This window comes from Hydrogenophaga sp., from assembly GCF_019635465.1.
Classification (GTDB): domain Bacteria; phylum Pseudomonadota; class Gammaproteobacteria; order Burkholderiales; family Burkholderiaceae_C; genus Hydrogenophaga.
Window position 1 is genome coordinate 53,875 of record NZ_JAHBZK010000016.1, and the last position, 55,645, is coordinate 109,519.

Consider the following 55,645-nt stretch of genomic DNA (forward strand, 5'->3'; position numbering starts at 1 on the left):
TTCGACGGCGAGAGCAAGCGTCGCTACTACCTGTCATCTCCGCTGGAGTTTTCGCGCGTGAGCAGCGGCTACGGCATGCGATTCCACCCGGTGCTTGGCCGCCAGCGCGCCCACCTGGGTGTGGACTTCGCCGCACCCACCGGCACGCCGGTGCGCACCGTGGGCGACGGGGTCATCGAGTTCGCCGGTGTGCAGCGCGGCTATGGCAACGTCATCATCGTGCGCCACCGCAACGAGCAAAAGACGGTCTATGCCCACCTGAGCCGCATCGGTGTGCGCACCGGGCAGCGCGTGGATCAAGGCGATTTCATCGGCAACGTGGGCACCACCGGCATGTCCACCGGCCCGCACCTGCACTTCGAGTTCCGCGACCATGGCCAGCACCAGAACCCGCTGACCATCGCCCGCCAGTCCGAAGCGCTCAAGCTGCCCGCCAACCTGCGCAGCGCCTTCGCTGAAGTGGCCCAGGCACAGCGCCTCAAGCTCGACGCTGCCGCCACAGTTGAGCAGGCCAGCGCCGACTGAGCGCCGCTGCGGCACAACGCCGGCCAGTAAAAAAGGGAGCCAAGGCTCCCTTTTTTGTTGTGCCCAGACAGTCGGGCGGCGATCAGACGCTGAAGCTCGACCCGCACCCGCAGGTGGTGGTGGCGTTCGGGTTCTTGATCACGAACTGGGCACCCTGGAGGTCTTCCTTGTAGTCGATCTCGGCGCCCACCAGGTACTGGTAGCTCATGGCGTCGATGAGCAGGGTGACACCGTTCTTGGACATGGAGGTGTCGTCTTCATTGACCACCTCGTCGAAGGTGAAGCCGTACTGGAACCCGGAGCAGCCACCGCCCTGCACGAACACGCGCAGCTTGAGATCGGGATTGCCTTCTTCGGCCACCAGCTCGGCCACCTTGGCGGCGGCACTGTCGGTGAACACCAGCGGCGCCGGGAATTCTTCGGTTTGAACGGTTTCGGCCACGGCAGACATGGGCAATCCTCTCGGTGCGCAGCGGCGCCATCGCCCCTGCAAAGGCCGCAATGGTACGGCAGAGGTGCGCGAGCGCCGAATCAGCGATCGTTTGCCGCCAATTTGAGTGGGGGCATTTCACCCGCCGCGTCGGCCGCCACCGGGCGCATCTGGCCGGAGATGCGCGCACCCTGGTGCATTTCGATCGAGCGGTAGGACACGTCGCCTTCGATCTGCGCCTTGGGCTGCAATTCGAGCAGCTCGCGCGCCAGCACTGGCCCCTTGACCCGACCGTCAATGATGACGTGGTCGGCTTCGATCGAACCCGTGACCGACGCAACCTCGCTGACGATCAGGATGCTGGCGTCACCAGCAACGGCGCGGATGTTGCCGGCCACCTCGCCATCGATGCGCAGGCCTTCGCTGAACATCAGATCGCCCTGAATCCGGGTCCCCTGCGCGATCAGGCTTTTGATCGGGGGTTGCTTGGTTTTGCCGAACATGGCGATCTCCTGTGGTGTCGAGTCGTCACAACTCGAGGGTCTGAACCGAGCGCACCGAAGCACCTTGAAGCACCTTGGCCGTCACGGACTTGACCTCGACCTGGGCAGGCAAATCGATGACGCCCTCCTGCCGCAGGTAACCCTTGACGACCACCGATTGCGGGTTGGGCGACTGCCTGGACGACCAGGGCTTGCCCGCCAAAGTACCGGTAAACGTGATTTCCAGCACGCCGCGGAATTCTGGCGCGCGACGGGCGGCCTGGATCATCAGAACCTGCCAACGCCACTGTGTGGCCGACAGACGTTCCGCCTGGAGCCCCCGAATGGCCAGGCTGTCGCCCCCGCTGGCCGGAATGAGTCGCTCGAAAAAGCCCAGGTCGTTGCGCAGCGACTGGTTGTCGGCTTCCAGCTGACGGATCTGCACGCGCAACTGTTCGGCCATGGCGCGCTCGGTGGTGAGCTGGCTTGCCGCCGTCACGTTGACGGCGCGGGCATCGGCCAACTCCGCCCGCAGCGCGGCGCTGTCATGGCGCAACTGTTGAAGCTCCTCGCGGGCATTGCGATCCAGGCCGGCGATGTCGCGCCCGAATTCAAAGGCCCAGAGTGCCAGCGCCCCCGAAAAACCCAGCATGAGGGCCAGCACCAGCCAGCGCAGTGGCCACGGCAGAGCGCTGCGCACCGCCATTCGCGGTGCCCCGCCTTTCCATCGCCTACGCACCAAGCGCCAACGCATGCAACCCTTTCATTCAAAGTGCAAGCAAAAGAAAGCGACCCCCAGAAAGCAGAAACCGCCCCAAGCAAGCTTGCAGGCGGTTTCCACAGGTCGCTGTAGGCAGGCGATCAGCGCTTGCTGAACTGCTTGCGACGGCGCGCAGAGCGCAGACCGACCTTCTTACGTTCAACCTCGCGGGCGTCGCGGGTCACGAACCCGGCTTGCGACAGCGCGGGCTTGAGGGTCGCATCGTAGTCGATCAGGGCGCGGGTGATGCCGTGGCGCACGGCGCCAGCCTGACCCGATTCACCGCCACCGTGCACGTTGACCTGGATGTCGAAGGTCTCGACGTTGTCGGTCAGCACGAGCGGCTGCTTGGCGATCATGATCGAGGTCTCGCGGCCAAAGAACTGCTGGATGTCCTTGCCGTTGACCGTGATCTTGCCGCTGCCCTTCTTGAGGAACACGCGGGCGACGCTGGATTTGCGACGGCCGGTGCCGTTGTTCCATTCACCAATCATTCAGGGCTCCTTCAGATGTCCAGCGTTTGCGGCTGCTGGGCGGTGTGGGGATGCTCGGCGCCGCCATAGACCTTGAGCTTCTTGATCATGGCGTAGCCCAGCGGGCCCTTGGGCAGCATGCCCTTGACGGCCTTCTCGAGCGCGCGGCCGGGGTGCTTGGCCTGCATGTCGCGGAAGTTGGTGGCGTAGATGCCGCCCGGGAAGCCCGAGTGACGGTAGTAGATCTTGTCGGTGGACTTGGTGCCCGTCACGCGCAGCTTGGCTGCGTTGATGATGACGATGTAGTCGCCCGTGTCGACGTGAGGCGTGTAAATGGCCTTGTGCTTGCCGCGCAGTCGGAGAGCCACTTCACTGGCAACTCGTCCGAGGACCTTGTCGGTCGCGTCAATCACAAACCACTCGCGCTTCACGTCAGCGGGTTTGGCGCTGAACGTTTTGGTCATGAGTTTCTCTTTACGAGGGGTTTGGCGGCCCTTTTCCACGGTCGGCGGTTCTCTGACGGAACCCTCTTAGGTGGTGTTTCAGCCAATGACTGAACTTCGCCGCGGGGCCAGCTGAAGCGCTGCGAAGCCCGCCATTATACGAATTCCCGGGCCTTGCGCCTATTCCGGCGTACCATCGCCGCCCCATGTTCTCTTACCGCCACGCTTTTCACGCCGGCAACCACGGTGACGTCCTCAAGCACATGGTGCTGATCGCCACCCTGCGCCACCTCATGCTCAAGCCGGGCACCCTGACGATGGTGGATACCCACGCCGGGGCCGGACTGTACCGCCTGGACAGCGATTTCACCGACAAGGGGGGCGAGGCCACCCATGGCGTGGTGCGTCTGTTCGAGGTGCTGCGGCCAGCCGCCGGGCAGGCGCCCGAGTCGACCCCGGTGCTCGACGATTACCTGGACCTGGTGGCGGGCTTCAACCCGGACGGCGCCCTGCGCGTGTACCCGGGCTCGCCCTTTGTCATGCAGCACCTGATGCGCCATGACGCGCGCGACCGGCTCAAGCTGTTCGAGCTGCACCCCACCGACGGCAAGTCGCTCAGCAGCAACGTCGCGCAGCTGGAAGCCGGACGCAGCGTGGTGGTGGTGCGCCAGGATGGGTTTGAAGGCCTCAAACCCTTGCTGCCGCCCCCTGCCGATGCGCAGGGCTCGCGGCGCGCCCTGGTTTTGATGGACCCCAGCTACGAACTGAAAAGCGATTACGGCAAAGTGAGCGCCTGCATACAGGACGCCGTCAAGCGCTTTGCCACGGGTACCTATGTGGTCTGGTATCCGGTGATTCCCCGTACCGAGGCTCACGACTTGCCACGCAAGTTGCGCGGTCTGGCGCAACGCGCCGGGCGCGGCTGGCTCAACGCCACGCTGGCCATCGGCCACCCTCCCCTGGCACCCAACGAGCGCCCCGGACTCACGGCCAGCGGCATGTTCGTGATCAACCCGCCCCACACCCTGGCCGAGGGCTTGAAGGCCAGCCTGCCCAGACTGGTGGACATCCTCGGGCGCGGCCGCGGGCAAGGCCACACCTTGGAGCACGGCAGCGCCTGAGGCGCCGGACCAGGTCAGGGGCGCGCCAGCACCAGGGTCCACAAATAGGGTTGGCCGTCGCCTTCGCGTTTCACGCAGGCCAGACCTACGTCGGTCACGTTGGCCTTCATGAGGTTCTGGCAATGGCCGGTGCTGGCCAGCCAGGCGGCCAGCGCCGCGTTCAGGCTGGACTGGCCGGAGGCCAGGTTTTCCGCCACCACAGTCCAAGCGTACCCACTGGCCGTGACCCGGGTCCCCACCGACGAGCCATCGCTACCGGTGTGGTCGAAGAACCTGTTGATTGCCATGTCGGTGCCGTGGCGTTCGGCGGCCTGCGCCAACCGCGCGTCCCATGCCACTGTTGGCACGGCGGGATACTGCACGCCGCCACAGCTTTGCGCTGATGTGCGAAGCAAGTTAACGGCGGGCGCGGTCGCCGCGCTGAGGTCGCCCACCCGGCAGGCGACGGTCTTGACCTGCGAGGCCGGGGCCGTGCCTGCAGCATCAGCGCCACCGCCCCCACCACCGCAGGCGGACAGCGCAGCAGAAAGCTGCGCTACGAAGATGGTCAGGAAGGCAAGGCGCCAGCGTGGAGAAGACGGCTTGAGTGAGGGCATGGGGCCTGTGTGCCGGAACGGCCCACCGGGTTCCCGATCAACGGAATCCAATTAGCCGACCGATCGGTCGGCTAATTTGCTAGACTGCGCGCCTCACCCCCGACGGCGAGGAGACGCGCATGTACACACAATCCTTCAACGTGCCCGACGGCGGGCAGGCCGCGCCCGGCCCACAGGCCGTGCCCAACGAGGCCGACGCCGCACTGCAGGCGCATTTCGACGCCGCCATCGACGCCGACGGCAAGATCGAGCCGCGCGACTGGATGCCCGAGGCGTATCGCAAGACGCTGGTGCGCCAGATCAGCCAGCACGCCCACAGCGAGATCGTCGGCATGCTGCCCGAGGGCAACTGGATCAGCCGCGCCCCGAGCCTCAAGCGCAAGGCCATCCTGCTGGCCAAGGTGCAGGACGAAGGCGGCCACGGCTTGTACCTCTACAGCGCGGCCGAAACGCTCGGCACCAGCCGCGACCAGATGGTCGAGGCGTTGCACAGCGGCAAGGCCAAGTACAGCTCGATCTTCAACTACCCCACCCTGAACTGGGCCGACGTCGGCGTGATCGGCTGGCTGGTCGATGGCGCGGCGATCATGAACCAGATTCCGCTGTGCCGCTGCAGCTACGGGCCGTATGCGCGCGCCATGATCCGCGTCTGCAAGGAAGAGAGCTTTCACCAGCGCCAAGGCTACGAAGCGCTGCTGACCATGATGCAGGGCACCGACGAACAAAAGGCCATGGTGCAGGACGCGGTGAACCGCTGGTGGTGGAAGTGCCTGGCCATGTTCGGCCCGCCCGACGACAACAGCCCCAACAGCGTGCAAGGCATGCGCTGGGGCATCAAGCGCATCAGCAACGACGCGCTGCGCCAGAAGTTCGTCGATGCCACCGTGCCGCAGGCCGAGGTACTGGGCGTGACACTGCCCGACCCCGAGCTCAAATGGAACGAGGCCAAAGGCGGCCACGACTTTGGCGCCATCGACTGGGACGAGTTCTGGCAGGTGGTCAACGGCAACGGCCCCTGCAACAAGGAGCGCCTGGCCACCCGCGTCAAGGCCTGGGAAGACGGCGCCTGGGTGCGCGAAGCCGCGCTGGCCCACGCCCGCAAGCAACAACAACGCGACATGAAGGAGGCCGCATGAACGCGCCCGCATTGAAGGAATGGCCGCTGTGGGAAGTTTTCGTGCGCAGCAAGCAGGGCCTGGAGCACAAGCACTGCGGCAGCCTGCACGCCAGCGACGCCCAGCACGCGCTGCAGATGGCGCGCGACGTGTACACCCGCCGCCAGGAAGGCGTGAGCATCTGGGTCGTGCCCTCGGCCAGCATCACCGCCAGCGAGCCCGACAGCAAGGACGCCTTCTTCGACCCGGCGGCCGACAAGATCTACCGCCACCCGACCTTCTACGAGATCCCCGACAAAGTGGGGCACATGTGATCGGCCGTTTTGCGTTGGGCGTCTGGCGTTCAGCGCGAGGGAACACACCATGAATTCGCCCAACGCTCAACGCCCAACCCACAACGGGGCGCCAACGGCGCCCATAGGCTACCTGCTGCACCTGGCCGACAACGCGCTGGTGTTCGGGCAGCGCAACGCCGAATGGTGCGGCCACGGGCCGGTACTGGAGGAAGACCTCGCGCTGGCCAACCACGCGCTCGATCACATGGGGCAGGCCCGCCTGCTGTACCAGCACGCCGCCACCTGCATCAACGCCGACCCTGCACTGACAAAGGCCTTCGACCACCTGCAGGGTGCGCGCGGCGATGGGCAGGTCAGCGAGGACACGCTGGCCTACTTCCGCAGCGCGCACGAATTCCACAACTACACCTTGCTGGAGTTGCCGCACCACGGCCCGCTGGCCGGCCCGGCGCGCGCCGACCGCGACTACGCCACCACCATCGTGCGCAACTTTCTCTACGCCGCGCTAATGAACCTGTGGTGGACGCGCCTGCAGGACAGCGCCGACACGCAGCTTGCCGGCATCGCCGCCAAGTCGCTCAAGGAAGTGCGCTACCACCTGCGCCACGCGGGCGACTGGCTGGTGCGCTTTGGCGACGGCACCGCCGAGAGCCACGCGCGCGCGCAGGCCGCCCTGCATCACCTGATGCCCTACACGCAGGAGTTCTGGACCGGCAGCGACGCCGAAGCCGCGGCGGTGGCCAACGGCACCGGCGTGGCGCTGAGCGAGCTCAAGCCGGCCTGGGACGCGCTGGTCGACGAAGCGCTGGCCGAAGCCACACTGCAGCGCCCCAAGGACAGCGGCTATGTGAGCCAGGGCAAGCGCGGCGTCCACTCCGAGCACATGGGCTTTCTGCTGGCCGAGATGCAAAGCCTGGCGCGCGAGCACCCCACCGCCACCTGGTGAGCACCATGCGGGCCAGCGCCGCCAACCTCGATACCGTGCGCGCTGCCATCGCGCACCTGGCCGACCCCGAGATTCCCGTGGTCAGCCTGAGCGAGCTCGGCATCCTGCGCGAGGTGCGCGCGGGTGACGACGGTGTGCCCGAGGTGGTCATCACGCCCACCTACAGCGGCTGCCCCGCCATGGGGCAGATCGAGGACGACATTCGCGCGGCCCTGCGCGAGGCCGGCATCGACGCGCGCGTGTGCACCCAGCTCTCGCCCGCCTGGACCACCGACTGGATGAGCGCCGACGCGCGCGAGAAACTGCGCACCTACGGCATTGCGCCACCGAACGGGCGCGCCGCGCACGGGCACGACAAGGTCATCAGCTTCGCGCGCCGCGCCGCCACCCAACCCGTGCCCTGCCCGCGCTGTGGCTCGACCCACACCACCGAGACATCGCCCTTCGGATCGACCGCCTGCAAGGCGCTCTACCGTTGCCTCGACTGCCTCGAACCCTTCGACCTTTTCAAGCCCTATTGACCATGAGCACCACGCCCCGCGGATTCGTCGACCTGCCCATCGCGCGCGTCAGCCCCGAGGCCGCCGGCTCGGTCGCCATCACCCTGTCCGTGCCGGACGCGCAGCGCAGCGCCTTCGCCTTCGAGCCCGGGCAGTTCCTTACCGTGCGCGCGCGCATCGACGGGCAGGACGTGCGGCGCAGCTACTCGATCAGCAGCCCGCGCAGCCTGTACACGAAAAAAGGCGAGCTCACGCTGGGCATCCGTCCGGTCGAAGGCGGCGTGTTCAGCAACTGGGCCGCCACCCAGCTCAAGGCCGGTGACCACCTGCTGGCCATGCCGCCCGACGGGCGATTCACCGTGCACCGCCCGCGCGCGCTGCACCGCGTGGGCTTTGCCGCGGGCTCGGGTATCACGCCCATCCTGTCGATCATGACCAGCACGCTGGAGGAGTCACCCACCGCAAAGTTCACCCTGGTCTACGGCAACCGCCGCATGGCAAGCGTGATGTTCAACGAAGCCCTGCAGGACCTGAAGGACCGCTACCGCGACCGCCTCACGCTCATCCACGTGCTTTCGCGCCAGGCGCAGGAGGTGCCGCTGCTCGAAGGCCGCATCGACGGCGACAAGGTGCGCGCCATCATCGGCGCCCTGCTGCCGGTGGGCAGCATGGACGAGGTCTTCGTCTGCGGGCCCGAAGCGATGATCGAAGCCACCGAACAGGCGCTGCTGGGCGCGGGCGTCAAACCCGAACGCATCCATTGCGAACGCTTCAGCTCGCCGACACTGGACGCCATGCCCAGCGCACAGCGCGCAACGGTGCAGCTCGGCCACACCGAACGCCAGCAAGGTGAGGTCGCCCTCACGGTGGTGCTGGACGGCAAGCCGCACGAGTTGCGCATGGGCCGCGACCAGCACGTGCTCGACGTGGCGCTCGAAGCCGGCCTGGACCTGCCGTGGTCGTGCCGCGGCGGCGTGTGCTGCACCTGCCGCGCCAAGGTGATGCAGGGCAGCGCCCAGATGGACAAGAACTTCACGCTGGAGCCCTGGGAAATGGAGCAGGGCTTTGTGCTGAGCTGCCAGGCCCGGCCCACCAGCGACCGCATTGTCGTCAGCTACGACGAGCGCTGAGGGGTGCGTCAGGATTTGAACGATCCGTAAACGCAGACGTACATCCCCTTGCCTGGCAGGACGACGCCGGCTAGGGGGCAAATCTCCCAGGCAGACAGAACCTCAAATCTCCCGACAGATGTGTTGCCGCAGATGGTCCACCACCGCACGGACGCGATGGGCTTTTCTGACATCGCGCTGCATCACGAGATAGACCGGACGAGAAACAGGTGCTTCGTGGGTCTCGACGACCACAAGCTCGCCGCAGCTCTCAGCCAGGAAGTTGGGCAGCAGCGCCAGCCCGAGCCCGGCGGCCGCAGCCTTGAGTGCGACGCGAGGGCTGTTGGTCTGCAAGGCTATCTCGCGACCGGCGGCCAGACGGATCAACGCGTCATTGAGAAAAGGCTGATGCAGGTCCGAATAACCGACAAATCTGCGCTTGTGCCACACCTCGCCTGACCAGCCAGCAAGGCCATAGAGCCCATAGCTCACCGAACAGACCCGCTGGCTCACAAGCTCGGCGCCCTCGACCTTGACCATGCGCAGCGCAATGTCGGCCTCGCCGCGAGACAGGTTGGCGCGGTCGGTGGCACCGAACAATCGCAATTCGATCTGCGGGTGGTCCGCCGCAAACCCGGCCAGGGCTGGAATCACCACGTCGCTCAGCAGATCGGGCGGCGCGGTCAGGGTCACGCTGCCGGCCTCCTTGCCCATGTCCTGCGCGCTGCGCACCACACCCAGCACCTGACCTTCGATCTGCAGGACACGCTCACGCAAGGCATTGCCTTCTTCGGTCAGTACCCAACCTCTCACAAGGCGGTTGAACAACCGCAACTTCAGGGTTTCTTCCAGTCGGCCAATGCGCCTGACGATGGTGGAGTGCTCGACCTTGGCGAACCGGGCGGCGCCCGCGATGGAGCCTTCACGCGCCACGAGTGCGAAGTGTTTCAGGTCATCCCAGACCAATTCCGATGCTGGCAATTTCTGCACCCTCAGTTTGCGAATTTGAAGAATTGACCATGTCGAACACCCCACCAAGAATGCCGCACTGCAGCAAGCTGCACGATCAACAACCGATCAACTTTTTTCAGAACCGCACACAACATGAAAATTCTTCACATAAATGCATCCACCCGCGGCGAAGAGAGCCAGTCTTTGGCTGTTGCCGAACGGCTCATCGCAAAGTTGCGGACAGCGCCCAACGCGACAGTGGATCGGCTGAACCTGTTCGATGGTAGTTTGCCTGCCTTCGACGCCAACGCCGTGGGCGCCAAGATGGCGTTGTTCACCGGGGCCAACGCGACCGCAGCGCAGAAGGCCACCTGGACCCAGGTCGAATCGGTGTTCAAACGCTTCGCCGCCGCCGATGTCTATGTGGTCAACACCCCACTCTGGAACAACGGCATTCCCTATGTCCTCAAGCAGTTCATCGACCTGGTCACACAACCCGGTTGGACTTTCGGCTTTGACCCTGCCAAGGGCTACAGCGGCCTGATGGCTGGCAAACGCGCCTTCGTGGTGCATGCAAGTGGCGTCTATCACGAAGGCATCCCGCCGAACTTCGGCTCTGACTTCGCAACGCCCTATCTGGCGGACTGGTTCAATTTCATCGGCGTGACCGATCTGGAGCAGATCCACGTCGCGCCGACCGTTGTGAATGCCGACTATGCGGCCACAAAGGCGACGGCGATCGCCAGAGCCGAGTCGCTGGTTGCGTAAGGATCGCAACATGAACAGGCATCGTCTTTCGCCCGTGCTGGCAGAGCAGTCGCTTTCTGCCCAGACACGTCCACCCGCTCAAACGAGGTCCCTATGCGAATCGGTTTGACGGGGACCTACTCATCCGGAAAAACACTCACGTCACTGGTCGCTTCGAGATATCTCGGCGTACCGCGAACCGAAGCGTCGACCATGCGCGAGATCCTGCCGCATGCGGCACCAGGCAAGACGCTTGAGGAATGCACCGCCGCGCAACTGATCCAGATGATCGTGGCTCGCCACAGCGAGCGCGTCGTCCATGAGAGTCGACTCAGCCCTGAATTCATTTCGGACGGCTGCTCACTGCAGGAGTGGATCTATGGCAGCGTGCGCGTCAAATACGGCATCAACCCGAACGCGTCCATCCACCTTGCACCGGATGAAAGCGTGGAAAAGACAGGCGAGCTGGCACTTTTCGAAGACGTGATGTGGGAACTGGGCAAAGCCTTCAAACGCCACGTCAAATCTTCCTTCGACCATTTCGTGCACCTCAGAAACGAATTGCCGTTGGCAAAAGACGGGCATCGGCCAGTGAACGAGAACTTCCGCCGCTCTTCTGATGAATTCCTTCTCACAACCCTTGATGAGATGGAAATGCCCTATACGGTGATTGGCGGAACGCTGGAGGAACGCGCTGACAGGATTGCAGAGATCTTTGGCAAGGAGCCCGTCATGCCCGTCGCCGAAGCGGTGCGACATGCAAGCGCTCATTACGCAACCCTTCTCATGTAATTGGCACAACAGGGAGTAAATGGTGGAAATCGGCTACTACGAAAGCATCGATGACTTTCTCGGAAAACGTCATGGTCGCTACTTTGGTGATGGCTATCTGAAGTCCGCGCAGACCATTCGCGACTTCGAGCTGTCCGGGGGACCTCATGGCATGCGGTTTTCAAGCCTCGGCGAGGTCCGTTTGCCCGACATGTGGTCGCTCAAGGGCGAGAGCAAACAGAAGCCGCATCTGAGCACGATCGACGTGATCGAATTCGCTCTGGAGTGTTTGCGCCAGTTTCGCATCTGCCTGCGACGCGGCCACGAACTGACAACCGATCTGCTTCATGGCATGTCCATCGTCGCCGGCAACAGCCCCATCGAGGACAACATGGACGCCGTGGTGATCACGGGTCAGGTCGTGCCTGACGGCAACGCCAACGAGGTCATGACCTTGAAGGTGGGCAACATGGATGTCACGCTGTACATGCGCCCCGAAACCCAGCGCGTTACGCGAGGACTGACTTTCAGCAGAACACCGGTGGAGTTGGGTCAGGTGCTGCTCAATACCGAGAAGATGCATGCCTCGGCGATGGCCAGCCCAAAGCCGATGGAGCCTGGCATGGCGTGGTCGCTTTCGGCAAGCTTTGCCTGCGCGCTCCAGCTTGGCCAACTGCTGCTGTACAAGCTTGACAAGGTCGATCGCGCCAGCAGCAACACACTGTGGATGAAGAAGACGGAGATCCGTTTCTCCGATCTGGTTCCCAGTGCTGGTGGTGTCCAGCCAATCCATGTGCATCTCAACGACGTTCTGAAGTACGAAAAGTCCGATGGTGAGTGGCGCCGGGCCAACGTCTGCGCCGCGTTCTGCAACACACAGATCACCTGCCGCGTGACGCACCGCCTGCCTGCGCAGGTGCAGTTGATGCACTGAGCGTTGATCTTGTCCGCTGTCCGCCGATGGGTGTTTCGGCGGGCAGCACTGTCAGCACATCACACGCCAGCAATCCGACGACCCAGTTGCCTGGGTTGAGGTACTCATGTCTCCCGGACTGACAAGCAAAAGCCCACTTGCGTGGGCTCTATTTGCGACCCGTTGCGGGCAACTCGTGGGCCAGGTCCAACGCGGAGAGTGCCGGATCGGATCGTATTGACCAGGCATTCAGCGCCTGAGCACACAGTTCGATCCCCCATCGCACCCAATGCGTTGGCTGAGTCTCTTGGGGATTCTCACCCTGGTGCGATCGTCATTGCCAGTCACTCTCGAAAAACCACCACCGGCGCGACACCTGCACGAATCAGACCGATGCGCTCGGCCGCTGCGCGGCTGAGGTCGATCACGCGCCCTGGCGTGAACGGACCACGGTCGTTGATGCGCACCACCACGCTCGCTCCGTTGGCCGGGTTGAGCACCCGCACACGTGTGCCGAAGGGCAGTGTCTTGTGCGCCGCAGTGAGCGCGCGCATGTCGAACGGCTCGCCACTGGCGGTGCGCTTGCCGTGGTGTTGCGCGCCGTACCAGGACGCGAGACCACGCTCGCCCTGTTCGGTGTTGGCATCGCCTGACGCCGCCGCGGCACCGCCCCCGCCCCACCCTTCTCCGGGTGGTGTTGGCCCACTGGCGCAGGCCACCAGCACCGCCGACAGCGAGCAGGCAACCAGGAGCAAACGGGCAGAAGACAAAGGCATCAGGGCGTGTTCAGGCGACTAAGAATGTCGAGCGACGCGGCGCTCTGGTTCATCGTATAGAAGTGCAGCCCCGGTGCGCCGCCCCGAATCAATTGCTCACACAAAGACGTCACCACGTCGAGCCCGAAGGCCTTGATGGAGGCCGTGTCGTCGCCAAAGGCCTGCAGGCGCAGACGAATCCAACGCGGAATCTCGGCGCCGCAGGCGTCGGAGAAGCGCATCAGCTGCGTGGAGCTGATGATGGGCATAACGCCCGGTACCACCGGCACGTCGGCGCCCAGGGAGCGCGCGTCCTCGACGAAGCGGAAGTACGCGTCGGCGCTGTAGAAGTACTGCGTGATCGCCGAGTCGGCACCGGCTCTGACCTTGGTCACATAGGCCTTGAGGTCGGCCTCGGGCGAGCGGGCCTGCGGGTGCACCTCGGGATAGGCGGCGACCTCGATGTGGAAATCGCTGGGGCACTCGGCACGGATGAAGGCCACGAGGTCGCTGGCGTAGTGGAACTCGCCGCCCAGGCCATAGCCGCTGGGCAGGTCGCCGCGCAAGGCCACCAGGCGTTTGACGCCCATGGCCTTGAGTTGCGCCAGTTGCTCGCGCACGCGCTCACGCGTGGCACCGATGCACGAGAAGTGCGAGGCCGCATCGACCCCTTCGGCCAGGATCTCGCGCACGGTGGCAAAGGTGCCCTCCTGCGTGGAGCCGCCGGCACCGTAGGTGACCGAGCAGAACGCCGGCGAGCGCGCGTAGAGCTGCTGCCGATGACCGCGCAGCTTCTCGGCGCCCTCGGGCGTCTTGGGGGGGAAGAACTCGAAACTGATGGGCAGGTTCATGCCGGTTTCCGAATGAAGACAAAGAATTCGCGGTTGCCATCGCCGCCGGCGATGGGGCTGTCGACGTAGTCGCGCACTTCAAGGCCCAGGCCCTGCAGTGCGGTGATGATGCGTTCGCGCACCAGCGGATACGACCCCGGGTCTTTCACCAGACCGCCCTTGCCGATGTGCCCGGGTTGCAGCTCGAACTGCGGCTTGACCAGCATCAGACCATGACCGCCGGGCTTGAGCAGCGGCACCAGGGCCGGCCACACCAGCGTCTGCGAGATGAACGACAGGTCGCCCACCACCAGATCGAACGGCACGTCCGCACCGGCATCGCGCAAGCGTTCGGCGCTCAGCTCGCGCGCGTTGCAATGCTCCACCACGACCACGCGCGGATCGGCGCGCAGGCGCGGGTTCAACTGGCCGCTGCCCACATCGACGCCCACCACCTGCGCGGCACCGCACTGCAGCAGGCAGTCGGTGAAGCCACCGGTGCTCTGCCCGACGTCGAGCACACGCAGACCGTTGACATCGAAGCCAAGCTGCGTGAGCGCGCCGTCGAGCTTGAGGCCACCACGCGAGACGAATCGCGCCTCGGCGCCGTCGAGCAGTTGCAGCTCCGCCGTCGCGGGCAGTTCATCGCCGTTCTTGGCAACCGGCTTCCAGTCGGCACCCAGCCGCCAGCGCACGCCAGCAGCAATCAGCCGCTGAGCCTGCGAGCGCGACGCCGCGAGCCCGCGCTCGACGAGGAGTTGGTCAGCACGCATGGTGTGCACACACCTCAGCGGCGTAGCGAGCGGCCGTCAGCCGAGGCGCGGGCGGATCCCAAGACCGGAACGTAGCGGCGCTACGTGAGGATCTTCGGAGGGACCCGCAACGACGGATCACGGCCGCGCAGTAGCCGCCGATCAATAACGGTAGGTGTCGGGCTTGTAGGGGCCTTGCTTCGGCACACCGATGTACGCCGCCTGATCGTCGGTCAGCTCGCTCAGCATCGCGCCCACCTTCTTCAGGTGCAGACGGGCAACCTTTTCGTCGAGGTGCTTGGGCAGCACATAGACCTTGCCCTGCTCGTAGTAGTCGCTGTGGGTGAACAGCTCGATCTGCGCGATGGTCTGGTTGGCGAAGCTCGACGACATCACGAAGCTGGGGTGACCGGTGCCGCAGCCCAGGTTCACCAGTCGGCCCTTGGCCAGCAGGATGATCTTCTTGCCATCGGGGAAGATGACGTGATCGACCTGCGGCTTGATCTCTTCCCACTGGCACTTCTCTTCGAGCTGCGCGACCTGGATTTCGTTGTCGAAGTGGCCGATGTTGCAGACGATGGCCTGGTCCTTCATGGCGGCCATGTGCGCGAAGGTGATGACGTCGCGGTTGCCGGTGGTGGTGACGAAGATGTCGGCCTTGTCGGCGGCGTACTCCATGGTCACGACCTTGTAGCCTTCCATGCAGGCCTGCAGGGCGTTGATGGGATCGATCTCGGTGACCCACACCTGGGCGCTGAGCGCGCGCAGGGCCTGGGCCGAGCCCTTGCCCACGTCACCGTAGCCGGCCACCACGGCGACCTTGCCGGCGATCATCACGTCGGTGGCGCGCTTGATGCCGTCGACCAGCGATTCGCGGCAGCCGTACAGGTTGTCGAACTTGCTCTTGGTGACCGAGTCGTTGACGTTGATGGCGCGGAACATGAGCGAGCCCTTGGCGCTCATCTCCTTGAGGCGGTGCACGCCGGTGGTGGTCTCTTCGGTCACGCCGATGATCTGGGCGCTCTTGCGGCTGTACCAACTGTCGTCTTCGGCCAGCTTGGCCTTGATGGCGGCGAACAGGATGCGCTCTTCTTCGCTGCCCGGGTTGGCCAGCACCGAGGCGTCCTTCTCGGCCTTCTTGCCCAGGTGCATCAGCAGCGTGGCATCGCCACCGTCGTCCAGGATCATGTTGGGGCCTTCGCCCTCGGTGCCCTTGGCGCCGAAGTCGAAGATGCGGTGGGTGTAATCCCAGTAATCCTCGAGCGTTTCGCCCTTGATCGCGAACACCGGGGTGCCGGCGGCGGCGATGGCGGCGGCGGCGTGGTCCTGGGTCGAGAAGATGTTGCAGGAGGCCCAGCGCACCTGGGCACCCAGCGCCTGCAGCGTCTCGATGAGCACCGCGGTCTGGATGGTCATGTGCAGCGAGCCGGTGATGCGCGCGCCCTTGAGCGGCTGCTTGGCGGCGTATTCCTCGCGGATGGCCATCAGGCCGGGCATTTCGGTCTCGGCGATCCTGATCTCCTTGCGGCCCCAGTCGGCCAGGGAGATGTCGGCGATGACGCAATCGGTGGGAACGGATGGGATGCGTGCGTTCATGGTTTGCTCCAAAACGTGTTTGAAAAAACCACTTGCCGCGGGGCGAAAAAAAACGCTCACCGCACAGAAGTGGATGAGCGTCGTTGCATGTAGGGTTCCGAGCCTCGCGCCATGGCGGCACTGCAACGCTCCTCGGAAGCGGCGGATTCTATCGCAGGGCCTCGCCGCGCTGTAGGCCGAAAGACCCAGCCCAGGGCGCGAACCGCGCCAGACAGCGGCCCCGACCGACGAAGGGTTCACGCCAGGTCGATATGCTCGCGCCCCATGCAATCCCTCAGCCGCTGGCCCGTCACCGAGCGCGCCCGCATCAGCGGTGTCTTCACCGACATCGACGACACCCTCACCCACGACGGCGCCATCGCCCCCGAAGCGCTGGCCGCGCTGGCGCAACTGCGCGCCGCCGGCATCGACGTGTTCGCCATCACCGGCCGCCCGGTGGGCTGGAGCCTGCCGTTTGCGCAGGGGCCGCAGGCCTGGCCGGTGCAGGCCATCGTGGCGGAGAACGGTGCGGTGGCCCTGCTGCCCGACGGCAGCCGGCGCTACCTGCAGGACGCGCCCGAGCGCGCCGCCAACTTCGCGCATCTTCAGCGCGTGCTGGCGCGCATCGAGGCCGAGGTGCCCGGCGCACAACGCGCCACCGACAGCGCCGGGCGCGAGACCGACATCGCCATCGACCACAGCGAGTTCACCCACCTCGACGACGCCACCATTGCGCGCGTGGTCGACCTGATGCGCGCCGAAGGCCTGCGTGTCAGCGTCAGCAGCATCCACATCAACGGCTGGATCGGCGAGCACGACAAGCTGGTCGGCGCGCGCTGGGTGTTGCAGGCCTGCCTGGACCGCACGCTCGACGCCGAGCCCGATCGCTGGGTCTACGTGGGCGACTCGACCAACGACCAGGTCATGTTCGAGCACTTCCGCCACAGCGTGGGCGTGGCCAACATCGCGCGCTTCGTGCCGCAGCTGCGGCACCTGCCCGTGTACGTGACCGACGCCGAGCGTGGTCAGGGCTTCGCCGAACTCGCTCACGCCCTGCTGAGCGCGCGCCAGCCATGAGCGAACACCCGCTGCCACCCCGCGCTGCGCCGCGCGAACGCCCTGCCCACGCCTCGCTGGGTCTGGTGGCCATTTTTGGCGCCACGTTCTTCGAGCTGGTCGGCTATTTCATGCTCGCGCCCTTGCTGCTGCTGCGCCTCAAGGACAGCGGCGAGTCCACCGCGCTGGCCGGTATGTTTGCGGCCGCGGGCTGGCTGGGCATCTTCCTGATGGTGCCGTTTGCCTCGGCGCTCACGCGGCGGCTGGGGCGGCGACCCACGCTGTGGCTGTCGGCGCTGATTCCCACACTGGCGACGGCGGGCTTTGCGCTGTCGCCGTCGCTGGCCCTGTGGTTCCCACTGAAGATCGTCGCCGGCATGGCGTCGGGCTTGCGCTGGGTGCTGGCCGAAGCGATCGTGGCCGAGTTCGCGCCGCCCGCGCAACGCGGACGCTATGTGGGCCTGTTCGAAACCCTGGTGGGGGTGACCTTCGTGGTGGGGCCGCTGGTGCTGGCCTGGGTCGGCCCGCAAAGCGATGCGGCGCTGTGGGCGGCCTTCGGCTTCATGGCCATCGGCCTCGCCTGGAGCCTGCTCATCCCGCGTGTGCCACCGGCGGCCGACGCGCACGAAGCCCGCGTGGGCCTGCGGGGGGTGTGGCACGCGCTGCTGGCGCACCCGCTGATCATGACCGTGGGTTTCGTCGGTGGCTTCTTCGAGAGCGGGCTCACGTCCATCCTGCCGCTCTACGGATTGGCGTTGGGTCTGGGTGCGGTGGCGGCGGCGCTGCTGGTGTCGGCCAGTGGCCTGGGCAGCGCCATGATGATGCTGCCGGCCGGCGTGCTGGCCGATCGCATGGCGCACCACCCCAGGCAGCGCTGGGGCAGCGAGCGCCAGGCGCGACTGACGCTCATGCGCGCCTGCGCCGCGATCACGCTGGCGGGCACGCTGCTGGTGCCGCTGGTGGCCACGATGCCCTGGCTGGTGGCGCCGGTGGCCTTCGTCTGGGGCGGCGCCGGCGGATGCCTGTACACGCTGGCGATGATCGACATCGGTTCGCGCGAACAGGGCATCACACTGGTCAACAGCACCGCGGTGCTGGTGATGAGCTACACGCTGGGTGGCGTGCTGGCGCCCGCGCTGGGCGCGGCGGCCCTGCAGTGGTCGCCGGTGCTGGGCTTTCCCGCGCTGTTGCTGGGCGTGGCGGCGCTGGGGGTCTGGCTGCTGCGCCGCGCCCGATAGATTTCGCTCAGGGCGTCGCGCCGCCCAACCGCGGCAACAGCGTGGGCGCACCCTTGGGGCCGTCCAGCAGCCGGTCGGCCACGCCACCGCCCACCCACATGCCGCCCAGCGTGAGCCAGGCGGTCAGCGCAAAGATCGACCCGCCCGTCATGCCTGCGCCCACCGCGCAGCCGCCCGCCAGCATCGAGCCGAAGCCCATCAGCATGGCGCCGATCACGTAGCGCGGCACGCTGTAGCCCGGGCCGAAGGTCTCGACCTTCCAGTCCCTGCCCAGCAAGGCGCCGCCCAGCGAGCCCAGAAACACCCCGGGCAACAGGCCCAGTGCAAAGGTCCATGGGCCGTCCGATTCGACCAGCACACGCATGAGCCAGTCGGCCGACGGCCCACTGAAGGTGATGCCCTGGATCTGCACCGGCTCGAAGGAGTGACTCATCACCGCGTAGGTGACCCACCAGGCCAGCGCCACCATCAGCCCGGTGCCGATGCCGCCGGCCCACTGCCAGAAGCCGCCACCGGCGCGGTAGGCATAGAACAAGGCCACGACCGCCCACAACCAGCCGAAGACCAGACCGTCCCAGGGGCCCGCGCCCACCAGTGCCAGCAGGTTGCGCGACGCGCCGCCCTCCACCACCCACCAGCCGGCAATGGCCTCGCGCAGCGGCGCCAGCACGCCGCGCAGCGACGCCTGCGCCGTGACGGCAAACACCAGCCCGGCCAACAGCGCGCGCAGGTTGCCATTGGCCGACAGCACCAGCAAACGGCTGGCGCAGCCGCGCGTGAGCACCATGCCCACGCCAAACAGCAGGCCACCGATCAGCGCGCCCGACAGGCTGCCGCGTGCGGCCAGCTGACGCGCTGTGCCCACGTCGAGCAATCCCGCCAGGATCAGCGCCTGCACCGCCACCACCGCACTCGAAAAGGCCAGCAGCCACACCGCCAGCTTGTCGCCGAAATGCCCGTGCCAGAAGGCCACCACCGCGCCGCGCAGGCAAAAGCGCGAGCGCTGCGCAAAAAAGCCGAAGCCCACGCCCACCAGCAAGCCGGCCACGGCCAGCACGGCGGGCTCACCCCAATGCTCGATCCAGCCGGTCAGGTCCATGGCACACCTCAAATATCAACATGCGCTGATATTCAAGGAACCCCGGCCACTTGGCATTGATCCAGCGCAAGCGCGCCCCATACCCCATGCAGGCGTAAGCTGGCCACTCCGATGAAAGGAACTGACATGCCCATCCCCTGGCTCGCGGCGCTCAAGGTGATCCCCTGGGGCGACGTCATCGAGCACGCGCCCAAGGTACTCAACGCTGCACGCAAGCTGCTCGACAAGCAAAAGGCGGGCGAGGAGCCTGTGCCCGATACCTCGCTGATGGACCCGCAGGCCGAACCGCCCACCCTGGGCGAACTGCGTAACCGGCTGATCGAGGCGCGTCAGCTCATTGACCAGCAGGCCGCTGCCCAGCAGCAGACCGCCCAGACGCTGAGCGAGCTGGCCGAACAGAATGCGCGCCTGGTGGCCGCCGTGGAGTTGCTGCGCGTGCGCACGCGCGTGCTGATGGGGGTGGCGGCGGTGCTCGTGGTCGGCGTGGGGGTGCTGCTGGCACGCTGATCAGCGCGGGCCCACCTCGACCGAGGCATCACAGCCGACGCCCGCCGCGATCCAGCGCCGCGCCAGCCGGCGCAGCAGCGGCGCCGCAAACGCCCAGCGCTTGCCGAGCACACCGGCCGAATCGGTGAGCGCGCCACAGCGGTACTGCCGGGCATCGGCATCCCAGCGCAGCGCATCGCAGGCACCGCTGCGCTTGCGCGAAATCACCTGGCCCAGCGGGCAGGGTTCCAGCAGGCAACACACGCCGCAGCCATTGCAGGGCGCGCCCAGCGCCGGCTTGGGCGGCGCGTCGGGCTGGATGTGGATGACCGGGTGTGACACGGGGGCGCGGGCGGGAGGACGGGCGATCGCGCCCGCCCCGCATCATCGCGCGGATTCGCGCCGCGCCGTTTGGACAATGGCGGCGGCATCGACGCCGAAGAACTGGCGCAGCGCCGCACGTGTGTCGCTGCGACCGAAGCCGTCGGTGCCCAGCGTGCGGTAGCGCCGGTCGGCCGGCAACCAGGCGCGCAGGGCTTCGGGCACGGCGCGCACGTAGTCGCTGGCGGCCACGATCGGCCCTTGCGTGTCGGCCAGCAAGGCGTGCAGCCAGGGTTGGCGCGGGTCGGCCTCGGCCGCCTCGGCATCCCGCGCCAGCTCGCTCCAGCTGGTGATGCTGCAAACGTGCACGCGCATGCCTTCGCCGGCCAGTTGCTCCGCCGCTTGCAGCACCTCGGTGAGGATGGCGCCCGAGCCCATCAAGGTCACGGGCACCCCGTCGACCGGCCCGAACTGCGCCAGCCGGTAGCCGCCGCGCAGCACGCCGGCGTGCGCCTCGGGTGGCAGATCGGGTTGCGCGTACGACGCGTTCATCAGCGTCACGTAGTAGAAGACGTCGCGCTGCTCGATCAGCATCTCGCGCATGCCAGCGTCGACGATGACCGCCATCTCGCCAGCGAAGGCCGGGTCGTAGGCCTTGCAGTTGGGAATGGTGGCGGCCACCAGGTGGCTGCTGCCGTCCTGGTGCTGCAGGCCTTCGCCGCCGAGTGTGGTGCGTCCGGCCGTGGCGCCGAGCAGAAAGCCGCGCGCACGCTGGTCGGCCGCGGCCCAGATGGCGTCGCCCACGCGCTGGAAGCCGAACATCGAGTAGTAGATGTAGAACGGCAGCATGGCCAGCCCGTGCACGCTGTAGCTGGTGGCGGCCGCTGTCCAGCTGGCAATGGCGCCGGCCTCGCTGATGCCTTCTTCGAGGATCTGGCCGTCGAGCGCTTCGCGGTAGCTCAGCACCGAGCCAATGTCTTCGGGCGCATAGACCTGACCCACGCTGCTGTAGATGCCGACCTGCTTGAACAGGTTGGCCATGCCGAAGGTGCGCGCCTCGTCGGCCACGATGGGCACGATGCGCGGACCCAGCACCGGGTCCTTGAGCCATTGGCCCAGCAGGCGCACGAAGGCCATGGTGGTGCTCATGGCCTTGCCGTCGGGCTGCAGCGCAAAGCCGGCGATGCGCGCGAGCTCGGGCACCGGTACCACCTCGCAGGCGGTCTCGCGCCGCGGCATGGCGCCGCCCAGCGCGGCACGCCGGTCGCGCAGGTAGCGCATGGCCGCACTGTCGTCGGCCGGTTTGTGGAACTGCAGTTGTGTGGCCTGCTCGTCGCTGAGTGGCAGCTGGAAGCGGTCGCGAAAGGCCAGCAGTTCGTCGGCGTCGAGCTTCTTCTGGCTGTGCGTGGTCATGCGGCCCTGGCCGGCCGAACCCATGCCGTAGCCCTTCTTGGTGTGGGCCAGGATCACCGTGGGCTGACCACGGTGGCGCACGGCGGCGTGGTACGCGGCGTGGATCTTCACCAGGTCGTGGCCACCGCGCTTGAGGCGGTCGATCTGCTCGTCGGTGAGGCCCTCGACCAGCGCGCTCAGCGCCGGGTTCTGGCCGAAGAAGTTCTCGCGGTTGAAGCGCCCGTCCTTGGCGGCGAAGGTCTGCATCTGACCATCCACCGTGTCGCCCAGGGTCTGCGCCAGCGTGCCTGTGGCGTCGCGCGCAAACAGGCCGTCCCAGTCGCTGCCCCAGAGCAGCTTGACGACGTTCCAGCCGGCACCGGCAAACAGTCGCTCCAGCTCGTCGACGATGCGGCCGTTGCCGCGCACCGGACCGTCCAGACGCTGCAGGTTGCAGTTGACCACCCAGACCAGGTTGTCCAGCCGCTCGCGCGCGGCCAGGGTGAGCGCACTCATGCTCTCGGGCTCGTCCATCTCGCCGTCGCCGAACACGCCCCAGACGGTGCGACCGTTGGTGTCGAGCAGGCCGCGGTGCGCGAGGTAGCGCATGAAGCGCGCGTGGTAGATCGAGCTGATGGGCCCGATGCCCATGGAGCCGGTCGGGAACTGCCAGAAGTCCGGCATGAGCCAGGGGTGCGGGTAGCTGGACAGACCGCGAGCACCTTGAGCGGGTGCCACGATCTCCTGGCGGTAGTGGCGCAGGTCGGCCTCGCTGAGACGGCCCTCCAGAAAAGCCCGCGCGTACACCCCCGGCGCGCTGTGCGGCTGAAAGAACACGAGGTCGCCGCCGTCGCCCGCGCTGCGCGCGCGGAAGAAGTGGTTGAAGCCGACCTCGAACAGATCGGCCGCGCTGGCGTAGCTGGCGATGTGCCCACCCAGCTCACCATAGGCCTGGTTCGCGCGAACCACCATGGCCAGCGCATTCCAGCGCATCAGCGAGGCCAGTTGCTCCTCGATGGCGAGGTCGCCCGGGAACGGCGGCTGCGCTTCGACCGCGATGGTGTTGACGTAGGGCGTGTTCAGCCCCGGTTGCCAGCCGACCCGCCGCTCGCGCGCCTGAGCCACCAGGCCGTCGAGCAACTGGCGTGCACGTGCGGGCCCGTGGGCCTGCAGCAGCGCATCAAACGCTTCGTGCCATTCGGCGGTCTCTTGCGGGTCGGGATCGGCGGGGGGAAGGTCGTTGGGCTGCATGGCGGCACTCTAGCCACAGGCACGCGGCATTTGGTGCCGAAACGCTCACGAAGCCCCACAACGGCAGCAGATAATGCCGCACATGAACGCAATCACAGCAACTCACGCGCTGGATGCCATCGATCGGCGCATTCTGCAGGAGCTGCAGCAGGACGGCTCGCTGTCCAACGTGGCACTGGCCCAGCGCATCGGCCTGTCGCCCTCGCCTTGTCTGGCGCGCGTGAAAGCGCTGGAGCGCGCCGGCGTGATCCGCCAGTACGTGGCCCTGGCCGACGCGGCGCGCCTCGGGCTCGGCCTGAACGTGTTCATCAGCATCAGCCTGCGCACACAGAGCAAGGAGGCGCTGGCGCGCTTCGAGACGCGCATCCGCGACCTCGACGAGGTGATGGAGTGCTACCTGATGACCGGCGACGCCGACTACCTGCTGCGCGTCGTGGTGGCCGACATCGGCGCGCTCGAGCGTTTCATCCTCGAGCGGCTCTCCCCGATGGCCGAGGTCGAGAAGATCCGCTCCAGCCTGGCGCTCAAGCAGGTGCGCTACAAGACCGCCCTGCCCTTGCCCGGCGCTTGATTCAGCCGCGCGCGAGCACCGGCGCCAGCACACGCCCGGTGTGGGTGCCGGCCTGCACCACCGCCTCGGGCGGGGCCGCGGCCACGATGCGGCCACCGCCCGCGCCGCCTTCGGGCCCCAGGTCGATGATCCAGTCGGCTTCGGCCATCACGTCCAGGTCGTGCTCGATCACCACCACGCTGTGGCCGCCATCGACCAGGCGGTGCAGCACGCGGATCAGCTTCTCCACATCGGCCATGTGCAGGCCCACCGTCGGCTCGTCGAGCACGTACAGCGTGTGCGGCGCCTTCTGCCCACGGCGCCCCACCTCGTCGCGCACCTTGCTCAGTTCGGTGACCAGCTTGATGCGCTGCGCCTCGCCGCCCGACAGCGTGGGCGAGGGCTGGCCCAGCGTGAGGTAGCCCAGGCCCACGTCCTTGAGCAGTTGCAGTGGGTGGCTGATGGCGGGCATCGACGCGAAGAATTCCACCGCCTCGTCGACCTCCATCTGCAACACGTCGCCGATGCTCTTGCCCTTCCAGGTGACGGCCAGGGTCTCGGGGTTGAAGCGCGCGCCGTGGCAGGTTTCGCAGGGCACCTTCACATCGGGCAGGAAGCTCATCTCGATGGTGCGCATGCCCTGGCCTTCGCACGTCGGGCAACGGCCCTCGCCGGTGTTGAAGCTGAAGCGCCCTGGCGCATAGCCGCGCGCCTTGGCCTCCAGCGTGTCGGCGAACAGCTTGCGCACCGTGTCCCAGAAGCCGATGTAGGTGGCGGGGCAGGAGCGCGGCGTCTTGCCGATCGGCGTCTGGTCGACCTCGAGCACGCGGTCCACCGGTTCGCTGCCCAGCAGTTTGTCGCAGCCGCTCCAGGCCGGGCGATCGCCCTTGTCCCAGGCTTTCTTGCCGGCGGCGGTGCTGCGCATCTGCACGGCCGCCGCCACGTTGGTGAGCAGCACGTCGCGCGCCAGCGTGCTCTTGCCCGAGCCGCTGACGCCGGTGACCACCACCAGCCGCTTGAGCGGCACACGCGCGTCGAGTTGCTGCAGGTTGTGCAGGGTGGCACCACGCAGCTCCAGCGCCTCGTCGGTGATCTTGACCGCACGCCGCCCCTGCAGCGGGTGCTTCATGGCGTGCAGCAGGTAGCGCCCGGTGAGCGATTCGTCGTTGGCCGACAGATCGGCCACCGTGCCCTGCGCCACCACACGCCCACCGCGCTTGCCGGCACTCGGGCCGATGTCGATCACGTGATCGGCGCGGCGGATGGTGTCTTCGTCGTGCTCCACCACCACCAGGGTGTTGCCCTGGTCGCCGAGCTGGTGCAGCGCATCGAGCAGGATCTGGTTGTCGCGCGGGTGCAGGCCGATGGTGGGCTCGTCGAGCACGTAGCACACGCCCTGCAGGTGGCTGCCCAGTTGCGCCGCCAGGCGGATGCGTTGCGCCTCGCCACCGCTGAGCGTGGGCGCGCCGCGGTCCAGGGTGAGGTAGTTGAGTCCGACCTGCTCCAGAAAGGCCAGGCGGCTTTCGATCTCGGGCAGCAGGTCGCGCGCGATGTCGGCCTCGCGTGTGGACAGGCCGTTGCCCTGCATGAGCGCGCGGATCTTCTGCCGCACGTCGCTGACGGACAGGCGGGCGATGTCGGTGATGGCCATGCCGCCGAAGCGCACGGCACGCGCCTGCGCGTTCAGGCGCGTGCCTTCGCAGGTCGGGCAGACCTCGTTGCCCACGCCTTCCACGTCGGGTTCGGCAAAGCTCTGCTCGCGGCCCTTCTCGTCGTCGCTGCGCACCGAGTCGTCGAGCGCCTTGCGCTGCTCGCGCGAGAGCTGGGTGCCGGTGCCCACGCAGTCGGGGCACCAGCCGTGTTTGCTGTTGTACGAAAACAGTCGCGGGTCGAGCTCGGGATAGCTGGTGCTGCAGACCGGGCAGGCGCGCGCGGTGCTGAACACCTCGACCGCGCCGATGCCGCGGGTGGAGCGGCCGTCGGCAATGGCTTCCTTCAGGCCATCGAGCGGGTGCAGCAGGTGCAGGATGCCCTTGCCGATTTCGAGCGTGCGGGCCAGTTGCGCGCGCAGCCCGGCTTCATCGGCGCGGTCGACCACGAAGTCGGCCACCGGCAGTTCGATGGTGTGCTCCCTGAAACGGTCGATGCGCGGAAAGCCGGTGGTGGGCAGGAACTCGCCGTCCACGCGCAAATGCGTGTGCCCGCGCGGGCGCGCCCAGTCGGCGAGCTCCGTGTAGACGCCCTTGCGGTTGATCACCAGCGGCGCCAGCAGGCCAACATGCTGGCCCGCGTGCTTGCGCAGGATGGCGGCGGCGATGCTGTCGGCGCTTTGCGGCATCACGGCCGCGCCATCGTGCACGCAGTGCTGCACGCCCAGCTTCACGTACAGCAGGCGCAGAAAGTGCCACACCTCGGTGGTGGTGCCGACCGTGCTCTTGCGCCCGCCGCGCGAAAGGCGCTGCTCGATCGCCACCGTGGGCGGAATGCCGTACACCGCGTCCACCTCGGGCCGGCCCGCGGGCTGCACGATGCTGCGTGCGTAGGCGTTGAGGCTCTCGAGGTAGCGGCGCTGGCCTTCGTTGAACAGGATGTCGAAGGCCAGCGTGCTCTTGCCCGAGCCGCTGACGCCCGAGATGACGTTGAACTTGCCGCGCGGGATGTCGACGCTGAGCTGCTTGAGGTTGTGCTCCTTGGCGTTGACGATGCGGATGGCGCCCGCCCGTTCTGCGTTCTGCGCTGGGCGTTGGGCGAGGTAGGGCAGCGCCGGGCGCTCGCCGACCTCGACCACCGTGTCCATGGCCTCGGCGTAGTCGCGCAGGGCCCGCGCGGTGTGGCTGCCCGGGTGCTCGCGCACCTGCTCGGGCGGGCCTTCGGCCACCACGGTGCCGCCGCCGGCACCGCCTTCGGGGCCGAGGTCGATCAACCAGTCGGCCGCGCGGATGACGTCGAGGTTGTGCTCGATCACCACCAGCGAATGGCCGGCGTCGATGAGCTTGCGCAGCGAGCGCATGAGTTTGGCGATGTCGTCGAAGTGCAGGCCGGTGGTGGGCTCGTCGAACAGGAACAGCGTGCCCTTGCGCGACACCGGCTGCCGGCTCGCGCTGGCGGCCTTGGCGGCCTCGGCCAGAAAGCCCGCGAGCTTGAGCCGCTGCGCCTCGCCGCCCGACAGGGTGGGCACCGGCTGGCCGAGCTTCACGTATTCCAGGCCGACGTCGACGATGGGCTGCAGCGCGCGGATCACCTCGCGGTCGTGCGCGAACAGGCTGGCCGCCTCGCTGACGGTGAGGTCCAGCACGTCGGCCACGCTCAAGGTGCGGCCACCGCGCTCGAGCGTGACCTCCAGGATCTCGGGCCGGTAGCGTTTGCCGTCGCAATCGGGGCAGCGCAGGTAGACGTCGGAGAGGAACTGCATCTCGACGTGCTCGAAGCCCGATCCGCCGCAGGTGGGGCAGCGCCCATCGCCGCTGTTGAAGCTGAACTTGGCCGGCGTGTAGCTGCGCTGGCGCGACAGCGGCGCATCGGCGAACAGCGCACGCACCGCGTCCCAGGCGCCGACGTAGCTCACCGGGTTGGAGCGCGCCGTCTTGCCGATCGGCGACTGGTCGACGAACACCACGCTGGCCAGTTGCTCGGCGCCCAGCAGGCGGTCGTGCGCGCCGGGCGACTCGGTGCTCTGCCCGAAATGGCGCATCAGCGCCGGCGCCAGCACATCCTGGATCAGCGAGGACTTGCCCGAGCCCGACACGCCGGTGACCACCACCAGCCGTTGCAGCGGGAACTCCACCGACACGTTGCGCAGGTTGTGCTCGCGCGCGCCTTCGAGCACCAGGCGCGGCGTGCTGTCGGTCACCGCGCGCTTGAAGCCCATGCCGATGGTCTTGCGCGCACCGAGATAGGCGCCGGTCAGGGTGTCGGCCGCGCGGATCTGCCCGGGCGTGCCATCGAACACGATCTGCCCGCCGCGCTCGCCGGGGCCCGGCCCCATGTCGATGAGTCGGTCGGCGGCCAGCATCACCGCCGGGTCGTGTTCAACCACCACCAGGGTATTGCCTGCGTTGCGCAGGCGCTGCATGGCCTCGACGATGCGCGCCATGTCGCGCGGGTGCAGGCCGATGCTGGGCTCGTCGAGCACGAACAGCGTATTGACCAGCGAGGTGCCAAGCGCGGTGGTGAGGTTGATGCGCTGCACCTCGCCGCCGCTGAGGGTGCGGCTCTGGCGGTCCAGCGTGAGGTAGCCGATGCCGACCTCGCACAGGTAGCGGATGCGGGTGTTGATTTCGTCGAGCAGCAGCTTGAGGGCCTGCTGCTCGCCGGCACTGCCGGCCTGCGACGGCGCAAGCGAATCAAAGAAGCGCCGCAGATCGCTCAAAGGCATGAGCATGAGGTCGTGCAGGCTGAGCCCGGGCAGGGCTTCGAGCTGCGCGCGCGACCACGCCGCGCCGGCGGGCAGGTAGCGCTGCGCCGGCGCCAGCACAGCATCGGCCTGCGCCCGGGTGCCGATGCGCCACAGCAGGCTGTCGGTCTTGAGGCGCGCGCCGCGGCACACCGGGCATTCGGTGTAGCTGCGGTACTTGGACAAGAGCACGCGGATGTGCATCTTGTAGGCCTTGCTCTCGAGGTACTCGAAGAATCGCGCCACGCCGTACCAGTGCTGGTTCCACTTGCCGTTCCACTGCGGTGAGCCGTTCTTCACCCAGCCCTGTTGTTCCTCGGTCAGCTTGGCCCAGGGTGTGTCGCGCGGAATGCCGGCGGCCTCGGCGTGGCGCATCAGGTCGTCCTGGCATTCCTTCCACGCGGGTGTCTGGAACACCTTGATGGCGCCGTTGCGCAGCGTGAGGCGGTCGTTGGGGATGACCAGGCCGTAATCGACACCGATCACGCGCCCGAAGCCACGGCAATGCTCGCAGGCGCCCACCGGCGAGTTGAACGAGAACATCGACGGCGTGGGTTCGCTGTAGCGGATGTCGCTCTCGGGGCAGTGCAGGCCGGTCGAAAAGCGCCAGATGTCCTGTGCCCCCACGCTCCCCGCTGCGCGTGGTTCGCTGCCCCCCGAGGGGGCTGACCCGCCTTGGGGCGGCCCGGCGGCGGGTCGTCCGGCTTGACCATCCTCCTTGAGCGCGTACACCGTGAGCCGGCCACTCCCGCGTTTGAGCCCGACCTCGATCGCTTCCATCACGCGCGCGGTCTCGGCGCTGGACAAGCGGAATCGGTCGGCCACCACGTCGAGCACCTTCACGGCCTCGATGGCCGGCTTGGCCTTCTTGCCCTTGGCGGGGGCCTCGTCCTTCACCTCGCGCTGCACCGTGCGCTCGGCCTGCACGCGGGTGTAGCCACTGGCCGAGAGCCACTGCTCGACCTCTTCGGGCGTGGTGTTGGCGGGCAGCTCGACCGGGAAGGTCAGCACCAGCCGGGGATCTCCGTTGGCTTCACTGCGCCGGCGCAGCTCGGCGGCGATGGTCTCGGGTGTGTCGTGCCGCACCGGCAGCGCGGTGTCGCGGTCGAACAGCTCGGCCCCGCGCGCGAACAGCAGCTTGAGGTGGTCGTTGAGCTCGGTCATCGTGCCCACCGTGGAGCGCGAGGACCGCACCGGGTTGGTCTGGTCGATGGCGATCGCCGGTGGCACACCCTCCACCCGGTCCACTGCCGGCTTGTCCATGCGGTCGAGGAACTGGCGCGCGTAGGCGCTGAAGGTCTCGACGTAGCGCCGCTGCCCTTCGGCGAACAGGGTGTCGAACACCAGACTGGACTTGCCCGAGCCGCTGGGGCCCGTCACCACCGTCAGCTCGCCCGTGCGGATGTCCAGATCCAGCCCCTTGAGGTTGTGCTGGCGCGCGCCGCGGATGCGGATCAGTCCATCGCCGCCCTGGCCCGCCTCCCCCGGCGGCTCGGCGTCGGCCATGGGCAAATCGGCGGGGCGGTGATCGTCGGACATGGAGGGGTTCCCGGATGCGAAGCGGAAGATTCTAGGAACTGCGCCGGGGGAGCGCCCCGAACGCCGCAAAGTCCCTGAATGCGCCTGGGAACGGGTCGCAGCGGCCATTGCGCCTGAAACGTTCTCGTCCGGGCATGGCGGCACCCATGAAGTCGACTGCATACCTTGCCCGGCCGACCGCCGCTTGGGTCTGTTCGCCCGCCCTACGTCATTTCCACACTGTTACCCCTCGCGGCAATTGCACAGAATCGCGCGCCCTACCTCAGGAGACTCCCATGACCGCACCGTGGTTCGCCGGCTTGCTGCTTGCGCTGGCCTGCAGCGCCTCCCATGCCCAGCTGCGCATCGGCCAGCCGTCCGGCTTCACCGGATCGGTGGCCGCCGGCGTCAAGGAAAACACCGAAGGCGCCAAGCTCTACATCGACGCCGTCAACGCCCGCGGCGGTGTGCATGGCCAGAAGGTGGAATTGATTTCGGTGGACGACCAGTTCAAGCCGCAGGTGACCGTGCAGGTGTCGCGCGAGCTGATCACCAAGCAAGGGGTGCTGGCGCTGTTCCTCAACCGGGGCACGCCGCACGCCCAGGCGCTGTTGCCACTGCTGGCCGAATTGAAGGTGCCGCTGGTGGCGCCCAGCACCGGCGCCATGGCCCTGCACGATCCGGTCAACCCCTGGGTATTCAACGTGCGCGCCACCTACCAGCGCGAAGCAGCGCGTGCCATCGAGCACCTGGCCAGCATCGGCCAGACCCGCATCGCGGTGCTCGAGACCGACGACACCTTTGGCGCCGATGGCGCAGCAGGCGCCATGCTGGGTTTTGCCAAAGTCAAGCTCGAACCCGTGTTGCGCCAGAAGACCCCGCGCGAGAAGCCGGACTTCAGCGCCGTGGCCAAGGAGATTGCCGGCCTGCAGGCCCACGCCGTCATGGTGATCGCGTCGGCGGGCAACACCGCCAACGCCGTCAAGGCCTTGCGCGCGGCGGGCTCGCGTGCACAGGTGGTCACGCTGTCGAACAACGCATCGGAAGGTTTCATCAACCTGCTGGGCGAGCACGCCCGCGGCGTGATCGTGACCCAGGTGTTCCCGAACGAACGGTCGGTCAGCTATCCGCTGATCAAGGAGGCGCAGGACCTGGCGCGCGATCGCGGCCTCGACGGCGTGTCGCCGGCCATGATGGAAGGCTTCGCCGGTGCCAAGGTGCTGGTGGAGGGTCTGCGCCGCGCCGGCCCCAACCCCACACCGCAGAAGCTGCGCGACGCACTGGAAGGCATGAGCCGCTACGACCTGGGGGGTCTGACGGTCAGCTACAGCCCCACCAACCACACCGGGCTGGACTTCGCCGACCTGTCCATCGTCGACGGCAGTGGGCGCTTCCGGCGCTGACCCAGGCTGACATCGGGCTGACCAACGCGGCCACATTCATCGCTTGGCCGCCGGCTGGTGGAACCAGCGCAAGGCAACCGCCACTGAACGAGCGCCCGCGACCACAAGTCGCAGGCGACCCATCAATGGAAGGGCCCACATGCCGAAACTCCCCACGGTTGCGCTGACCCGATTTCAGGCCTTGGTCGAAGACATCCGCAAGGCCCTGGCGGCGCGCGGCGATGCACACCGCCCTGCCCACCATCGACAGAATCTGAGTGCCGAGTTCGTCGTGGGCGATGTTGCCTTCGACCTGCTTCACCTGCAGCAAGGTCCGAGCGGTCGCCCCTGTTTCCTGCTTCAATGCCGTTGCGGCTCGGTGACGCACCCGCAGGGCGAGCAGGTGATGAGAGACCTGCTGTCACGTCGCGCCTCAAGCGACCCGGCCTTGCCTGGCGCGGTCGGGGTCAACGGGCGGGGCGAATTGATGATGGTCAGTCTGCTCCAGGCAGGCAGCGAACAGGCGGCCCGCCACCTGAGCAACAGCATGGTCGAACTGAGTGAGGTTGTGAGCCGCTGGCGCGACGCCCAGCGGCCCCGCTTGCTGCACTGACCTGCGCGTCGAGACCGGCAGGCCGCGATGCGCTCAGCCCTTGACGATCAGCACCGGCAGCTCGGCGTGCGTCAGCACCTTCTGCGCCACGCTGCCCAGGATCAGCGCCTTGACGCCCTGGCGCCCATGGGAGCCCATCACCACGAGGTCGCAGCCTTCGGCCTTGGCGGTCTCCAGGATGCCTTCCCACACCATGTTGCGCTCGATGGTGTCGCCCGCAAACGGCACGCCACGCTCCTGGCAGGCCTTGGCCACCAGGTCGAGCGCCGCACCGGCCACGCGCTTGGCGTCGCTGAGGTAGCTCTGCAGCCCCACGGCCGACGCATCACCGATGCCGATGTACGGGAACGGGTCGATCACGTAGATGCCGACGACCTGCCCACCCGAGCCCTTGGCCATGTCGGCGGCCATGGCCGCGGCCTTGCCACCGACATCCGAGCCGTCGGTGGGAACAAGAATCTTTTTGAACATGCGGGTCTCCTGAGGCTGAAAGGGATGGCCCATTCTGGGTGCCATGCGCGCCCCGGCCCTTGATGCGCATCAAGCCGCGGGCCGTACGTCCACCGCACAGTACTTGAGCTCCGCAATCTTGCCCACCGGGTCGAGCGCGGGGTTCGTCAGCAGGTTGGCCGCGGCCTCGGCATAGGCGAACGGAATGAACGCCGTGTCCACCGGCACGGCTTCGTCCAGACGCACCGGCAGCGTGATGGCGCCACGGCGCGAAGACACCCTCGCCATCGCGCCCACACCGAGCGCCAGGCGGTTGGCGGTGAGCGGGTTCAGGCTCACCACCGGGCCGGGTTCGAGCGCGTCGAGCACCTGGCTGCGCCGGGTCATGCTGCCGGTGTGCCAGTGCTCGAGCTGGCGACCGGTGATGAGCACCATGGGGTACACGGCGTCGGGTGTCTCCGCGGGCCCCTTCAGCGCAGCGGGCACCAGCAACGCCCGACCGTCGGCGGTCGGGAAGCCATCGCCAAACACCACCGGCTGCCCCGGGTCGGTTTCGTCGGCCACGGGGTAGGTCACGGCACCCGCATGCCACAGACGCGACCAGCTCAGTCCGCGGATGCTGGGCATGAGCGCGCGCATTTCCTCGTACACCGCGCCGATGCCCACGCTCGGGTCTTCGTCGGCCCGGCCGTCGGGCGCGATGTTGTAGCTCCAGCCCAGGTTGAGCTGGCAGGCCAGTTGTTCGGTGATCCAGGCGTCGGCGCGCGCCTCGCCCGGCGACCCGACCGCCTTGCGCCCCAGTTGCACGCAGCGATCGGTGTTGGTCACGCTGCCGGTCTTCTCGGGCCAGGCGGTGGCGGGCAACACCACGTCGGCCAGGCTGGCGGTCTCGGTGAGAAAGATGTCCTGCACCACAAGGTGCTGCAACCCGGCCAGCGCCTCGCGCGCGTGCGCCGCGTCGGGGTCGCTCATGGCGGGGTTCTCGCCCTGGATCAGCATGGCCTTGATGGCGCCCCGGTGCGCGGCGTCGATGATCTCCACCACGGTCAGGCCCGGCTCGCTGCCCAGTGCATCGGGCGGCAGGCCCCAGAGCGCTTCGGCCTGGTGGCGCGCGGCGGCATCGCCCACGCGCGCGTAGTCCGGCAACACCATGGGAATGAGGCCGGCGTCGCTGGCACCCTGCACATTGTTCTGCCCCCGCAGCGGGTGCAGGCCGGTGCCTGGGCGGCCGATCTGACCGGTGACCAGCGCCAGCGCTATGAGGCAGCGCGCGTTGTCGGTGCCGTGGGTGTGCTGGCTGATGCCCATGCCCCAGAGGATCATGGCGTTCTTCGCACTGGCATAAGCGCGTGCGACTTGACGCAGGGTCTCCGCGTCGATCCCGCACACAGGCGCCATGGCCTCGGGCGAAAAGTCCGCCACGTGCGCCTGAATGAGCGCGAAGTCGCGCGTGTGGGCGGCGATGTAGTCGGGGTCGGTGAGGCCCTCGGTCACGATGACATGCAGCATGGCGTTGAGCATGGCAACGTCGCTGCCGGGCTTGAAGCCCAGGTAGCGCCAGGCGTGACGCGCCAGCTCGGTGCGGCGCGGATCGGCCAGCACCAGGCGCGTGCCGCGCCGCACCGCGTTCTTGATCCAGGTCGCGCCCACCGGGTGGTTCTGCGCCGGGTTGGCGCCGATGAGCAGCACGAAGTCGGCGTGGGCCACATCGCGCAGCGGATTGGTCACCACCGCAGAGCCCAGACCCTCCATGAGGGCGGCCACGCTGGAGGCGTGACACAGCCGTGTGCAGTGATCGACGTTGTGGGTGCGAAAGGCGCTGCGCACCAGCTTCTGGAACAGGTAGGCCTCTTCGTTGGTGCCCTTGGCCGAGCCAAAGCCGGCCACCGGGCTGGCACGGCCCCGCGCCGAGGTGGCCGCCAGCGCCTTGCGAAAACCGGCTGCGGCAGTGGCCAGGGCCTCGTCCCAGCTCACCTCGCGAAACCGCTCGCGCACCTCATCCGGTGTCAGCCGACGGCCCACATCGCCCGGGTCCTTGGGCACACCGGCGCGGCGCACCAGAGGCCGCGTCAGGCGCTCCGGGCTGTGTGCGTAATCAAAACCGAAACGGCCTTTGACGCACAGGCGGCCTTCGTTGGCCGGACCATCGATGCCTTCGACGTGCGCAATGCGGCCGTCATCACCCACGTGGTAGCGCAGCTGGCAGCCCACACCACAGAAGGGGCAGACCGAGTCCACCTGCTTGACCGAGGGCTTGGCGAACGCGCCATTGGCCGGTGCGATCGCACCCGTGGGGCAGGCCTGCACACACTCGCCGCAGGCCACGCAGGTGCTCGCGCCCATGGGGTCGTCCTGATCGAACACGATCTGCGCGTGACCGCCGCGAAACGCCAGGCCCAGCACGTCGTTGCCCTGCGTCTCGCGGCAGGCGCGGATGCAGCGGGTGCACTGGATGCAGGCGTCGCGGTTGACCGCCATCGCCGGGTGGCTGAGGTCCGGCGCCACGGCCTCGCGCGGCGCAAAGTGGTCGGCACGCGCGCCGGCGCTCTGGGCCCAGCGCAGCAGTTCGCTGTCGTGTTTGAGCTGTGCCGAATCGGGCGCGTCGGCGATCAGCAGCTCGAGCACGGTGCGGCGTGCGTTGACGGCGCGCGCGCTGTCGGTGTGCACCACCATGCCAGCGCTCGGGGCGCGGCAGCACGAAGGGGCCAGCACGCGCTCGCCGTCGATCTCGACCACGCAGGCGCGGCAGTTGCCGGCGGGGCGCAGTCCGTCGCTGGCGCACAGGCGCGGCAGCACGACACCCGCGCGTTCGGCCGCCTGCAGCAGCGTCTCGCCGGGCGCGGCCTCGACCGCGCGGCCGTCGAGCGTGAAGGCCACGGGTTGGGCCTGTTCGGGCAGGTCGTCGGTTTTCACAGCCCCACCTCCTGAGGAAAGAACCGGCGCACGCTGTCGACCGGGTTGGGCGCCGCCTGCCCCAGGCCGCAGATGCTGGCGTCGCGCATCACAGTTGAGAGTTCGTCCATGCGGTGCACGTCCCAGGTCGGCGCCTGCATCAGGCGCACCAGCTGACCAGTGCCCGCGCGGCACGGGGTGCATTGGCCACAGGACTCGTGTTCGAAGAAACGCATCAGGTTCAACGCGGCGTCGCGCGCACGGTCCTGTTCGCCCATGACCACCACCGCCATCGAACCGACGAAGGCGCCATGCTCGGCCAGCGTGTCGAAGTCCAGCGGCACATCGGCCAGCGACGCCGGCAGGATGCCGCCCGAGGCGCCGCCCGGCAGGAAGGCGTACAGCGTGTGACCGTCGGCCATGCCACCGCAATGCTCGTCGATGAGCTCGCGCAGCGTGATGCCCGCGGGCGCAAGGTGCACGCCGGGCTGTCGCACGCGGCCCGACACCGAGAAGCGCCGCAGGCCGTGGCGGCCACGCCGCCCTTGCGCTGCCCAGCCGGCACCGCCGTGCGCCAGCAAGGCGGACACCCACCACAGGGTCTCGAGGTTGTGCGCCAGCGTGGGCCGGCCGAACACACCGTTGAGCGCCACGATGGGTGGCTTCAGGCGCGGCAGGCCGCGCCGGCCTTCGATCGATTCGATCAGTGCCGACTCCTCGCCGCAGATGTAGGCACCGGCACCGCGGCGCAGCTCCAGCACCGGCGGCGTGTACCCCGGAAAGCGCTCGCGCAGCGCCTGCACCTGGCCAGCGAGCGCATCGAGTTCGCGCTGCAGCAGCGCACGGGCATCGTGGTATTCGTCGCGCAGGTAGAGCCATACATGGCTCAAGCCCACCACCTCGGCCGCGATGAGCACGCCCTCCAGCACCTGCGGCGCGCCGCTGACCAGCACCTGCCAGTCCTTGAAGGTGCCGACCTCGCCTTCGTCGATGTTGACCACACCATGGCGCGGCCCCGGCTGCGCGCGCACCGTCTCCCACTTGCGCCAGGCGGGAAAGCCGGCACCACCGAGGCCGCGCAAATCGGCGGCCTTGAGTTCGGCAATCACCTGTTCGGGCGTGCACTCGCCCGAGAGCAGGCGCTGCAGTTGCGCGAGGTCGCTGGGCGCGGGTGCCAGCAGCGGCCGCGCCTGCGTCGCGCCCTGGTCGACCAGGCGGGTCACCGCCTCGGGTGTGGCATCGGGCAACTGGTGCTGCCCCACGCAGGCGGCGGGCGCGTGGTGGCACAGGCCGATGCAGGGCGCCTCTTCCACCACCACACCATCGCGCCCTTGCAGCGCATCGCGGCTGCCTTGCAGCAAGGTGTCGGCGCCGGCCATGCTGCAGGCCAGACTGGTGCAGACACGTACCCGCGTGGCGGCCACCGACTCGTCGTCATCGACTACGTTGAAGTGGTGATAGAAGCTGGCGACCTCAAACACCTCGACCTGGCTCAGGCGCAACCGCTCGGCCAGCGCCGCCAGGTGGCTGCGCCGCAGCGCGCCCTCGGCGTCGTTGAGGCGGTGCAGGTGCTCGATCAGCAGGTCGGCGCGCGGCTCGAGCCCGCCACACAACCCGGCCACGCGCTCGCGCGCGGCGACTTGCACCTGTCGGCCTTTCGGGGTGCGTCGGGCCGCGCCGCGGGCCTGGCGTTCGAGCGGGCGGATGGGAATCACCACCGGGGTGTCTTGGGGGTTGTTCATCGTGCGGGCAGCGTAGCACCATGCAATGCACTTAATATGTTTGTGCCTGCATATTGAAGACAGCGAGCCCATGGCCACCCGAACAGCACCACCCCCACTGCATGTGAGCGTGCAACCGCACTGGCGAGTTGGTCGCGACGCTCAGGACACGCTCGACGCCACCGCCCTGCTCGACCTGCTGGCCACCGTGCAGGGCACCGGCAGCATTGCGCAGGCCGGGCGAGAACTGGGCTTGTCGTACCGGCATGTGTGGGGCCTGCTGCAGCAGGCGGAGGCGCTGTTCGGCGAACCCCTGCTGCTGCGCGGTCGCGGCCGTGGTTCGGCACTCACTGCGCTGGGTGAAAAGCTGGTGTGGGCCGACGCGCGCATCGGTGCGCGGCTGCAGCCCTTGCTGGAGTCCTTGTCGTCGGAGCTGGAAGGCGAACTGGGGCGCGTGCAGCGGCGCGCCGCGCAAACGCAGACCCCGCGCCTGCACGCCAGCCACGGCTTCGCGGTGGCGGCGCTGCGTGAGTTGCTGACGGCGGACGAGGTCGCCGTGGACGTGCGCTACCGCAACAGCCTGGAGTCGGTGGCGGCACTGGCGCAGGGCGAGTGTGAGCTGGCCGGTTTTCACGTGCCGCTGGGCGAATTCGAAGCCGCCGCCGCGCAACGCTTTCTGACCTGGCTGCGCCCCGACGAGCACCGCCTGGTGCACCTGGCGGTGCGTGCGCAAGGCCTGTTCGTGGCGCCCGGCAATCCGCTGGCCGTACACAGCATCGACGACCTGACCCGCCCCGGGCTGCGCTTCGTCAACCGCCCCGAAGGCTCGGGCACGCGGGTGCTGACAGAACTGCTGCTGCAACGCCACGGCATCTCGCCGCGCGCGGTCACTGGCTACGACAACACCGAACTGACCCACGCCGCCGTGGCCGCCTACGTGGCCAGCGGCATGGCCGATGTCGGCATCGGCGTGCAGACCGCTGCGCACCGCTTCGGCCTGCACTTCATTCCCCTGCTGCGCGAGCGCTACTTCTTTGCCGTGCCCGCCGATGCCTTGCGACAGGACCGGTTGCGTCCGGTGCTCGCTGTGCTGCGTTCGACCGCATTTCGCTCGCGCGTGGCCGCACTCAAGGGTTACGAGGCGGCCCACACCGGCGAGGTGCTGACCCTGACCGAGGCCTTCGGCCGATCCAGCTGATCAGCGCCGCTGCACGCCCACCGCGGTGTTGGCCGCGGCTTCCCAGGCCCCGCTGTCGAACCACGCATCATTGGCCAGCCAGGCCTTGAGCATGGGCAGCGCATCGAAACCCCAGAACACCCGGTCATCCACCACCATGGCCGGCACGCCGAACAGGCCCAGCGCCAGGGCTTCGTCGGTGTTGGCACGCAGGGCCTGCTTCACCGCCTCGCTGTCGGGTTCGACCCAGGGCCGCTCGCGCTGTGCCATGTGGTCTTGCAACTGCGCCTGCAGCGCCGACAACCGGTCGGGGTCGGCGGCGTCGGCGCCGCCGTGCCAAACGTGCTGGAACAGCAACTCGGTGACATAGCGACTGGTATCGCCGGGCTGATCGGGGACGGCGGTGCTCAGGCCCAGGCGCAGCAAAGGCAGCGGGTTGAACGGGTGGGCCGCCGGCAGGTCGAGCCGGATGCCGTTGGCGTGCGCGTGCCACTGCACCTGGCGGTAGGTCCAGTCGCGTTTGGCGGGGATCTCGGCCGGGCCCAGCTGCCCGTGCGCCTTGAGCAGGGCAGCAAACAGCACCGGTCGGTAACGCACCACCACGCTGTGGCCCATCAGCGCGCCGGGCAAGGCGGCAAACGCCAGGTGCGCGTAGGGCGAGATCGGGTCGTAGAAGAACTGGACTTCGCGGATTTCGTCGTTCACGGCGTCACCTCGCCGGGTGCAATGCGCGCCCACACCGCGCGCTTGTCGGCGTCGTCCATGCGACTCCAGCCACCGATCTCCTGCAAGGTGCGCAGGCAGCCCACGCACATGCGCTGACTGTCGTCGAGACGGCAGACGTTGATGCAGGGCGAGGGCACCGAGGCGCCGGGTTGGCGGCGACGCGCGGCAGCGTAGTCGGGTCGTTGCGGCTGGGTCATGGGGCAAGCTGCTCCGCAACGACATCGGCCACCGGGGCACCGGTGTAGCGCTCGAGTTCCTGCGGCGTGAGCGGGAACACCGCGTGCGGATGGCCCGCCGCCGCCCAGACCACCTCGAAGCGGAACAGCTCGCGGTCGATCAGGGTCAGGGGCTCGCTGGCGTGCGCCAGGGGCGACACACCGCCGATGGAGAACCCGGTCTGCGCCTTGACGAAATCGGCGTCGGCGCGGCCCAGCTTGCCGCCGTCAGCACACACCAGCGCCTGCACCCGCTTTTCGTCCACCCGCCGGTCGCCCGAGGTGATGACCAGCACCGCGCAGTCCTCGCCCGAGGGGTGCTGCTTGCGCCGGAAGATGATGCTTTTGGCGATCTGGCCCAGCGCCACGCCGAGCGCGTCGGCCGCCTGCTGCGCGGTGCGCGCGGCATCGTCGAGCATCACCGGGGCCTTGCCATGGCCGAGTGCGGCCAGGCGATCGGCCACGCGGCGGATGGCGGGCGTGGCCTGCGCGTCGTCGATGGGCGACATCGCCTCAGCCCTGGCGCTTGGCCAGCAGTGCGCGCGCCACACGCGATTGCGTGGGGCGCCCGAGTTGCTCGCTGATGTAGGCACCAGCGTCGATCAGGCGGTCGAGATCGATGCCGGTCTCGATGCCCATGCCGTGCAGCAGGTAGACCACGTCTTCGGTGGCCACATTGCCGGTGGCGCCTTTGGCGTAGGGGCAGCCCCCCAGGCCGGCCACCGAGGCGTCGAAATGCCACACGCCCATCTCCAGCGCTGCCAGCGTGTTGCCCACGGCCTGACCATAGGTGTCGTGAAAGTGGCCCGACACCGCGTCCAGGTCGAAGTGCTTGAGCGTGGCCTCGAACGCGGCCTGCACCTTCTTCGGCGTGCCCACGCCAATGGTGTCGGCCACGCCAACGTGTTCGACGCCGATGCCCTTCATGAGGCCGGCCAGGTAGTCCACGCGCGAGGGCGCCACCTCGCCTTCGTAAGGGCAGCCGACCACGCAGCTCATGGCGCCGCGCACTGCGATGCCCTTGGCCTTGGCGGCCGCCACCACCGGTGCAAAGCGCTCGATGCTCTCGGCAATGCTGCAGTTGATGTTCTTCTGGCTGAAAGCTTCGCTGGCGGCGCCGAACACCACGATCTCGTCGGGGCGGTCTTCCAGCGAGGACTCGAAGCCCTTCATGTTGGGCGTGAGCACCGAGTAGCGAACCCCCGCCTGGCGCTGGATGCCCTGCATGACGGCGTGGTTGTCGGCCATCTGCGGCACCCACTTGGGGCTCACGTAGCTGGTGACCTCGATCTCTTTCAGGCCGGCGGCCTGCAGGCGGTGCACGAGTTCGATCTTGACCGCGGCCGGCACCGGCTGCTTTTCGTTCTGCAGGCCGTCGCGGGGGCCGACGTCGACGATCTGTACGCGTGAGGGGAGCTTCATGGCGGTTCCTTCGATTCAATAGCCGCGCTGGCGATCCACTTCGCCGGCGATGGGCTCGCCGCGCTCGACAGCGCGGATCTTGCGCACGATCTGCGCGATGCTCTCTTCGCGCAGTGTGCGCGCCGAGGTGTGCGGCGTGACCGTGATTTTCGGGTGGTTCCAGAAACCATGCCCGGCGGGCAGGGGTTCGGTGCGAAACACGTCGAGCGTAGCGCCGGCCAGGTGCCCGCTGTCCAGCAGGACCAGCAGGTCGTCCTCGACCAGGTGCGCGCCGCGCGCCACGTTGATCAGGTAACCCTCGGGGCGCAGCAGGCCCAGGGTGCGCCGGTTCAGGATGTTCTCGGTCTGTGGCGTGAGCGGCAACAGGTTGACCAGCACGCGGCACTGCGACAGAAAGCCGTCGAGCCGGTCCTCGCCCGAGTGGCACACCACGCCTTCGATGGCCTTGGCCGTTCGGCTCCAGCCGTGCACCGGGAAGTCGAACACCGTGAGGGCACGCGCCACGCGCTCGCCCAGCACGCCCAGGCCCATCACGCCAACCGGAAAGTCGGTGCGCAGGCGCGGCTTGCGGTAGCTCCAGCGTCCAGCCTTGACGTCGGCCTCATAGGCGTCGAATTCGCGGAAATGGCGGATCACCGCATGGCAGACGTACTCGGCCATCTGCACCGACATGCCAGCGTCGTCCAGGCGCACGATGCGCGTGCCTGGCGCAATGCGCGCAGCCAGCAAGGCGTCCACCCCGGCACCGGTGTTGAACACCGCCTTCAGTTGCGTCTGCTCGTCGAAGAAGGCCTGGGGTGGCGACCACACCACCGCGTGGTCGGCCGCGGGCGCGCCGGGTTGCCAGATGCGCACATCGGCCTCGGGCAGGGCGGCTTGCAGGCCCTGTTGCCAGGGGTCGGGTTTTTGTTGGCTGAGGCAGACGGTGATGTGCATGGGCCGAGCTTACGCGGGTGCGCGTCGGCGCCCTGTCACGCCGTCGCCAGCTTGAGCAGCTCGGCGCCCTCGGCCACCTGGTCGCCGGGCGCGTACATCAGCTCGGCCACGGTGCCGTCGGCCGGGGCGGCGATGGTGTGCTCCATCTTCATCGCTTCCATCACCGCCAGCGCCTGGCCCTTCTTGACGGCGTCGCCGGCCTTGACCGCGAACGACACCACCTTGCCCGGCATGGGCGCGGTCAGGCGACCGCTCTCGCCTTCGCCCTCGCCAGCGTGGGCCAGCAAGTCGATCTCGACCAGGCTGGTGGCGCCGCGCGCGGTGAACACGTGCACCGTCTCGCCCACGACCCAGGTCTGCACGGTGTCGCGCCGGTCGGCGAACCGCAGATCGAAGCGGTCGTCGGGCAGCGGCGCGAAATGCAGCGGGCCCTGGACCTCGCCGTACGCGAGCTGCAGGCCGTCGCGGCCATAGGTCAGGCTCGCCTGCAACCGCTCGCCGGCGACGTCGAAATCGAATCGGCGCGTGGTGACGCCGTGCGAGCGGAAACCGTCGCGGCGCGAGAACGGGTCGTTGCCCGCCAGCGCGGCCTCGGCGATCAGGGTCTGGGCCACGGCCGCGGCCACCGCGGTGGGCTCGCCCACGCGGTCCTGCTTGAACAGCACCTCGCTCTCGCGTGCGATGAGCGCCGTGTCCAGGCGCGCCCTGGCGAACGAATCGCTCGCCACCACATGGCGCAGGAACTGCACGTTGGTGGCCAGACCCACGATGCGCGTCTCGGCCAGGGCCGCGTCGAGCCGGGCCAGCGCCTGCTCGCGCGTGTCGCCGTGCACGATGAGCTTGGCCACCATGGAGTCGTAGAACGGACTGATGGTGTCGCCTTCACGCACGCCGTCGTCGAAGCGCACATCGCTGCGCTCAAAGGCGCTGTGCGCCGGCTTGCGGTACACGCGCAAGGTGCCGGTGGCGGGCAGGAACTGGTTGTCGGGGTTCTCGGCGCAGATGCGCGCCTCGATGGCGTGGCCCTGCATGCGCAGCTCGTGTTGCTGCAGCGGCAGCGGCTCGCCGCCGGCCACGCGCAGCTGCCACTCGACCAGGTCCTGGCCGGTGATGGCTTCGGTCACCGGGTGTTCGACCTGCAGGCGCGTGTTCATCTCCATGAAGTAGAAGCGCATGGTCTCGGGGTGGTCGTAACCATCGGGCTGCTCGACGATGAACTCCACCGTCCCCGCCCCGACGTAGTTCACGGCCTTGGCCGCCGCCACCGCGGCCTCGCCCATGCGCTGGCGCAGCTCGGGCGTCATGCCGGGCGCCGGTGCTTCTTCGAGCACCTTCTGGTGGCGCCGCTGCACCGAGCAGTCGCGCTCGAACAGGTAGACGCACTGGCCGTGGCTGTCGCCGAACACCTGGATCTCGATGTGGCGCGGGCGCTGCACGTACTTTTCGATCAGCACCGCGTCGCTGCCAAAGCTGTTGCGCGCCTCGCGCTGGCAGCTGGCCAGCGCGGCGGCAAAGTCTTCGCTCTTCTCGACCACGCGCATGCCCTTGCCACCGCCGCCGGCGCTGGCCTTGATGAGTGCGGGGTAACCGATGCGGTCGGCCTCGCGTTGCAGCAGCGCCGGGTCCTGGTCGGTGCCGTGGTAGCCCGGCACCAGGGGCACACCGGCCTTTTCCATCAGGCGCTTGGATTCGGCCTTGAGGCCCATGGCCTCGATCGCCGACGAAGGCGGGCCGATGAACACCAGACCGGCCTTGGCGCAGGCATCGGCAAAGGCCTCGTTCTCGCTGAGAAAACCGTAGCCGGGGTGGATGGCCTGCGCGCCCGTGGCCTGTGCCGCCGCGATGATGCGCTCCCACTGCAGGTAGCTCTCGCGCGGCGCCGACCCGCCGATGTGCACCGCCTCGTCGCAGGCTGCCACGTGCTTGGCGCTGGCGTCGGCATCGGAGTAGACGGCAACGGTCTTCACGCCCAGGCGGCGTGCGGTGGCGGCCACGCGGCAGGCGATCTCGCCACGGTTCGCAATGAGGATCTTGGAGAACATCAGACTTCCTTCGGGGCAATGGCAAACACGCGGCGCCAGGCCGCGCGCAGAAACTTGAACAGCAACCAGGTGATGGCCCACATGGCCAGCACCATGAACACCAGCAACACCGCAAACAACAGCGGATGCTGCGTGGCCAGCCACAGCGCGGCCACCACCAGGCCGTCTTCGAGCAGGCTGGCGCCGATGTTGGTGAAGGGCTCGGGCGAGGTGTTGATGGCCGCGCGCGTGCTGGTCTTGGCGGCCTGGCTGGTGGCGGCCAGGGTGCCGCCGAGCAGCGCCGCGATCACCGCCATGGTGGGGCCGTCGGCGCCCAGCGCGCCGGCCGCCAGCGCTGCGCCCGCGGGCACACGGATCACGCTGTTGGCCATGTCCCAAAGCGAATCGAGCCAGGGCAGCTTGTCGGCGAAGAACTCGATGAACAGCAACACACCGCTCAGACCCAGCAGGCCCGGGTGCTGCAACAGCTTCAAGCCGGGTGGCAACTCGATCCAGCCCAGCGTGCCGGCCAGGCCGGTGAGAAACACCGCCAGGTACAGCCGCAAACCGCTGGCCCAGCCCAGCGCGGCGGCCAGCGCCAGCAGGGCCGGGGTGTCCAGCGATTGCAGTGCGTCGTTCATTGCGACAGCCAGTTGGCCGGGCGCTTGTTGAGGAACGAGGCCAGGCCTTCGCGACCTTCGTCGCTGGCGCGGATGTCGGCGATGCGGCGCGCGGTTTCGGCGCGCAGCTCGGCGTCGATGGGCTGGCCGCTCACGTCGCGAACCAGCGCCTTGCAGGCGCGCGTGGCGGCGGGGCCGTTGTTGACCAGGGTGGCGACGATGTCGTCGACCCTGGCGTCCAGCGTGTCGGGTGTGGCGAGCTCGTGCACCATGCCCAGCGCGTGGGCCTGCACGGCGCTGAAGCGTTCGGCGGTGACCATGTAGCGGCGCGAGGCCTGTGCGCCGAGCGCGCGCACCACGTAGGGGCTGATGGTGGCCGGCAACAGACCCAGGCGGGCTTCGGACAGGCAGAAGGTGGCGCCCTCGACCGCGACCAGTACATCGCAGATGGCCGCCAGGCCCATGCCGCCGGCGTAGCAGTCGCCCTGCACGCGGCCGACGATGGGCACCGGGCATTGGTCCAGCGTCCACAGCATGTCGGCCAGGCGTTGGGCATCGGCGCGGTTTTCGTCCCAGCTGTAGCCGGCCATGGCCTTCATCCAGTTGAGGTCGGCGCCGGCACAGAAGGCCTTGCCGTGCGCACCGAGCACCACCACGCGCAGGTCCTTGTCCTGTGCCAGTTGCTCGAAGGTGCGCGTGAGTGCGGCAATGACTTCGTCGTTGAAGGCGTTGCGCACGTCGGGGCGGTTGAGCCACACGCGCGCCACGTGCGCGCTGGGGCGGGTCAGTTCAATCACTTCGCTCATCGTTCAGTACCTCTTGGCAACCTCTTCCAGCATCACCTCTGTGGCGCCGCCGCCGATCGCCAGCACGCGGGCGTCGCGCCAGAGGCGCTCGATCGCCGTCTCGCGAATGAAGCCCATGCCACCGTGGAACTGCTGGCAGGTCTGCACCACCTCGTTGACCAGCTCACCGGTCAGCGCCTTGAGCATGGACACCTGCTGCACGATGTCCCTGCCCTGCGTGACCGACCAGGCGCAGTGGTACATGAACTGGCGCGCCGCGCGCACCTTGGCGTCGAGCATGGACAGGCGCTGGCGGATGGTCTGCTGGTCCCACAGCGGGCCGCCAAAGGCCTGGCGCTGGCGCACGTGATCGAGCGTGAGTTCGAGCGCGCGCTGGCAGTGACCGATGGCCATGGCGCCCAGGGCCACGCGCTCGGTCTGGAAGTTCTTCATCACGGCGTAGAAGCCCTTGCCTTCTTCGCCCAGCAGATTGGCCGCCGGCACGCGCACGTTGTCGAACACCAGTTCCGCGGTGTCGGAGCTGAGCCAGCCGGTCTTCTTGAGCGCGCGCCCGACGCTGAAACCGGGCGTGCCTTTCTCGACGATGAACATCGACACCTCGCGCTTTCCCGGCCCGGTCTTGGCGGCCACGAAGTAGAGGTCAGCGTGCACACCGTTGGTGATGAACATCTTGGTGCCGTTGATCACCCAGTGGTCACCATCGCGCTTCGCGTTCGTGCGGATGCCGGCCACGTCGGAGCCCGCACCGGGCTCGGTGATCGCCACCGCGCAGATGGCTTCGCCCGCGCACACCCTGGGCAGGTGCTTCGCCTTCTGCGCCGCATTGCCTGCGTGGTGCAGATGGGGACCGGCCATGTCGGTGTGCACCAGCACGGTGATGACAAAGCCGGCGAAGGTGCTTTGCGACAGGGCCTCGGCAAACACCAGGTTGGTCAGCGCATCGGCGTCGCCGCCGCCGTGCTCGCTCTCGAAGGCAATGCCCAGCAAGCCGGCCTGCCCCATGCGGCGCAGCACGTCGCGCGGCACGCAGCCGGCCTCTTCCCAGGCCTGGGCGTGCGGCTCGACCTCGCGCGCGATGAAGCGCGCCACCTGCTCGCGCAGGGTCTGGTGCTCGGGCGTGTCGTAGATCGTGGCTTCCAAGGGTTTGTCTCCTCAGGTAGTCGGGACGTGGTCCGCCGGCTGTGGCCGGTCTTCGGGCGCGCTCAGCCCCCCTGGGCTTGCAGGAAATACACAAGGTCCAGCACCGGCGCGGGTTGCCCCAGCGCAGTCAGTGCGGCGGACACCTGCCCGCGGTGGTGCGTGGCGTGGTTGAACACGTGCGCCAGGGTGGGCGCGAAGGGCAGGCTCACCGCGTTGCCGCGCATGGTCGTGTAGTCCAGGTGGCCATCGAAGCGTTCAATGGGCCATTCGCTGATCAGTGCCGACCACACCCGCGCACCGTGGATCAAGGCCTGCGCCAGCTGCAGTCGATCGGCCTCGACCTCGGCATCGAGCGCCACCTGAGGCGACTCACCCAGGGCAAAGCGGCGCTGCCAGAGCATGGACTCGCCCACCAGCAGGTGGTTGAGGGTGCCGTGCACGCTCTTGAAGAACAGGCCGACGTCGCGCCGGTAGGCCTCGTCGGCCAGCGAGGCGGTGGCGTCCAGCAGACGCTGCGTTGCCCACAGGTGGTATTGGGCGAGCGTGAGAAAGTGCGAACGTGCATCCATATGCGGGTCAGGCTTGCGGACACGGTGCTGCGTGGCTGCCGCAGAACCGGCTTTGCCAGGCGGCAGGCTGCGCCCCATTGAGGGAGTGACGCGAAGCGGCGCGGGGGTGGTCCATGTTCACATGCGGAAGACGCCGAACTTCGGCTCGGGAATCGGCGCGTTGAGCGTGGCCGACATGGCCAGCGCCAGTACGCGGCGCGTGTCGGCCGGGTCGATCACGCCGTCGTCCCACAGGCGGGCGCTGGCGTAGTACGCGTGCGACTGGTGGGCGAACTGGTCGAGCAGGGGCTGCTTGAAGTTGGCCTCTTCTTCGGCGCTCCAGCTGCCGCCCTTGGCCTCGATGCCGTCGCGCTTGACGGTGGCGAGCACGCTGGCGGCCTGCTCGCCGCCCATGACGCTGATGCGCGCGTTGGGCCACATCCAGAGGAAGCGCGGACTGTAGGCGCGGCCGCACATGCCGTAGTTGCCCGCGCCGTAGCTGCCGCCGATGATGATGGTGAACTTGGGCACGTTGGCCGTGGCCACGGCGGTGACCATCTTGGCACCATGGCGCGCGATGCCCTCGCTCTCGTACTTCTTGCCGACCATGAAGCCGGTGATGTTCTGCAGGAACAGCAGCGGCACCTTGCGCTGGCCGCACAGCTCGATGAAGTGCGCGCCCTTCTGGGCACTCTCGGAGAACAGCACGCCGTTGTTGGCCACGATGCCGATGGGCATGCCCTCGATGTGCGCGAAGCCGCAGACCAGGGTGCTGCCGAAGCGCGCCTTGAACTCATGAAACTCGGAGTCGTCGACGATGCGGGCGATGATCTCGCGCACGTCGTAGGGCTTGCGCACGTCGGTGGGAATGACGCCGTAAATCTCTTCTGCAGCGAACCGCGGCGCCCGCGGCTCGCGCAAGGCCTGCCTCACCTCCTTGCGGTGGTTGAGCGTGGCCACCGCCTGGCGCGCCAGCGCGATGGCGTGGGCATCGTTTTGCGCCAGGTGATCGGCCACGCCCGACAGGCGCGTGTGCACGTCACCGCCGCCCAGCTCTTCGGCGCTCACGATCTCGCCGATGGCGGCCTTCACGAGTGGCGGGCCGGCCAGGAAGATGGTGCCCTGGTTCTTGACGATGATGGTTTCGTCGCTCATGGCCGGCACATAGGCGCCACCGGCCGTGCACGAGCCCATGACCACCGCGATCTGCGCGATGCCCTGCGCGCTCATGTTGGCCTGGTTGTAGAAGATGCGCCCGAAGTGTTCGCGGTCGGGAAACACATCGTCCTGGTTGGGCAGGTTGGCGCCGCCCGAGTCGACCAGATAAATGCACGGCAGCTCGTTCTGCATCGCCACTTCCTGGGCGCGCAGGTGCTTCTTCACCGTCATTGGGTAGTAGGTGCCGCCTTTCACCGTGGCGTCGTTGCACACGATCATGCAGTCCACCCCACTGACGCGGCCGATGCCGGCAATGACGCCGGCGCACGGCGCGTCGCCGTTGTACATGCCGTGCGCGGCCAGGGGCGCCAGTTCGAGGAAGGGCGTACCCGGGTCGAGCAGCATCTGCACCCGCTCGCGCGGCAGCAGCTTGCCGCGCGCCGTGTGCTTGGCGCGCGCGGCCTCGCCGCCGCCCTGGGCGGCCTTGGCCAGTTGCACTTTGAGGTCCTCGACCTGGGCCCGCATGGCCTCGGCGTTGGCCTGGAAATCGGCCGATCGGGGGTTGAGTTTTGTCTCCAGGATGGACATGGCGCGGCCTGCGGCTGGTGAGCGGAAAAGCGCCGAGGGTACACCCGGCCCGGGTCGGCATGCTCGCCATGGCGGTTGCAAATTGCGCCAGCGTGGCACACTGCCGCCATGCGCGACGACGACAGCGACCTTCTGGCCGGCCCCGCCCTCACCCCGGTCGCTCTGGTGAGAGGCATGGCGGCAGCCTATCGGGCCCGCGGCATGGACCCGTCCCAGGCACTGGCGCAGGCACAAATTCCGCCATCGCTTTTGCGCCACCCGCAAGGGCGCATCACCGCCGCGCAGATGGAAGCCGTGTCCTACGCCGCCATGCGCGAGCTCGACGACGAGGCGCTGGGTTGTTTCGACCGCCCGCTGCCCTGGGGCAGCTACGGCCTGCTGGCGCGCGCCTCGCTATCGGCGCCGACCCTGGGCGTGGCGCTCAAACGCTGGTGCCGCCACCACGGCCTGCTGACCCGGGCCATCGCGCTGACGGTGCAAGTGGCGGACGATCGCGCCGAGATCGCGCTGCGCTTGCACCAGGACCCGGGTGAGTTGATCGAGCTCAGCGTGGTCTCGGTACTGCGCAACATCCACGGCCTGGCGGCCTGGTTCGTGGATTCGCGCCTGCCCTTGATCGACGTGCGATTCCCGTACCCGGCGCCTGTGCATGTGGCGGCCTACCCAGTGTTGTTCGACGCGCCGGCAACCTTCGGCGCCGACGACGCCGCCATCGCCTTTGACGCGCGCTACCTCGAGCTGCCCATGCGCCGCGACGAGAGTGCCATGCACCAGTTGCTGCAGCGCGCACTGCCCCTGACGGTGCGCTCCTACCGCCGCGACCGCCTGCTGGTGCAGCGGGTGCGCCAACTGCTGGCCAGCGAGCCGCTGGCCACGCACAACGCCAACGACCTGGCCGCGTTGCTCAACACCTCGGCGCGCACCCTGCACCGACAACTCAAGGAAGAAGGTGCCAACCTGCAGGCACTCAAGGACGAGGTGCGACGCGAGCGCGCCAGCCAGTTGCTGCTGCGCACCGACCGCCCGTTGAAGCAGGTAGCTGAGGCCGCCGGGTTCCGAAACGAAAAAAGCTTCATCCGCGCCTTTCGCGGCTGGACGGGGCGCTCGCCCGGCGAGTTCAGGTCGGGCTGAGCCCGCGGCGCGGCCTCACAGCCGCAGCTCGCGCATGTGGTGGAACACGCGCGCTACGGGCAGGCCGTCGAAGGCCCGGCCATGGCCCTGGGCGCAGAAGCCCCAGACCGTGGCACCCGCGGCCAGGCCGGCCTGCGCGCCGGGAGCCGTGTCTTCGATGACCAGGCAGCGCCGCGGGTCCACACCCAGGTGGGCGGCGGCGGCGAGGTAGACGTCCGGGTGCGGCTTGGAGCGTGGCAGGTCGTGGCCGCTGAAGATGGCGTCGCCAAAGAACGGCGCCAGGCCGACCATGTCGAGCTGCATCACCACCTTGGGCCGATCGGCACCCGAGGCGCAGGCAATGCGCCCACCCACGCTGGCGTGCAGCTGCGCCACCGCTTCGTGCACACCGTCGATTGCCTTGAGTTCGGCCATCAGGCGCGCGTTGCGGCGCGCGTAGAAGTCGCGCATCCAGGCATCGGTGAGCGGGCGCCCGGTTTCTGCTTCGATGCGCGACTGCAGATCGCGCACCGCGCGGCCGATGAACAAGGCCTCGCACTCGGGCTGGGTGATCGCCCAGCCCGCTTCGTTGAGCACCTCGCGCAGCACACCGTTGGTGATGGGCTCGCTGTCGACGAGCACGCCGTCGCAATCGAACAAGACCGCCTCAAACATGGGACGCCCCCCGCGCCGCCTGCGGCGTCACCCCCCACTGGGGGGCAACACCAGCGGCCCGGCCAAGCCGGCTCCGCGGTGTTTCAAGACGGTACCCGTGCGATCGAATCATGTCTTCCACTCTCCATCAACGTAAAACCAACGCCCGCCTTCGCGCACGAAGCGGCTGCGTTCGTGCAAGCGGGTGGCGCGCCCGGCCAGGCGCGAACGCGCCACGAACTCGACCTCGGCGTGCTCGGCATCGATCACGCGGTGATCGCGCACATCCAGGCCCAGCCACTTGACCCCGGGCTCCAGCGTCAGCGACGCCGGGCGCGTGCGGGCGTGCCAAGTGGCTTGCAGGTAAGCCGCATCGCCGCGCACGAAGGCGCTGTAGCGCGAGCGCATGAGCGACTCGGCGTCGGGCGCGGGCACATGGGTGCCGATGTAGCGGCCGCAGCAGTCGGCAAAGGCGCGGTTGAGGCCGCAAGGACAGGGGTCTTGCATGGCAGGCAGGTGACGCGCGGCGCGCGCCGAAACGCTACATTGTCGCGGCACCCACTGCACGGTTGGCGCCGTGCCCGCCCTACAACCCCATGACCCAAGCGCAAATCACGGTACTGCTCATCCTCGCCCTGGTGGTGGCCCTGTTCCTGTGGGGCCGCTGGCGCCACGATCTGGTGGCGGTGAGTGCGCTGGTGGCCTGCGTTTGGTCGGGCCTGGTGCCGGCTGCGCACGCCTTCGACGGCTTCGGCCACCCGGCGGTGATCACGGTGGCCTGCATGCTGATCATGAGCAAGGCACTGCAGACATCCGGCGCGGTGGAGGTGCTGGCACGGCGCGCGCTGCCGTCGAAGGCGGGGCCGGTGATCAGCCTGGCCGCGCTGATGGGCGTCGGCGCCCTCCTGTCCGGATTCATGAACAACGTGGGCGCCATGGCCTTGCTGATGCCGGTGGCGCTCAAGCTCGCGCAGCGCCTGCAGATGCCTCCAGGGCGCGTGCTCATGCCGCTGGCCTTCGGCACCATCCTGGGCGGCATGACGACCCTGATCGGCACGCCACCCAACCTGATCGTGGCCGGGTTTCGCGCCGGCATGGGCGGCGGCGCCGGGCCGTTTCACATGTTCGACTTCAGCTGGATCGGCCTGCCGGTGGCGATCCTGGGCATCGTCTTCGTGGCGCTGGTGGGTTGGCGGCTGGTGCCCAGGCGTGAGTCGGCCAGCATGGAGGGCTTCGACACCGGCGCCTATCTGACCGAGGCGCGAATCCTCGAAGACGGCCCCTCCGCCGGCAAGACGCTGGCCGAGGTCGAGACGGTGCTGGAGTCGGTTGGCGCCCAGGTCGTCGGACTCGTGCGGCACGAGATGCGCATCACCGCGCCCAGTCCGCAACGGGTGATGCGACCCAACGACATCCTGGTGATCGAGGCCAGTGCCGACGCGTTGGCCTCGGTGCTGTCCTCACTGGGGCTCAAGCTGGAAGAGTCCGGCCGTCCGCCTGCGAAGGCGCCGCAGGAAGCCCAAGCAACGGATACGGGCGACGTTCCTCCTTCGACGCCAGACAAGGATGAAACGCCCCAGGAGAAGAAGGACAACAAGCCCCGCGGCGACGCCGCCGAGATCGTGCTGGTTGAACTGGTGGTGCTGCCCGGGCCGATGTTGTCAGGGCGATCGGCCAGCGACATCGGCTTGCGCACACGCTATGGCCTCAATCTGCTGGCCGTTTCGCGCCAGGGCAATCGCTCCACCGCCCGGCTGCGCTCAATGGCGCTGCGCGCGGGCGACATCCTGCTGCTGCAAGGCCCCCCAGGCGCCATTGCCGAGTTCGCCAGCGATTCCGGCTGCGTGCCACTGGCCGAGCGCGACCTGCAGATTCCCAACAAGCGCAAGGCGATCCAGGCCTCGGTGATCATGCTGCTGGCGGTGGCCAGCGCCGCGCTGGGCCTGATGCCGGCGGCCATTGCCTTCATGGCGGGCGCGCTGTTCACGCTGCTGCTGCGCAGCCTGCCGCTGCGCCAGGTCTATGACGCGATCGACTGGCCGGTGATCGTGCTGCTGGGTGCGCTGTTTCCACTGGCCAATGCCATGCAGACCACCGGCACGGCCGACCTGCTTGCCCGCGTGTTGATGGGCTGGGTGGCGCAAGGCAACGCCGTGGTGGCCCTGGCACTGGTGCTGCTGGTGACCATGTTCCTGTCGGACCTGATGAACAACGCAGCCACCGCCGCCGTGATGTGCCCGGTGGCCATCGGCAGCGCCACCACGCTTGGCGTGAGTGCAGACCCCTTTCTGATGGCGGTGGCCATCGGCGCGTCGTGCGCCTTTCTCACCCCCATCGGCCACCAGAACAACACCATGATCCTGGGGCCGGGGGGATTCCGCTTTGGCGACTACTGGCGCCTGGGCCTGCCGCTGGAGGTGCTGGTGGTGGCCGTAAGCCTGCCCTTGCTGCTGATCGTCTGGCCGCTCTGATCGGGCTCAGCTGGCGTCGCTGTCGCGCACGATCAGCACGGGCACGGTCGATGCGCGCGCCAGCGACTCCGACACACTGCCCGCCAACCAGCGCACGATGCCTTTGCGCGCGTGGGTGCCGCTGACCACCAGGTCGGCACCCCAGTCGGCGGCCTCGGCCGCGATGGCGTCGGCCACGCTATCTTGGACCGAGGCGGTCTTCAGTCGCGCCGATTCGGCCTGCACGCCCCTGGACGCAGCGTGCTCGACCAACTGACGCAGCAGCGCATCGCCCTCCTCGCGCAAGGCACTCTCGATGTCGGCGAGTTCGCTGGCCGACGACGCCTGGGGCTGCACCAGTTCACCCACATGCACCAGCCGCAGTTGCGCGTGCTGGTCGGACGCCAGGTCGATGGCCAGGTTCAATGCGGGTCGGGACAGATCGTCGTCGCTGACGGCGATCAGGATGCGGTTGAAGACACTCATGGGCAATCAGCGGGAGGAAGTGGCAAGAGATCGGTCGTCGCCTGACGCCGGGGGCTCAGCTTATACCCGCAGCGGCAAAGACCCGAACGGCGCTGCGCCCAAGCGCGGCTTCCTACACTGCGAACACCCCCAGGAGAACCCCTTTGAACACCCTCGACACCTTCCCCATCACCAAGAAGTGGCCCGCCCGCCACCCCGACCGCCTGCAGCTGTATTCGCTGCCCACGCCCAACGGCGTAAAGGTGTCCATCATGCTGGAGGAAATTGGCCTGCCGTACGAGCCACACCTGGTGCGCTTCGACGCCAACGATCAGCTCTCGCCCGAGTTCCTCTCGCTCAACCCGAACAACAAGATCCCCGCCATCCTCGACCCCGACGGACCCGAGGGCAAGCCGCTGGCGCTGTGGGAGTCGGGTGCCATCCTGGTCTATCTGGCCAGCAAGACCGGCCGGCTGCTGCCCACCGACGCGGCGGCGCGCTACGAGACGCTGCAGTGGCTGATGTTCCAGATGGGCGGCATCGGCCCGATGTTTGGTCAGCTCGGCTTCTTCCACAAGTTCGCCGGCAAGGAGTACGAAGACAAGCGCCCACGCGACCGCTACGCGAACGAATCCCGGCGCCTGCTGGGTGTGCTCGACAAGCACCTCAAGGGCCGCCGCTGGATCATGGGCAAGGACTTCACCATCGCCGACATCGCCACCTTCCCCTGGATCCGCAACCTGGTCGGCTTCTACGAAGCCGGTGACCTGGTGGGCTTCAAAGACTTCCCCGACGTGCAGCGCGTGCTCGACACCTTCGTCACCCGCCCAGCCGTCAAGCGCGGTCTGACCATCCCCGCCCGCGACTGAGGTGACCCCATCCAGAGACACCGAGGAACCGGCTTTGCCGGGCCTTCGGTGTCGTCCCCCCTCCGGGGGGAAGCCGCGCAGCGGCGCAGGGGGGTTCTCTACTTCCGCCAGAAGTGCCCGGTGAACAGCACCAGCACCGTCAGCAGCTCCAGCCGGCCCAACAGCATGGCAAAGCTGAGCACCCAGATCTGGAAGTCGCTCAACACACCGAAATTGCTGGCCGGGCCCACCAGCCCCAGGCCAGGACCGATATTGTTGACCGTGGCCACCACGGCCGAAAACGCGGTAACGATGTCCAGCCCCGTCAGCAGCAGCAGCATGGTCAGGCCCATGGTCGCGGCACCGTAGATGAGCATGTAGCCCAGCACCGCGTTCATCACGTGCGGCGGCACCACGCCACCCGCCAGCGTGACGGGGTTGACCACCCGGGGATGGATGATGCGCACCAGCTCGCGCCGCGCCTGCTTGATCAGCAGCACCATGCGGACCATCTTGATGCCGCCGCCGGTGGAGCCCGCGCATGAGGCGAAGCAGCCCAGAAAGATCAGCAGCACCGGCGCGAACACGGGCCACTGTGCATAGTCGGTGGACGAGTAGCCGGTGGTCGTGGCGACCGACACCACATGAAACGCCGCGCTGCGCAGCGCGGTCGGGAAGTCGCTGTACACCCCATGCGACAGCAGCAGCCCGGTGATCACCACGATCGACGCGGCCAGCACCATCAGGTAGGTGCGGATCTCGCGGTCGTTGGCGATCGGACGCACCGAGCGGTTGCGCAGCATGACGAAGTAGCGCACGAAACTGATGCCGGCCATGGTCATGAACACCGTGGCCACCCACTCTACCCGCGGCGAATCAAAGTGGCCGATGCTGGCGTCGTAGGGCGACAGGCCACCCAGACCCATGGTGGTGCACATGTGCATGAAGGCGTCGGCCCAGCCCATGCCCGCCCAGCGGTAGGCCAGCATGCAGCCACCGGCGAACAGCACGTACACGCCCCACAGACCGCGCGCCGTCTCGGCAATGCGCGGGGTGAACTTGGTGTCCTTCATCGGGCCGGGCGTTTCGGCCTTGTAGAGCTGCACGCCACCCAGGCCCAGCAGCGGCAGGATGGCCACCACCAGCAGCATGATGCCCAGGCCCCCGACCAGTTGCAGGAAGCAGCGCCACACGTTGACCGACACCGGCAGGTGATCGAGCCCCGAGATGGCCGTGGAGCCTGTGGCCGTGAGCGCGCTCATGGCCTCGAAGTAGGCCTTGGAGAAGCCGATGTCGGGCACCATGATCCACAGCGGCAGCGCGGCGTAGAGCGGCAGCACCACCCACACCAGGTTCACCAGCAGGAACCCGTCGCGTGGCAACAGCTCGCGGCGGTGGTGGCGCGTGATCTGCCACAGGATGGCGCCGCTGACCACGCTGGCAGCAAACCCGTAAGCCCAGATCAGCACGTTGTGCTCGGCGTCCAATGCCCAGGCCCAGGCCAGCGGCACCAGATAGGCCGGTGAGAACGCCAGCATCACGCGCGAGAACGTGGCCAGTACGGGCAGCCAGATCGAATGCATGGTCAGCCGAAGAAGGTGGCGCTCACCTGGAACAGCCGCTCGATCTCACGCACCAGCCGCTTGTGCGGGATGAAGATGATGATGTGATCGTCGGGCTGGATCACGATGTCGTGGTGCGGCATGAGCACCTCCGACGCACGCCCCTCACCGCGCACGATGGCGCCGATGCGTGCGCCGCCGGGCAGCTTCACCTCTTCGATGCGCCTCCCCACCAGCTTGCTGGTCTTGACGTCGCCACGCGCCACGCCTTCGAGCGCCTCGGCCGCGCCACGGCGCAGGCTGTGCACGGCCACCACGTCGCCCCGGCGGATGTGCGTGAGCAGCTCGCCGATGACCGCCTGCGAAGGCGAGACGGCAATGTCGATGGTGCTGCCCTGCATCATGTCGGCGTAGGCGCGGCGGTTGATGAGCGCCATCACGCGCCCGGCGCCCAGGCGCTTGGCCAGCATGGCCGACATGATGTTGTCTTCGTCGTCGCTGGTGAGCGCGAGGAACATGTCCATCTGGCCCACGTTTTCCTCTTCGAGCAGGTCCTCGTCGGCGCCATCGCCTTGCAGGATGAGCATGCTTGAAGGCAGCTGACTGGCCAGGTACTCGCAGCGCTTCTTGTCCTGCTCGAGCACCTTGACCTCGCACTGGCTGGCCAGGCTGCGCGCCAGACGCAGGCCGACCTTGCCACCGCCGGCGATCATCACCCGCTGCACCGGCTTGTCGATGTTGTGGATG

General features: G+C 67.9%; 53 protein-coding genes, 1 pseudogene and 1 riboswitch (2 of these 55 running past the window's edge). Of the genes and pseudogenes, 20 read left to right on the top strand and 34 right to left on the bottom strand.

Translation table 11 applies throughout. The features are described from left to right. Positions 1-525, top strand: partial view of a M23 family metallopeptidase gene (locus KF871_RS14855; protein ID WP_291144100.1) — the end only. 873 nt of this gene lie to the left of the window's left edge; 525 of the gene's 1,398 nt are visible here — the last part of the coding sequence; its start codon lies beyond the left edge, outside the window; its stop codon occupies positions 523-525. Between the two features lie 82 nt (positions 526-607). Here KF871_RS14855 and erpA read toward each other — a convergent pair whose 3' ends face one another. From erpA to rplM, 5 genes are all read right to left on the bottom strand, one after another. Next, positions 608-976, bottom strand: a complete 369-nt coding sequence (erpA, locus tag KF871_RS14860) for an iron-sulfur cluster insertion protein ErpA (protein ID WP_291144104.1) — start codon at positions 974-976, stop codon at positions 608-610. Between the two features lie 80 nt (positions 977-1,056). Then, a complete protein-coding gene (locus tag KF871_RS14865; RefSeq protein ID WP_291144107.1) occupies positions 1,057-1,458 on the bottom strand; it encodes a polymer-forming cytoskeletal protein in 402 nt (133 codons plus the stop codon). Positions 1,459-1,483: 25 nt separating this feature from the next. After that, positions 1,484-2,143, bottom strand: coding sequence for a DUF6776 family protein (locus tag KF871_RS14870; protein WP_367172059.1), 660 nt, complete (start codon positions 2,141-2,143; stop codon positions 1,484-1,486). Between the two features lie 155 nt (positions 2,144-2,298). Next, a complete protein-coding gene (rpsI, locus tag KF871_RS14875) occupies positions 2,299-2,691 on the bottom strand; it encodes a 30S ribosomal protein S9 (RefSeq protein WP_251710088.1) in 393 nt (130 codons plus the stop codon). An 11-nt stretch (positions 2,692-2,702) separates the two neighbouring features. Beyond that, positions 2,703-3,134 carry a 50S ribosomal protein L13 gene (gene rplM, locus KF871_RS14880; RefSeq protein WP_291144113.1) on the bottom strand — a complete coding sequence of 144 codons (432 nt, stop codon included), beginning with the start codon at positions 3,132-3,134 and terminating at the stop codon, positions 2,703-2,705. A gap of 185 nt (positions 3,135-3,319) precedes the next feature. On the opposite strand from rplM, the gene KF871_RS14885 reads away from it, so the two are divergent. Then, positions 3,320-4,234 (top strand): 23S rRNA (adenine(2030)-N(6))-methyltransferase RlmJ, encoded by a 915-nt coding sequence (locus KF871_RS14885; protein ID WP_291144116.1) that lies wholly within the window; start codon positions 3,320-3,322, stop codon positions 4,232-4,234. Positions 4,235-4,248: 14 nt separating this feature from the next. Here the strand turns inward: KF871_RS14885 and KF871_RS14890 are convergent, their stop codons facing one another. Next, positions 4,249-4,830, bottom strand: a complete 582-nt coding sequence (locus KF871_RS14890; RefSeq protein WP_291144119.1) for a CAP domain-containing protein — start codon at positions 4,828-4,830, stop codon at positions 4,249-4,251. 119 nt (positions 4,831-4,949) lie between these two features. Here KF871_RS14890 and paaA point away from each other — a divergent pair, with 119 nt between their 5' ends. From paaA to KF871_RS14915, 5 genes are read left to right on the top strand one after another with little or no spacing between them, the layout of a single operon-like run. Beyond that, positions 4,950-5,966 carry a 1,2-phenylacetyl-CoA epoxidase subunit PaaA gene (gene paaA / locus KF871_RS14895; protein WP_291144122.1) on the top strand — a complete coding sequence of 339 codons (1,017 nt, stop codon included), beginning with the start codon at positions 4,950-4,952 and terminating at the stop codon, positions 5,964-5,966. Further along, positions 5,963-6,259: a 1,2-phenylacetyl-CoA epoxidase subunit PaaB gene (gene paaB / locus KF871_RS14900; RefSeq protein WP_291144125.1), complete on the top strand. Its 297-nt coding sequence runs from the start codon at positions 5,963-5,965 to the stop codon at positions 6,257-6,259. The genes paaA and paaB overlap by 4 nt, the downstream gene beginning before the upstream one ends. 49 nt (positions 6,260-6,308) lie before the next feature. After that, a complete protein-coding gene (gene paaC, locus KF871_RS14905; protein WP_291144128.1) occupies positions 6,309-7,187 on the top strand; it encodes a 1,2-phenylacetyl-CoA epoxidase subunit PaaC in 879 nt (292 codons plus the stop codon). A gap of 5 nt (positions 7,188-7,192) precedes the next feature. Next, entirely contained in the window at positions 7,193-7,708 is a 516-nt protein-coding gene (gene paaD, locus KF871_RS14910) for a 1,2-phenylacetyl-CoA epoxidase subunit PaaD (protein WP_291144274.1), read from the top strand. A 2-nt stretch (positions 7,709-7,710) separates the two neighbouring features. Continuing rightward, on the top strand, positions 7,711-8,817 hold the full coding sequence (locus tag KF871_RS14915) for a 2Fe-2S iron-sulfur cluster-binding protein (RefSeq protein ID WP_291144131.1): 1,107 nt from the start codon (positions 7,711-7,713) through the stop codon (positions 8,815-8,817). A gap of 102 nt (positions 8,818-8,919) precedes the next feature. On the opposite strand, the gene KF871_RS14920 is transcribed toward KF871_RS14915, so the two are convergent. Next, complete coding sequence (locus KF871_RS14920; RefSeq protein ID WP_291144276.1) at positions 8,920-9,831, bottom strand: LysR family transcriptional regulator; 912 nt, start codon at positions 9,829-9,831, stop codon at positions 8,920-8,922. Positions 9,832-9,900: 69 nt separating this feature from the next. On the opposite strand from KF871_RS14920, the gene KF871_RS14925 reads away from it, so the two are divergent. The 3 genes from KF871_RS14925 to KF871_RS14935 all read left to right on the top strand — a co-directional run bounded on the left by KF871_RS14925 (position 9,901) and on the right by KF871_RS14935 (position 12,199). Beyond that, a complete protein-coding gene (locus tag KF871_RS14925; RefSeq protein WP_291144134.1) occupies positions 9,901-10,515 on the top strand; it encodes an NAD(P)H-dependent oxidoreductase in 615 nt (204 codons plus the stop codon). Between the two features lie 93 nt (positions 10,516-10,608). Beyond that, complete coding sequence (locus KF871_RS14930; protein ID WP_291144137.1) at positions 10,609-11,286, top strand: AAA family ATPase; 678 nt, start codon at positions 10,609-10,611, stop codon at positions 11,284-11,286. A 22-nt stretch (positions 11,287-11,308) separates the two neighbouring features. Next, positions 11,309-12,199: an AvrD family protein gene (locus KF871_RS14935; RefSeq protein WP_291144140.1), complete on the top strand. Its 891-nt coding sequence runs from the start codon at positions 11,309-11,311 to the stop codon at positions 12,197-12,199. Between the two features lie 323 nt (positions 12,200-12,522). On the opposite strand, the pseudogene KF871_RS14940 reads toward KF871_RS14935, so the two are convergent. From KF871_RS14940 to ahcY, 4 genes and pseudogenes are all read right to left on the bottom strand, one after another. Then, positions 12,523-12,804 (bottom strand): annotated as a pseudogene (locus KF871_RS14940) (septal ring lytic transglycosylase RlpA family protein); the annotation flags it as partial. A gap of 149 nt (positions 12,805-12,953) precedes the next feature. Then, on the bottom strand, positions 12,954-13,784 hold the full coding sequence (metF, locus tag KF871_RS14945) for a methylenetetrahydrofolate reductase [NAD(P)H] (RefSeq protein ID WP_291144143.1): 831 nt from the start codon (positions 13,782-13,784) through the stop codon (positions 12,954-12,956). Continuing rightward, positions 13,781-14,536 (bottom strand): TlyA family RNA methyltransferase, encoded by a 756-nt coding sequence (locus KF871_RS14950; protein ID WP_291144146.1) that lies wholly within the window; start codon positions 14,534-14,536, stop codon positions 13,781-13,783. Before KF871_RS14950 ends, metF begins: the two co-directional genes overlap by 4 nt. Before the next feature lie 141 nt (positions 14,537-14,677). Then, positions 14,678-16,111 (bottom strand): adenosylhomocysteinase, encoded by a 1,434-nt coding sequence (gene ahcY / locus KF871_RS14955; protein WP_291144149.1) that lies wholly within the window; start codon positions 16,109-16,111, stop codon positions 14,678-14,680. Positions 16,112-16,179: 68 nt separating this feature from the next. Further along, a riboswitch (S-adenosyl-L-homocysteine riboswitch) is annotated at positions 16,180-16,251 on the bottom strand. Between the two features lie 124 nt (positions 16,252-16,375). Here ahcY and KF871_RS14960 point away from each other — a divergent pair. Both KF871_RS14960 and KF871_RS14965 read left to right on the top strand, forming a co-directional pair. Further along, entirely contained in the window at positions 16,376-17,167 is a 792-nt protein-coding gene (locus tag KF871_RS14960; protein WP_291144152.1) for an HAD-IIB family hydrolase, read from the top strand. Beyond that, positions 17,164-18,384, top strand: a complete 1,221-nt coding sequence (locus KF871_RS14965; protein WP_291144156.1) for an MFS transporter — start codon at positions 17,164-17,166, stop codon at positions 18,382-18,384. The genes KF871_RS14960 and KF871_RS14965 overlap by 4 nt, the downstream gene beginning before the upstream one ends. A gap of 7 nt (positions 18,385-18,391) precedes the next feature. On the opposite strand, the gene KF871_RS14970 is transcribed toward KF871_RS14965, so the two are convergent. After that, positions 18,392-19,483, bottom strand: coding sequence for a YeeE/YedE family protein (locus KF871_RS14970; protein WP_291144159.1), 1,092 nt, complete (start codon positions 19,481-19,483; stop codon positions 18,392-18,394). 126 nt (positions 19,484-19,609) lie between these two features. On the opposite strand from KF871_RS14970, the gene KF871_RS14975 reads away from it, so the two are divergent. Continuing rightward, positions 19,610-19,990: a hypothetical protein gene (locus KF871_RS14975; RefSeq protein ID WP_291144162.1), complete on the top strand. Its 381-nt coding sequence runs from the start codon at positions 19,610-19,612 to the stop codon at positions 19,988-19,990. On the opposite strand, the gene KF871_RS14980 is transcribed toward KF871_RS14975, so the two are convergent. Together KF871_RS14980 and mdeB are read right to left on the bottom strand one after the other, a co-directional pair. After that, positions 19,991-20,311 (bottom strand): hypothetical protein, encoded by a 321-nt coding sequence (locus tag KF871_RS14980; protein WP_291144165.1) that lies wholly within the window; start codon positions 20,309-20,311, stop codon positions 19,991-19,993. A 42-nt stretch (positions 20,312-20,353) separates the two neighbouring features. Beyond that, a complete protein-coding gene (gene mdeB, locus KF871_RS14985; protein ID WP_291144168.1) occupies positions 20,354-22,933 on the bottom strand; it encodes an alpha-ketoglutarate dehydrogenase in 2,580 nt (859 codons plus the stop codon). 82 nt (positions 22,934-23,015) lie between these two features. On the opposite strand from mdeB, the gene KF871_RS14990 reads away from it, so the two are divergent. Next, positions 23,016-23,504 (top strand): Lrp/AsnC family transcriptional regulator, encoded by a 489-nt coding sequence (locus tag KF871_RS14990; RefSeq protein ID WP_291144172.1) that lies wholly within the window; start codon positions 23,016-23,018, stop codon positions 23,502-23,504. 1 nt (position 23,505) lies between these two features. Here the strand turns inward: KF871_RS14990 and uvrA are convergent, their stop codons facing one another. Then, positions 23,506-29,382: an excinuclease ABC subunit UvrA gene (gene uvrA, locus KF871_RS14995; RefSeq protein WP_291144278.1), complete on the bottom strand. Its 5,877-nt coding sequence runs from the start codon at positions 29,380-29,382 to the stop codon at positions 23,506-23,508. Positions 29,383-29,690: 308 nt separating this feature from the next. Between uvrA and KF871_RS15000 the strand changes: the two genes are divergently transcribed. Beyond that, positions 29,691-30,797 carry an ABC transporter substrate-binding protein gene (locus KF871_RS15000; protein WP_291144175.1) on the top strand — a complete coding sequence of 369 codons (1,107 nt, stop codon included), beginning with the start codon at positions 29,691-29,693 and terminating at the stop codon, positions 30,795-30,797. Between the two features lie 139 nt (positions 30,798-30,936). Next, positions 30,937-31,389 carry a hypothetical protein gene (locus KF871_RS15005; protein WP_291144178.1) on the top strand — a complete coding sequence of 151 codons (453 nt, stop codon included), beginning with the start codon at positions 30,937-30,939 and terminating at the stop codon, positions 31,387-31,389. A 33-nt stretch (positions 31,390-31,422) separates the two neighbouring features. Here KF871_RS15005 and KF871_RS15010 read toward each other — a convergent pair whose 3' ends face one another. From KF871_RS15010 to KF871_RS15020, 3 genes are all read right to left on the bottom strand, one after another. Next, complete coding sequence (locus tag KF871_RS15010; protein WP_291144181.1) at positions 31,423-31,860, bottom strand: universal stress protein; 438 nt, start codon at positions 31,858-31,860, stop codon at positions 31,423-31,425. 69 nt (positions 31,861-31,929) lie between these two features. Beyond that, on the bottom strand, positions 31,930-34,752 hold the full coding sequence (locus KF871_RS15015; protein WP_291144184.1) for a molybdopterin-dependent oxidoreductase: 2,823 nt from the start codon (positions 34,750-34,752) through the stop codon (positions 31,930-31,932). Beyond that, positions 34,749-36,473: an NADH-ubiquinone oxidoreductase-F iron-sulfur binding region domain-containing protein gene (locus KF871_RS15020; protein ID WP_291144187.1), complete on the bottom strand. Its 1,725-nt coding sequence runs from the start codon at positions 36,471-36,473 to the stop codon at positions 34,749-34,751. The genes KF871_RS15015 and KF871_RS15020 overlap by 4 nt, the downstream gene beginning before the upstream one ends. Positions 36,474-36,543: 70 nt before the next feature. Between KF871_RS15020 and KF871_RS15025 the strand changes: the two genes are divergently transcribed. Further along, positions 36,544-37,650: a substrate-binding domain-containing protein gene (locus KF871_RS15025; RefSeq protein WP_291144190.1), complete on the top strand. Its 1,107-nt coding sequence runs from the start codon at positions 36,544-36,546 to the stop codon at positions 37,648-37,650. Here KF871_RS15025 and KF871_RS15030 read toward each other — a convergent pair whose 3' ends face one another. The 11 genes from KF871_RS15030 to KF871_RS15090 all read right to left on the bottom strand — a co-directional run bounded on the left by KF871_RS15030 (position 37,651) and on the right by KF871_RS15090 (position 47,809). Further along, positions 37,651-38,322 carry a 2-hydroxychromene-2-carboxylate isomerase gene (locus tag KF871_RS15030; RefSeq protein ID WP_291144281.1) on the bottom strand — a complete coding sequence of 224 codons (672 nt, stop codon included), beginning with the start codon at positions 38,320-38,322 and terminating at the stop codon, positions 37,651-37,653. It lies immediately after the preceding gene. Between the two features lie 8 nt (positions 38,323-38,330). After that, positions 38,331-38,552 carry a DUF1289 domain-containing protein gene (locus tag KF871_RS15035; protein ID WP_291144193.1) on the bottom strand — a complete coding sequence of 74 codons (222 nt, stop codon included), beginning with the start codon at positions 38,550-38,552 and terminating at the stop codon, positions 38,331-38,333. Next, a complete protein-coding gene (locus tag KF871_RS15040; RefSeq protein ID WP_291144195.1) occupies positions 38,549-39,079 on the bottom strand; it encodes a YbaK/EbsC family protein in 531 nt (176 codons plus the stop codon). The genes KF871_RS15035 and KF871_RS15040 overlap by 4 nt, the downstream gene beginning before the upstream one ends. Before the next feature lie 4 nt (positions 39,080-39,083). Next, the gene (locus KF871_RS15045; RefSeq protein WP_291144198.1) at positions 39,084-39,992 is read right to left on the bottom strand and encodes a hydroxymethylglutaryl-CoA lyase; all 909 of its coding nucleotides are present in this window, start codon (positions 39,990-39,992) and stop codon (positions 39,084-39,086) included. A 15-nt stretch (positions 39,993-40,007) separates the two neighbouring features. Then, positions 40,008-40,928 (bottom strand): glyoxylate/hydroxypyruvate reductase A, encoded by a 921-nt coding sequence (locus tag KF871_RS15050; RefSeq protein WP_291144200.1) that lies wholly within the window; start codon positions 40,926-40,928, stop codon positions 40,008-40,010. A 35-nt stretch (positions 40,929-40,963) separates the two neighbouring features. Continuing rightward, the gene (locus KF871_RS15065; protein WP_367172060.1) at positions 40,964-42,970 is read right to left on the bottom strand and encodes a biotin carboxylase N-terminal domain-containing protein; all 2,007 of its coding nucleotides are present in this window, start codon (positions 42,968-42,970) and stop codon (positions 40,964-40,966) included. Further along, positions 42,970-43,590 (bottom strand): DUF4126 domain-containing protein, encoded by a 621-nt coding sequence (locus KF871_RS15070; RefSeq protein WP_291144203.1) that lies wholly within the window; start codon positions 43,588-43,590, stop codon positions 42,970-42,972. The genes KF871_RS15065 and KF871_RS15070 overlap by 1 nt, the downstream gene beginning before the upstream one ends. Then, the gene (locus KF871_RS15075) at positions 43,587-44,375 is read right to left on the bottom strand and encodes an enoyl-CoA hydratase/isomerase family protein (protein ID WP_291144205.1); all 789 of its coding nucleotides are present in this window, start codon (positions 44,373-44,375) and stop codon (positions 43,587-43,589) included. Before KF871_RS15075 ends, KF871_RS15070 begins: the two co-directional genes overlap by 4 nt. Positions 44,376-44,378: 3 nt before the next feature. Next, a complete protein-coding gene (locus KF871_RS15080; protein WP_291144208.1) occupies positions 44,379-45,515 on the bottom strand; it encodes an acyl-CoA dehydrogenase family protein in 1,137 nt (378 codons plus the stop codon). Positions 45,516-45,577: 62 nt separating this feature from the next. Further along, positions 45,578-46,084 (bottom strand): DinB family protein, encoded by a 507-nt coding sequence (locus KF871_RS15085; protein ID WP_291144211.1) that lies wholly within the window; start codon positions 46,082-46,084, stop codon positions 45,578-45,580. Between the two features lie 117 nt (positions 46,085-46,201). Continuing rightward, positions 46,202-47,809: a carboxyl transferase domain-containing protein gene (locus tag KF871_RS15090; RefSeq protein ID WP_291144214.1), complete on the bottom strand. Its 1,608-nt coding sequence runs from the start codon at positions 47,807-47,809 to the stop codon at positions 46,202-46,204. A gap of 108 nt (positions 47,810-47,917) precedes the next feature. Between KF871_RS15090 and KF871_RS15095 the strand changes: the two genes are divergently transcribed. Continuing rightward, a complete protein-coding gene (locus tag KF871_RS15095; RefSeq protein ID WP_291144217.1) occupies positions 47,918-48,940 on the top strand; it encodes an AraC family transcriptional regulator in 1,023 nt (340 codons plus the stop codon). A gap of 15 nt (positions 48,941-48,955) precedes the next feature. On the opposite strand, the gene KF871_RS15100 is transcribed toward KF871_RS15095, so the two are convergent. After that, a complete protein-coding gene (locus KF871_RS15100) occupies positions 48,956-49,594 on the bottom strand; it encodes an HAD family phosphatase (protein WP_291144220.1) in 639 nt (212 codons plus the stop codon). A gap of 108 nt (positions 49,595-49,702) precedes the next feature. Further along, the gene (locus KF871_RS15105; protein ID WP_291144223.1) at positions 49,703-50,080 is read right to left on the bottom strand and encodes a YchJ family metal-binding protein; all 378 of its coding nucleotides are present in this window, start codon (positions 50,078-50,080) and stop codon (positions 49,703-49,705) included. Positions 50,081-50,169: 89 nt separating this feature from the next. Between KF871_RS15105 and KF871_RS15110 the strand changes: the two genes are divergently transcribed. Then, entirely contained in the window at positions 50,170-52,044 is a 1,875-nt protein-coding gene (locus KF871_RS15110) for an SLC13 family permease (RefSeq protein WP_291144226.1), read from the top strand. Between the two features lie 6 nt (positions 52,045-52,050). On the opposite strand, the gene KF871_RS15115 is transcribed toward KF871_RS15110, so the two are convergent. Continuing rightward, positions 52,051-52,509 (bottom strand): universal stress protein, encoded by a 459-nt coding sequence (locus KF871_RS15115; protein ID WP_291144229.1) that lies wholly within the window; start codon positions 52,507-52,509, stop codon positions 52,051-52,053. A gap of 143 nt (positions 52,510-52,652) precedes the next feature. Here KF871_RS15115 and KF871_RS15120 point away from each other — a divergent pair, with 143 nt between their 5' ends. Further along, the gene (locus tag KF871_RS15120; protein ID WP_291144232.1) at positions 52,653-53,357 is read left to right on the top strand and encodes a glutathione binding-like protein; all 705 of its coding nucleotides are present in this window, start codon (positions 52,653-52,655) and stop codon (positions 53,355-53,357) included. A 98-nt stretch (positions 53,358-53,455) separates the two neighbouring features. Here the strand turns inward: KF871_RS15120 and KF871_RS15125 are convergent, their stop codons facing one another. Next, complete coding sequence (locus KF871_RS15125; protein ID WP_291144235.1) at positions 53,456-54,919, bottom strand: TrkH family potassium uptake protein; 1,464 nt, start codon at positions 54,917-54,919, stop codon at positions 53,456-53,458. A gap of 2 nt (positions 54,920-54,921) precedes the next feature. Then, on the bottom strand, positions 54,922-55,645 hold the 3' portion of the coding sequence (gene trkA / locus KF871_RS15130; RefSeq protein ID WP_291144237.1) for a Trk system potassium transporter TrkA. It continues 668 nt past the right edge of the window; only the last 724 of its 1,392 coding nucleotides appear in the window; its start codon lies off the right edge, out of view; the stop codon is at positions 54,922-54,924.

Coding starts and splice junctions, on each gene's coding strand:
- erpA (WP_291144104.1), bottom strand. CDS start 976: ATGTCTGCCGTGGCCGAAACCGTTCAAACCGAAGAATTCCCGGCGCCG.
- KF871_RS14865 (WP_291144107.1), bottom strand. CDS start 1,458: ATGTTCGGCAAAACCAAGCAACCCCCGATCAAAAGCCTGATCGCGCAG.
- KF871_RS14870 (WP_367172059.1), bottom strand. CDS start 2,143: ATGGCGGTGCGCAGCGCTCTGCCGTGGCCACTGCGCTGGCTGGTGCTG.
- rpsI (WP_251710088.1), bottom strand. CDS start 2,691: ATGATTGGTGAATGGAACAACGGCACCGGCCGTCGCAAATCCAGCGTC.
- rplM (WP_291144113.1), bottom strand. CDS start 3,134: ATGACCAAAACGTTCAGCGCCAAACCCGCTGACGTGAAGCGCGAGTGG.
- KF871_RS14885 (WP_291144116.1), top strand. CDS start 3,320: ATGTTCTCTTACCGCCACGCTTTTCACGCCGGCAACCACGGTGACGTC.
- KF871_RS14890 (WP_291144119.1), bottom strand. CDS start 4,830: ATGCCCTCACTCAAGCCGTCTTCTCCACGCTGGCGCCTTGCCTTCCTG.
- paaA (WP_291144122.1), top strand. CDS start 4,950: ATGTACACACAATCCTTCAACGTGCCCGACGGCGGGCAGGCCGCGCCC.
- paaB (WP_291144125.1), top strand. CDS start 5,963: ATGAACGCGCCCGCATTGAAGGAATGGCCGCTGTGGGAAGTTTTCGTG.
- paaC (WP_291144128.1), top strand. CDS start 6,309: ATGAATTCGCCCAACGCTCAACGCCCAACCCACAACGGGGCGCCAACG.
- paaD (WP_291144274.1), top strand. CDS start 7,193: ATGCGGGCCAGCGCCGCCAACCTCGATACCGTGCGCGCTGCCATCGCG.
- KF871_RS14915 (WP_291144131.1), top strand. CDS start 7,711: ATGAGCACCACGCCCCGCGGATTCGTCGACCTGCCCATCGCGCGCGTC.
- KF871_RS14925 (WP_291144134.1), top strand. CDS start 9,901: ATGAAAATTCTTCACATAAATGCATCCACCCGCGGCGAAGAGAGCCAG.
- KF871_RS14930 (WP_291144137.1), top strand. CDS start 10,609: ATGCGAATCGGTTTGACGGGGACCTACTCATCCGGAAAAACACTCACG.
- metF (WP_291144143.1), bottom strand. CDS start 13,784: ATGAACCTGCCCATCAGTTTCGAGTTCTTCCCCCCCAAGACGCCCGAG.
- KF871_RS14950 (WP_291144146.1), bottom strand. CDS start 14,536: ATGCGTGCTGACCAACTCCTCGTCGAGCGCGGGCTCGCGGCGTCGCGC.
- ahcY (WP_291144149.1), bottom strand. CDS start 16,111: ATGAACGCACGCATCCCATCCGTTCCCACCGATTGCGTCATCGCCGAC.
- KF871_RS14960 (WP_291144152.1), top strand. CDS start 16,376: ATGCAATCCCTCAGCCGCTGGCCCGTCACCGAGCGCGCCCGCATCAGC.
- KF871_RS14965 (WP_291144156.1), top strand. CDS start 17,164: ATGAGCGAACACCCGCTGCCACCCCGCGCTGCGCCGCGCGAACGCCCT.
- KF871_RS14970 (WP_291144159.1), bottom strand. CDS start 19,483: ATGGACCTGACCGGCTGGATCGAGCATTGGGGTGAGCCCGCCGTGCTG.
- KF871_RS14975 (WP_291144162.1), top strand. CDS start 19,610: ATGCCCATCCCCTGGCTCGCGGCGCTCAAGGTGATCCCCTGGGGCGAC.
- mdeB (WP_291144168.1), bottom strand. CDS start 22,933: ATGCAGCCCAACGACCTTCCCCCCGCCGATCCCGACCCGCAAGAGACC.
- KF871_RS14990 (WP_291144172.1), top strand. CDS start 23,016: ATGAACGCAATCACAGCAACTCACGCGCTGGATGCCATCGATCGGCGC.
- uvrA (WP_291144278.1), bottom strand. CDS start 29,382: ATGGCCGACGCCGAGCCGCCGGGGGAGGCGGGCCAGGGCGGCGATGGA.
- KF871_RS15000 (WP_291144175.1), top strand. CDS start 29,691: ATGACCGCACCGTGGTTCGCCGGCTTGCTGCTTGCGCTGGCCTGCAGC.
- KF871_RS15005 (WP_291144178.1), top strand. CDS start 30,937: ATGCCGAAACTCCCCACGGTTGCGCTGACCCGATTTCAGGCCTTGGTC.
- KF871_RS15010 (WP_291144181.1), bottom strand. CDS start 31,860: ATGTTCAAAAAGATTCTTGTTCCCACCGACGGCTCGGATGTCGGTGGC.
- KF871_RS15020 (WP_291144187.1), bottom strand. CDS start 36,473: ATGAACAACCCCCAAGACACCCCGGTGGTGATTCCCATCCGCCCGCTC.
- KF871_RS15025 (WP_291144190.1), top strand. CDS start 36,544: ATGGCCACCCGAACAGCACCACCCCCACTGCATGTGAGCGTGCAACCG.
- KF871_RS15035 (WP_291144193.1), bottom strand. CDS start 38,552: ATGACCCAGCCGCAACGACCCGACTACGCTGCCGCGCGTCGCCGCCAA.
- KF871_RS15040 (WP_291144195.1), bottom strand. CDS start 39,079: ATGTCGCCCATCGACGACGCGCAGGCCACGCCCGCCATCCGCCGCGTG.
- KF871_RS15045 (WP_291144198.1), bottom strand. CDS start 39,992: ATGAAGCTCCCCTCACGCGTACAGATCGTCGACGTCGGCCCCCGCGAC.
- KF871_RS15050 (WP_291144200.1), bottom strand. CDS start 40,928: ATGCACATCACCGTCTGCCTCAGCCAACAAAAACCCGACCCCTGGCAA.
- KF871_RS15065 (WP_367172060.1), bottom strand. CDS start 42,970: ATGTTCTCCAAGATCCTCATTGCGAACCGTGGCGAGATCGCCTGCCGC.
- KF871_RS15070 (WP_291144203.1), bottom strand. CDS start 43,590: ATGAACGACGCACTGCAATCGCTGGACACCCCGGCCCTGCTGGCGCTG.
- KF871_RS15075 (WP_291144205.1), bottom strand. CDS start 44,375: ATGAGCGAAGTGATTGAACTGACCCGCCCCAGCGCGCACGTGGCGCGC.
- KF871_RS15085 (WP_291144211.1), bottom strand. CDS start 46,084: ATGGATGCACGTTCGCACTTTCTCACGCTCGCCCAATACCACCTGTGG.
- KF871_RS15090 (WP_291144214.1), bottom strand. CDS start 47,809: ATGTCCATCCTGGAGACAAAACTCAACCCCCGATCGGCCGATTTCCAG.
- KF871_RS15095 (WP_291144217.1), top strand. CDS start 47,918: ATGCGCGACGACGACAGCGACCTTCTGGCCGGCCCCGCCCTCACCCCG.
- KF871_RS15100 (WP_291144220.1), bottom strand. CDS start 49,594: ATGTTTGAGGCGGTCTTGTTCGATTGCGACGGCGTGCTCGTCGACAGC.
- KF871_RS15105 (WP_291144223.1), bottom strand. CDS start 50,080: ATGCAAGACCCCTGTCCTTGCGGCCTCAACCGCGCCTTTGCCGACTGC.
- KF871_RS15110 (WP_291144226.1), top strand. CDS start 50,170: ATGACCCAAGCGCAAATCACGGTACTGCTCATCCTCGCCCTGGTGGTG.
- KF871_RS15115 (WP_291144229.1), bottom strand. CDS start 52,509: ATGAGTGTCTTCAACCGCATCCTGATCGCCGTCAGCGACGACGATCTG.
- KF871_RS15125 (WP_291144235.1), bottom strand. CDS start 54,919: ATGCATTCGATCTGGCTGCCCGTACTGGCCACGTTCTCGCGCGTGATG.